At 68.3% G+C, this 55,130-nt stretch carries 59 protein-coding genes and 1 tRNA gene (1 of these 60 running past the window's edge); 33 read left to right on the forward strand and 27 right to left on the reverse strand.

Features of this window, described 5'->3' with window-relative positions:
• Positions 1-153 precede the first annotated feature (153 nt).
• Both ASF30_RS21630 and ASF30_RS21635 read right to left on the reverse strand, forming a co-directional pair.
• Positions 154-870 carry a hypothetical protein gene (locus tag ASF30_RS21630; RefSeq protein WP_055911623.1) on the reverse strand — a complete coding sequence of 239 codons (717 nt, stop codon included), beginning with the start codon at positions 868-870 and terminating at the stop codon, positions 154-156.
• A 9-nt stretch (positions 871-879) separates the two neighbouring features.
• Positions 880-1,824 carry a COX15/CtaA family protein gene (locus tag ASF30_RS21635; protein ID WP_082468274.1) on the reverse strand — a complete coding sequence of 315 codons (945 nt, stop codon included), beginning with the start codon at positions 1,822-1,824 and terminating at the stop codon, positions 880-882.
• 269 nt (positions 1,825-2,093) lie between these two features.
• Between ASF30_RS21635 and sufB the strand changes: the two genes are divergently transcribed.
• From sufB to ASF30_RS21665, 6 genes are all read left to right on the forward strand, one after another.
• A complete protein-coding gene (sufB, locus tag ASF30_RS21640) occupies positions 2,094-3,512 on the forward strand; it encodes a Fe-S cluster assembly protein SufB (RefSeq protein ID WP_055911626.1) in 1,419 nt (472 codons plus the stop codon).
• Positions 3,513-3,547: 35 nt separating this feature from the next.
• Entirely contained in the window at positions 3,548-4,753 is a 1,206-nt protein-coding gene (gene sufD, locus ASF30_RS21645) for a Fe-S cluster assembly protein SufD (protein WP_055911628.1), read from the forward strand.
• Positions 4,750-5,076: a non-heme iron oxygenase ferredoxin subunit gene (locus tag ASF30_RS21650; protein ID WP_055911631.1), complete on the forward strand. Its 327-nt coding sequence runs from the start codon at positions 4,750-4,752 to the stop codon at positions 5,074-5,076. Before sufD ends, ASF30_RS21650 begins: the two co-directional genes overlap by 4 nt.
• 60 nt (positions 5,077-5,136) lie before the next feature.
• Entirely contained in the window at positions 5,137-5,898 is a 762-nt protein-coding gene (sufC, locus tag ASF30_RS21655) for a Fe-S cluster assembly ATPase SufC (RefSeq protein WP_055911634.1), read from the forward strand.
• Positions 5,899-5,907: 9 nt separating this feature from the next.
• The gene (locus tag ASF30_RS21660; RefSeq protein WP_055911637.1) at positions 5,908-6,237 is read left to right on the forward strand and encodes a metal-sulfur cluster assembly factor; all 330 of its coding nucleotides are present in this window, start codon (positions 5,908-5,910) and stop codon (positions 6,235-6,237) included.
• 113 nt (positions 6,238-6,350) lie between these two features.
• Complete coding sequence (locus tag ASF30_RS21665; protein WP_055911640.1) at positions 6,351-7,190, forward strand: methyltransferase domain-containing protein; 840 nt, start codon at positions 6,351-6,353, stop codon at positions 7,188-7,190.
• A gap of 7 nt (positions 7,191-7,197) precedes the next feature.
• Here the strand turns inward: ASF30_RS21665 and ASF30_RS21670 are convergent, their stop codons facing one another.
• The 7 genes from ASF30_RS21670 to ASF30_RS21700 all read right to left on the reverse strand — a co-directional run bounded on the left by ASF30_RS21670 (position 7,198) and on the right by ASF30_RS21700 (position 15,757).
• Positions 7,198-7,464 carry a hypothetical protein gene (locus ASF30_RS21670; protein ID WP_055911643.1) on the reverse strand — a complete coding sequence of 89 codons (267 nt, stop codon included), beginning with the start codon at positions 7,462-7,464 and terminating at the stop codon, positions 7,198-7,200.
• A 2-nt stretch (positions 7,465-7,466) separates the two neighbouring features.
• Positions 7,467-7,910, reverse strand: a complete 444-nt coding sequence (locus ASF30_RS21675; RefSeq protein ID WP_055911646.1) for a GNAT family N-acetyltransferase — start codon at positions 7,908-7,910, stop codon at positions 7,467-7,469.
• 10 nt (positions 7,911-7,920) lie between these two features.
• Positions 7,921-10,503 (reverse strand): valine--tRNA ligase, encoded by a 2,583-nt coding sequence (gene valS, locus ASF30_RS21680; RefSeq protein ID WP_055911649.1) that lies wholly within the window; start codon positions 10,501-10,503, stop codon positions 7,921-7,923.
• Between the two features lie 126 nt (positions 10,504-10,629).
• Entirely contained in the window at positions 10,630-12,300 is a 1,671-nt protein-coding gene (locus ASF30_RS21685; protein ID WP_082468266.1) for an ATP-binding cassette domain-containing protein, read from the reverse strand.
• Positions 12,297-13,142: an ABC transporter permease gene (locus ASF30_RS21690; RefSeq protein ID WP_200918511.1), complete on the reverse strand. Its 846-nt coding sequence runs from the start codon at positions 13,140-13,142 to the stop codon at positions 12,297-12,299. Before ASF30_RS21690 ends, ASF30_RS21685 begins: the two co-directional genes overlap by 4 nt.
• A 5-nt stretch (positions 13,143-13,147) precedes the next feature.
• Positions 13,148-14,095: an ABC transporter permease gene (locus ASF30_RS21695; RefSeq protein WP_055911654.1), complete on the reverse strand. Its 948-nt coding sequence runs from the start codon at positions 14,093-14,095 to the stop codon at positions 13,148-13,150.
• The gene (locus ASF30_RS21700) at positions 14,096-15,757 is read right to left on the reverse strand and encodes an ABC transporter substrate-binding protein (RefSeq protein ID WP_055911657.1); all 1,662 of its coding nucleotides are present in this window, start codon (positions 15,755-15,757) and stop codon (positions 14,096-14,098) included. It abuts the gene before it with no gap.
• 130 nt (positions 15,758-15,887) lie between these two features.
• Between ASF30_RS21700 and ASF30_RS21705 the strand changes: the two genes are divergently transcribed.
• The 5 genes from ASF30_RS21705 (at position 15,888) to ndk (ending at position 22,018) form a co-directional block, all read left to right on the forward strand.
• A complete protein-coding gene (locus ASF30_RS21705; protein ID WP_055911660.1) occupies positions 15,888-16,238 on the forward strand; it encodes a GntR family transcriptional regulator in 351 nt (116 codons plus the stop codon).
• A gap of 263 nt (positions 16,239-16,501) precedes the next feature.
• A complete protein-coding gene (ileS, locus tag ASF30_RS21710; RefSeq protein WP_055911860.1) occupies positions 16,502-19,822 on the forward strand; it encodes an isoleucine--tRNA ligase in 3,321 nt (1,106 codons plus the stop codon).
• Positions 19,819-21,180: a bifunctional folylpolyglutamate synthase/dihydrofolate synthase gene (locus tag ASF30_RS21715; RefSeq protein WP_055911663.1), complete on the forward strand. Its 1,362-nt coding sequence runs from the start codon at positions 19,819-19,821 to the stop codon at positions 21,178-21,180. Before ileS ends, ASF30_RS21715 begins: the two co-directional genes overlap by 4 nt.
• Entirely contained in the window at positions 21,177-21,602 is a 426-nt protein-coding gene (locus ASF30_RS21720) for a DUF4233 domain-containing protein (RefSeq protein WP_055911667.1), read from the forward strand. The genes ASF30_RS21715 and ASF30_RS21720 overlap by 4 nt, the downstream gene beginning before the upstream one ends.
• Positions 21,599-22,018 carry a nucleoside-diphosphate kinase gene (ndk, locus tag ASF30_RS21725; RefSeq protein WP_055911669.1) on the forward strand — a complete coding sequence of 140 codons (420 nt, stop codon included), beginning with the start codon at positions 21,599-21,601 and terminating at the stop codon, positions 22,016-22,018. The genes ASF30_RS21720 and ndk overlap by 4 nt, the downstream gene beginning before the upstream one ends.
• 132 nt (positions 22,019-22,150) lie before the next feature.
• Here ndk and ASF30_RS21730 read toward each other — a convergent pair whose 3' ends face one another.
• Positions 22,151-22,765, reverse strand: coding sequence for a vitamin K epoxide reductase family protein (locus ASF30_RS21730; RefSeq protein WP_055911672.1), 615 nt, complete (start codon positions 22,763-22,765; stop codon positions 22,151-22,153).
• Positions 22,766-23,047: 282 nt separating this feature from the next.
• Here ASF30_RS21730 and ASF30_RS21735 point away from each other — a divergent pair, with 282 nt between their 5' ends.
• Positions 23,048-25,804 carry an Rne/Rng family ribonuclease gene (locus ASF30_RS21735; protein ID WP_082468267.1) on the forward strand — a complete coding sequence of 919 codons (2,757 nt, stop codon included), beginning with the start codon at positions 23,048-23,050 and terminating at the stop codon, positions 25,802-25,804.
• 6 nt (positions 25,805-25,810) lie between these two features.
• On the opposite strand, the gene ASF30_RS21740 is transcribed toward ASF30_RS21735, so the two are convergent.
• Positions 25,811-26,083, reverse strand: a complete 273-nt coding sequence (locus ASF30_RS21740) for a DUF4031 domain-containing protein (protein WP_055911674.1) — start codon at positions 26,081-26,083, stop codon at positions 25,811-25,813.
• Between the two features lie 226 nt (positions 26,084-26,309).
• Here ASF30_RS21740 and rplU point away from each other — a divergent pair, with 226 nt between their 5' ends.
• The 12 genes from rplU to ASF30_RS21800 all read left to right on the forward strand — a co-directional run bounded on the left by rplU (position 26,310) and on the right by ASF30_RS21800 (position 35,423).
• Positions 26,310-26,618, forward strand: coding sequence for a 50S ribosomal protein L21 (gene rplU, locus ASF30_RS21745; protein WP_056163075.1), 309 nt, complete (start codon positions 26,310-26,312; stop codon positions 26,616-26,618).
• Between the two features lie 19 nt (positions 26,619-26,637).
• Positions 26,638-26,895, forward strand: a complete 258-nt coding sequence (gene rpmA, locus ASF30_RS21750) for a 50S ribosomal protein L27 (protein WP_055911677.1) — start codon at positions 26,638-26,640, stop codon at positions 26,893-26,895.
• 107 nt (positions 26,896-27,002) lie between these two features.
• Positions 27,003-28,541 (forward strand): GTPase ObgE, encoded by a 1,539-nt coding sequence (gene obgE, locus ASF30_RS21755; protein WP_055911679.1) that lies wholly within the window; start codon positions 27,003-27,005, stop codon positions 28,539-28,541.
• Positions 28,538-29,320 (forward strand): glutamate 5-kinase, encoded by a 783-nt coding sequence (proB, locus tag ASF30_RS21760; RefSeq protein WP_055911682.1) that lies wholly within the window; start codon positions 28,538-28,540, stop codon positions 29,318-29,320. Before obgE ends, proB begins: the two co-directional genes overlap by 4 nt.
• 29 nt (positions 29,321-29,349) lie before the next feature.
• Positions 29,350-30,618 (forward strand): glutamate-5-semialdehyde dehydrogenase, encoded by a 1,269-nt coding sequence (locus ASF30_RS21765; protein ID WP_055911684.1) that lies wholly within the window; start codon positions 29,350-29,352, stop codon positions 30,616-30,618.
• Between the two features lie 57 nt (positions 30,619-30,675).
• Positions 30,676-30,888 (forward strand): hypothetical protein, encoded by a 213-nt coding sequence (locus ASF30_RS21770; protein WP_055911687.1) that lies wholly within the window; start codon positions 30,676-30,678, stop codon positions 30,886-30,888.
• Between the two features lie 23 nt (positions 30,889-30,911).
• On the forward strand, positions 30,912-31,511 hold the full coding sequence (gene nadD, locus ASF30_RS21775; protein ID WP_055911690.1) for a nicotinate-nucleotide adenylyltransferase: 600 nt from the start codon (positions 30,912-30,914) through the stop codon (positions 31,509-31,511).
• Entirely contained in the window at positions 31,508-32,908 is a 1,401-nt protein-coding gene (locus ASF30_RS21780) for a hypothetical protein (RefSeq protein WP_055911693.1), read from the forward strand. Before nadD ends, ASF30_RS21780 begins: the two co-directional genes overlap by 4 nt.
• A 40-nt stretch (positions 32,909-32,948) precedes the next feature.
• On the forward strand, positions 32,949-33,326 hold the full coding sequence (gene rsfS, locus ASF30_RS21785) for a ribosome silencing factor (RefSeq protein WP_055911696.1): 378 nt from the start codon (positions 32,949-32,951) through the stop codon (positions 33,324-33,326).
• Positions 33,327-33,401: 75 nt separating this feature from the next.
• Positions 33,402-33,477 (forward strand) — tRNA-Ala (locus ASF30_RS21790).
• A 252-nt stretch (positions 33,478-33,729) separates the two neighbouring features.
• Positions 33,730-34,386 (forward strand): hypothetical protein, encoded by a 657-nt coding sequence (locus tag ASF30_RS21795; protein WP_055911700.1) that lies wholly within the window; start codon positions 33,730-33,732, stop codon positions 34,384-34,386.
• A gap of 218 nt (positions 34,387-34,604) precedes the next feature.
• The gene (locus ASF30_RS21800; protein ID WP_055911703.1) at positions 34,605-35,423 is read left to right on the forward strand and encodes an LLM class flavin-dependent oxidoreductase; all 819 of its coding nucleotides are present in this window, start codon (positions 34,605-34,607) and stop codon (positions 35,421-35,423) included.
• 71 nt (positions 35,424-35,494) lie between these two features.
• On the opposite strand, the gene ASF30_RS22950 is transcribed toward ASF30_RS21800, so the two are convergent.
• From ASF30_RS22950 to ASF30_RS21830, 7 genes are all read right to left on the reverse strand, one after another.
• Entirely contained in the window at positions 35,495-35,671 is a 177-nt protein-coding gene (locus tag ASF30_RS22950) for a hypothetical protein (protein ID WP_157497575.1), read from the reverse strand.
• Positions 35,668-35,850 (reverse strand): hypothetical protein, encoded by a 183-nt coding sequence (locus ASF30_RS21805; protein ID WP_055911706.1) that lies wholly within the window; start codon positions 35,848-35,850, stop codon positions 35,668-35,670. The genes ASF30_RS22950 and ASF30_RS21805 overlap by 4 nt, the downstream gene beginning before the upstream one ends.
• Before the next feature lie 88 nt (positions 35,851-35,938).
• Positions 35,939-37,171, reverse strand: a complete 1,233-nt coding sequence (locus tag ASF30_RS21810) for a sensor histidine kinase (protein ID WP_082468268.1) — start codon at positions 37,169-37,171, stop codon at positions 35,939-35,941.
• Complete coding sequence (locus tag ASF30_RS21815) at positions 37,168-37,836, reverse strand: response regulator transcription factor (RefSeq protein ID WP_200918510.1); 669 nt, start codon at positions 37,834-37,836, stop codon at positions 37,168-37,170. The genes ASF30_RS21810 and ASF30_RS21815 overlap by 4 nt, the downstream gene beginning before the upstream one ends.
• Before the next feature lie 9 nt (positions 37,837-37,845).
• Positions 37,846-38,598: an FAD:protein FMN transferase gene (locus ASF30_RS21820; protein ID WP_235480459.1), complete on the reverse strand. Its 753-nt coding sequence runs from the start codon at positions 38,596-38,598 to the stop codon at positions 37,846-37,848.
• A gap of 1 nt (position 38,599) precedes the next feature.
• Positions 38,600-39,163 carry an FMN-binding protein gene (locus ASF30_RS21825; protein ID WP_055911710.1) on the reverse strand — a complete coding sequence of 188 codons (564 nt, stop codon included), beginning with the start codon at positions 39,161-39,163 and terminating at the stop codon, positions 38,600-38,602.
• Positions 39,160-40,569 (reverse strand): ferredoxin reductase family protein, encoded by a 1,410-nt coding sequence (locus tag ASF30_RS21830; RefSeq protein WP_082468269.1) that lies wholly within the window; start codon positions 40,567-40,569, stop codon positions 39,160-39,162. Before ASF30_RS21830 ends, ASF30_RS21825 begins: the two co-directional genes overlap by 4 nt.
• Before the next feature lie 89 nt (positions 40,570-40,658).
• Between ASF30_RS21830 and ASF30_RS21835 the strand changes: the two genes are divergently transcribed.
• Both ASF30_RS21835 and ASF30_RS21840 read left to right on the forward strand, forming a co-directional pair.
• Positions 40,659-41,393 carry a VIT1/CCC1 transporter family protein gene (locus ASF30_RS21835; RefSeq protein WP_055911712.1) on the forward strand — a complete coding sequence of 245 codons (735 nt, stop codon included), beginning with the start codon at positions 40,659-40,661 and terminating at the stop codon, positions 41,391-41,393.
• A 4-nt stretch (positions 41,394-41,397) separates the two neighbouring features.
• On the forward strand, positions 41,398-41,652 hold the full coding sequence (locus ASF30_RS21840) for a hypothetical protein (RefSeq protein ID WP_157497576.1): 255 nt from the start codon (positions 41,398-41,400) through the stop codon (positions 41,650-41,652).
• Positions 41,653-41,672: 20 nt separating this feature from the next.
• On the opposite strand, the gene ASF30_RS21845 is transcribed toward ASF30_RS21840, so the two are convergent.
• Positions 41,673-42,344, reverse strand: coding sequence for a TetR/AcrR family transcriptional regulator (locus ASF30_RS21845; RefSeq protein WP_055911716.1), 672 nt, complete (start codon positions 42,342-42,344; stop codon positions 41,673-41,675).
• 120 nt (positions 42,345-42,464) lie between these two features.
• Here ASF30_RS21845 and ASF30_RS21850 point away from each other — a divergent pair, with 120 nt between their 5' ends.
• On the forward strand, positions 42,465-43,949 hold the full coding sequence (locus ASF30_RS21850) for an MFS transporter (RefSeq protein WP_055911719.1): 1,485 nt from the start codon (positions 42,465-42,467) through the stop codon (positions 43,947-43,949).
• Between the two features lie 59 nt (positions 43,950-44,008).
• On the opposite strand, the gene dinB is transcribed toward ASF30_RS21850, so the two are convergent.
• Complete coding sequence (gene dinB, locus ASF30_RS21855; protein ID WP_055911722.1) at positions 44,009-45,205, reverse strand: DNA polymerase IV; 1,197 nt, start codon at positions 45,203-45,205, stop codon at positions 44,009-44,011.
• A gap of 121 nt (positions 45,206-45,326) precedes the next feature.
• On the opposite strand from dinB, the gene ASF30_RS21860 reads away from it, so the two are divergent.
• Positions 45,327-45,674 carry a nuclear transport factor 2 family protein gene (locus tag ASF30_RS21860; RefSeq protein ID WP_055911725.1) on the forward strand — a complete coding sequence of 116 codons (348 nt, stop codon included), beginning with the start codon at positions 45,327-45,329 and terminating at the stop codon, positions 45,672-45,674.
• Positions 45,675-45,742: 68 nt separating this feature from the next.
• Here the strand turns inward: ASF30_RS21860 and ASF30_RS21865 are convergent, their stop codons facing one another.
• Both ASF30_RS21865 and ASF30_RS21870 read right to left on the reverse strand, forming a co-directional pair.
• A complete protein-coding gene (locus ASF30_RS21865; protein ID WP_055911728.1) occupies positions 45,743-47,653 on the reverse strand; it encodes a potassium transporter Kup in 1,911 nt (636 codons plus the stop codon).
• Positions 47,654-47,767: 114 nt separating this feature from the next.
• The gene (locus ASF30_RS21870; protein WP_055911731.1) at positions 47,768-48,172 is read right to left on the reverse strand and encodes a DUF7144 family membrane protein; all 405 of its coding nucleotides are present in this window, start codon (positions 48,170-48,172) and stop codon (positions 47,768-47,770) included.
• Between the two features lie 229 nt (positions 48,173-48,401).
• Between ASF30_RS21870 and ASF30_RS21875 the strand changes: the two genes are divergently transcribed.
• Positions 48,402-48,761, forward strand: a complete 360-nt coding sequence (locus ASF30_RS21875) for a VOC family protein (RefSeq protein WP_055911734.1) — start codon at positions 48,402-48,404, stop codon at positions 48,759-48,761.
• Here the strand turns inward: ASF30_RS21875 and ASF30_RS21880 are convergent.
• Genes ASF30_RS21880 through ASF30_RS21890 form a run of 3 tightly spaced genes read right to left on the reverse strand, consistent with a single transcriptional unit; the run spans position 48,758 to position 50,296 of the window.
• Positions 48,758-49,321 carry a GIY-YIG nuclease family protein gene (locus ASF30_RS21880; protein ID WP_235480461.1) on the reverse strand — a complete coding sequence of 188 codons (564 nt, stop codon included), beginning with the start codon at positions 49,319-49,321 and terminating at the stop codon, positions 48,758-48,760. The genes ASF30_RS21875 and ASF30_RS21880 overlap by 4 nt on opposite strands.
• A 60-nt stretch (positions 49,322-49,381) precedes the next feature.
• On the reverse strand, positions 49,382-49,651 hold the full coding sequence (locus ASF30_RS21885; RefSeq protein WP_055911737.1) for a hypothetical protein: 270 nt from the start codon (positions 49,649-49,651) through the stop codon (positions 49,382-49,384).
• A gap of 57 nt (positions 49,652-49,708) precedes the next feature.
• Positions 49,709-50,296: a histidine phosphatase family protein gene (locus ASF30_RS21890; protein WP_055911741.1), complete on the reverse strand. Its 588-nt coding sequence runs from the start codon at positions 50,294-50,296 to the stop codon at positions 49,709-49,711.
• Between the two features lie 31 nt (positions 50,297-50,327).
• On the opposite strand from ASF30_RS21890, the gene ASF30_RS21895 reads away from it, so the two are divergent.
• The gene (locus tag ASF30_RS21895; RefSeq protein WP_055911743.1) at positions 50,328-50,819 is read left to right on the forward strand and encodes a nitroreductase family deazaflavin-dependent oxidoreductase; all 492 of its coding nucleotides are present in this window, start codon (positions 50,328-50,330) and stop codon (positions 50,817-50,819) included.
• Positions 50,820-50,985: 166 nt separating this feature from the next.
• Positions 50,986-52,155, forward strand: coding sequence for a coiled-coil domain-containing protein (locus tag ASF30_RS21900; protein WP_055911746.1), 1,170 nt, complete (start codon positions 50,986-50,988; stop codon positions 52,153-52,155).
• Here the strand turns inward: ASF30_RS21900 and ASF30_RS21905 are convergent.
• Positions 52,152-52,925, reverse strand: a complete 774-nt coding sequence (locus ASF30_RS21905; RefSeq protein WP_055911747.1) for a hypothetical protein — start codon at positions 52,923-52,925, stop codon at positions 52,152-52,154. The genes ASF30_RS21900 and ASF30_RS21905 overlap by 4 nt on opposite strands.
• Positions 52,926-53,036: 111 nt before the next feature.
• Here ASF30_RS21905 and ASF30_RS21910 point away from each other — a divergent pair, with 111 nt between their 5' ends.
• Positions 53,037-53,660 carry a hypothetical protein gene (locus tag ASF30_RS21910; RefSeq protein ID WP_055911751.1) on the forward strand — a complete coding sequence of 208 codons (624 nt, stop codon included), beginning with the start codon at positions 53,037-53,039 and terminating at the stop codon, positions 53,658-53,660.
• Positions 53,661-53,676: 16 nt separating this feature from the next.
• Here the strand turns inward: ASF30_RS21910 and ASF30_RS21915 are convergent, their stop codons facing one another.
• Positions 53,677-54,459: an oxygenase MpaB family protein gene (locus tag ASF30_RS21915; RefSeq protein WP_055911752.1), complete on the reverse strand. Its 783-nt coding sequence runs from the start codon at positions 54,457-54,459 to the stop codon at positions 53,677-53,679.
• Between the two features lie 54 nt (positions 54,460-54,513).
• On the opposite strand from ASF30_RS21915, the gene ASF30_RS21920 reads away from it, so the two are divergent.
• On the forward strand, positions 54,514-55,130 hold the 5' portion of the coding sequence (locus ASF30_RS21920; protein WP_055911755.1) for a glycoside hydrolase family 3 N-terminal domain-containing protein. Its footprint extends 553 nt past the window's final position; the window shows 617 of its 1,170 coding nt (coding positions 1-617); the start codon lies at positions 54,514-54,516; its stop codon lies beyond the right edge, outside the window.

Genomic DNA, 55,130 nt, shown 5'->3' on the forward strand with positions numbered 1-55,130 from the left:
GAACCAGCGTCCCCGACCCACCCTCGACTACCGCACACCAGCCCAAGCACTCAACACACTCCTGAACCCGCAAGTTGCAACGACCACTTGACAGCGCCGCGCAGAAAACCCCGGGAAATGGCGCGGCACCGACGAGGACCGGTGCGGCTCCGCTCAGATGGAGGCGGCTGCGAGCAGCACTGACAAGGGGTTCGTCTCGTCGACGTTGCTGACCCCGAAGCGCGTGCGCGCCCATCCGGGATCGAGCCTGTCGAATGCGCCCCATTCCTCGTGGTCGTAGAGCAGCATCGCCACCTCGACCTCCGTCGGTGCCATGATCCGGTCGCGAACGGATGCCGCAGCATCGTCCTCCACGCCGTTGAGGGCATCGACGAGACCCTCGCCGATGGGGCCGCGGAGTTCGTCGCCGTCCTCGAGCCCGCTGATGATCGGTTCGCTGAGCTCGAGGCCGTCCATGACGCTGCGCGCATAGGGGATGCGCACCGAGAGCAGGCCGTCGTCGAGGGATCCGAGTGTCACGGCGATCGCCTCGGACACACGGGGATCGCCGACCTCGAATCGGGATTCGATGGTCGCCGACGCGCGGGTCGCCGGATCGAGCCCCACCGCGATCCAGGTGTCGCTGGTGATGGCGATGGCATCGGCGTTGAGGTGCTTGGTGATGTGGTGCAGCAGACCGAGGGCGCGCTCATCGGGAACGACGGCGAAGGATGCGTAGGGCCGGGATCCGAGGTAGAGGTCGGCGTAGAGCGGCATGAAGCCGTTCTCGAACGGCGTCTCGGCGAGCCGGCGGCAGGCGGCGCGGGCCTGGTGCCTCGCCATCGCCTCGATGTCGAGTCGGTCGTCCGGGGGCACTGAGCCGGCTGCCATGTCGGGAGTCTACGACCGGGCGGGCTCCGCGGTCGCGAGCTCGTCGGGCCGTGTCGTGATGGCGATGACGGGCCGCTTCAGCCCGAGGACCACGTTCACCATGGCGGCGGCGAGGCAGGCGGCGAGCACCATGTGCAGGCCGACGAGCAGGGGCGGCAGGCCGGTGCGGGCCTGGATGAGCCCGACGACGATCTGCACAGCCTCGACCGCGAGCAGGAGGAGCACGGGTCCGCCTCCCGGGATCTTCGCGATCAGAACTGCGACGAGCATGGTCACGGTGAGTGCCAGGGTCGCGTACGCGGGCCAGGAGTGCACGTGCTGCAGGATGACGGGGTCGAGGCCGTTGCGCGGGGCATCCGCGTCTCCGGCGTGCGGGCCGGATCCCGTGGTCATGATGCCGACCAGGATCGTGACGGCCACCACGGCACTGGTGACGTGCGCTATCACCGCGTACCACCGCGGCACGGCCAGCGCGCGAGGGCCGGGTGTCGCGTAGACCCGCTGCACCAGCACCGTGGCCAGGCAGACCAACGCGATCGACACCACGAAGTGCAGGCCGACCACGTAGGGGTTGAGGCCGGTCAGCACACTGAGGCCGCCGATCACTCCCTGCGCCGGGATGCCGAGTCCGATCAGGAGCGAAAGCGTGAACAGGTCGCGGCGCTCGGCGCGCATCCGGATCACCAGCAGGAACATGGCGATGGCGATGAAGACCAGCACGAAGGTCATGAGGCGGTTGCCGAACTCGATGACGCCGTGGATGCCCATCTCGGGAGTGTTCACCAGCGAGTCGTCGGTGCATGTCGGCCAGGTGGGGCATCCGAGTCCCGACGCCGTCAACCGCACCAGCCCACCCGTGCCGATGAGCACGATCTGGGCGATGAGCGAGAGCCAGGCGAACACGCGCACGCGGCGATCGATCTGCGTGGGGAGCCAGTTCTTGAATCGCGACACGTCGGGGAGGTCCTGTTCTTCGTACGGCAGACTCTCGGGCGGCACCGCTGCAAGGTCATCACGGGTGCCTGTAGAATCAATTGGTTGGAGAACCACGTGTCGCTGGTGTCAATCAGCCGGCGCACGATCGATCGGTTCCTTCGACAATTCTAGGTACGCACAGAAGCTGCCCCGCACAAATCAGACCTCGTGACCGCTCGTATCCACATACGCGGAAGGGGAATGAGCCGGATTGATAGCCGGTCGTCATGGGTAGGAAAGAGGGAGACATGTCGGACGTTCTCATCGACCGCCCCGAACTGGAAGGACTCGGCGTCTACGAGTTCGGCTGGTCGGATTCCGATGCTGCAGGCGCATCAGCCCGCCGCGGAATCTCGTCGGAGGTGGTCAGCGACATCTCGGCCCTGAAGCAGGAGCCCGACTGGATGCTCCAGCGCAGGCTCAAGGCCCTGCAGCTGTTCGAGCGCAAGCCGATGCCCACCTGGGGTGCCGACCTGTCGGAGATCGACTTCGACAACATCAAGTACTTCGTGCGCTCGACCGAGAAGCAGGCCCAGAGCTGGGAAGACCTTCCCGACGACATCAAGAGCACCTACGAGAAGCTCGGCATCCCCGAGGCCGAGCGCCAGCGCCTCGTCGCCGGTGTCGCAGCCCAGTACGAGTCCGAGGTGGTCTACCACCAGATCAACGAGGAGCTCGAAGCCCAGGGCGTGATCTTCATGGACACCGACACGGCGCTCAAGGAGCACCCCGAATTCTTCGACGAGTACTTCGGCACCGTCATCCCCTCGGGTGACAACAAGTTCGCCGCTCTCAACACGGCGGTCTGGTCGGGTGGATCCTTCGTCTACGTGCCGCCCGGCGTGCACGTCTCCATCCCGCTGCAGGCCTATTTCCGCATCAACACCGAGAACATGGGCCAGTTCGAGCGCACGCTGATCATCGCCGACGAGGGCAGCTACGTGCACTACATCGAGGGCTGCACCGCTCCGATCTACAAGAGCGACTCGCTGCACTCCGCCGTCGTCGAGATCATCGTGAAGAAGAACGCCCGCGTGCGCTACACGACGATCCAGAACTGGTCGAACAACGTCTACAACCTCGTCACCAAGCGCGCCACGGCCGCTGAGGGCGCGACGATGGAGTGGATCGACGGCAACATCGGCTCCAAGGTGACGATGAAGTACCCGTCGATCTACCTGATGGGCGAGCACGCCAAGGGCGAGACGCTCTCCGTCGCCTTCGCCGGGCCCGGCCAGCACCAGGACGCCGGCGCCAAGATGATCCACATGGCTCCGCACACGCAGAGCTCGATCGTCTCGAAGTCGATCGCCCGTGGCGGCGGCCGCGCCGGCTACCGCGGCGAGGTGCGGGTGGATGCCAACGCGCACCACTCCGCCAACACCGTGCGCTGCGACGCCCTGCTTGTCGACACCATCTCGCGTTCGGACACCTACCCGGCCATCGACATCCGTGTCGACGACGTGCAGCTCGGGCACGAGGCCACAGTCTCGCGCGTCTCCGAGGAGCAGCTGTTCTACCTCATGAGCCGCGGCATGCCGGAGGACGAGGCCATGGCCATGATCGTGCGCGGCTTCATCGAACCGATCGCCCGCGAGCTGCCCATGGAATACGCGCTCGAACTCAACAAGCTCATCGAAATGGGCATGGAAGGCTCTGTCGGATGACCTTCCTCCCGACGTCGAAAGGAACCGTAGTCTAGATGGCTGCCTCTGCAACCACCGTTCCCAGCGTGCCGACTTTCGAGCAGCACGGACTCAAGAAGCACAGCGACGGTGACTGGGCCAACAAGGCTCCGGTCCAGACCCGCTCGGCCCGACCGAAGTCGACGGATGTCGCCGACTTCGCGCCGGTCACCGGCCGCGAGGTCGAGTGGCGCTACTCGCCTGTCGCGAAGCTCACCGACCTCACGGCCGGCGAGCTCGACGGCTCGGTCTACGAGTACTCGGCGACGCCGGTCGACGGCATCGCCGTCGCCTGGGTCTCCCGCGACGACGCTCGCATCGGCTCGGCCGGCATCCCCGAGGAGCGTGCGTCCGCCAACGCGTGGACCAGCTTCGAGCAGGCCCTCGTCATCTCGGTGACCGGCGAGGAGGCGAAGACGTTCACGCTGAACCGCGGTGCGCTCGGGTCCTCCCCGCGTGCGGCTCACACCGTGATCGAGGCCGCTCCGTTCAGTCGGGCGCTCGTCGTCCTCCAGAACACCGGTGAGGCCCGCCTCGCCGAGAACGTCGAGATCGTGCTCGGCGAGGGCGCACAGCTCTCCGTCGTGTCCGTGCAGGAGTGGGCGGATGACGCCATCCACACCGCAACGCACTTCTCGCGTGTCGGCCGCGACGCCAAGCTCAAGCACATCGTCGTCTCGCTCGGCGGGTCCATCGTGCGGGTCAACCCGACCACGCTCCTCGCCGAGCAGGGCGCCGACGTCGAGGCCTTCGGCCTGTACTTCTCGGATGCCGGCCAGCACCTCGAGCAGCAGGTCTACGTCAACCACGACGCCCCGAACACCCGTTCGCGCGTCACCTACAAGGGCGCACTGCAGGGCCAGGGTGCTCGCTCGGTCTGGATAGGCGACGTGCTCATCGGCAACAAGGCCACCGGCACCGACAGCTACGAGCAGAACCGCAACCTGGTGCTGACCGACGGCACCCGTGCCGACTCGGTGCCGAACCTCGAGATCGAGACCGGCGACATCGCCGGTGCCGGCCACGCGAGTGCCACCGGCCGCTTCGACGACGAGCAGCTGTTCTACCTGATGAGCCGCGGCATCACCGAAGACGAGGCACGTCGTCTCGTCGTGCGTGGCTTCCTCACCGAGATCGTGCAGCAGATCGGCGACGCCGAACTCGAGACCAGGCTCCAGGAGTCGCTCGAGACCGAGCTGGTCGGAACGGTGCTGGCATCGTGAGCGCCCAGCGGATCTGCGCCGTCGACGAGCTCGAGGCGAACCAGGCCGTCAAGGTCGACATCGACGGCACGGCCATGGCCGTCGTGAAGGACGACTCCGGGGCTGTCTTCGCGATCGGCGACACCTGCACCCACGGCGACATCTCGCTGTCGGAGGGTTTCGTCGAGGACGACACCCTCGAGTGCTGGGCGCACGGCTCGAAGTTCTCGCTCCGCACGGGCAAGCCGCTGAGCCTCCCGGCCTACGACCCGGTGCCCGTGTACCAGGTCGAGATCCGCGACGGCGACATCTACATCGACCCCACCATCACAGTCGCGGTCTGAACCGCGCCATGACTTTCGGCGCCTCGTGCGCCGACGAAACGAAAGAGACGAAGAAGAACCATGTCAGTTCTTGAGATCAAGGACCTCCGCGTCAGCGTCGAGACCGACCAGGGCACCAAGCACATCCTCAAGGGTGTCGACCTCACCATCAACGAGGGCGAGATCCACGCCGTCATGGGCCCCAACGGCTCGGGCAAGTCGACCCTCGCGTACACGATCGCCGGCCACCCCAAGTACCACGTCGAGGGCGGATCGGTGCTGTTCGACGGCGCCGAGGTGCTCGACATGACCGTCGACGAGCGTGCGCGCGCCGGACTCTTCCTCGCGATGCAGTACCCGGTCGAGATCCCCGGCGTGACCAACACCAACTTCCTCCGCACTGCGAAGACCGCGATCGACGGCGAGGCTCCGGCCATCCGCACGTGGGTCAAGGACGTGCGCGAGGCCATGGGGAACCTCCGCATGGACAACTCGTTCGCCGAGCGCAACGTCAACGAGGGCTTCTCGGGCGGCGAGAAAAAGCGCAATGAGATCCTCCAGCTCGAGCTGCTCAAGCCGAAGTTCGCCGTGCTCGACGAGACCGACTCCGGCCTCGACGTCGACGCTCTCAAGATCGTGTCGGAGGGCGTCAACCGCGCCAAGGCGAACACCGGTCTCGGCATCCTGCTGATCACGCACTACACCCGCATCCTGCGCTACATCGAGCCCGACTTCGTGCACGTCTTCGTCAACGGACGCGTGGCCGAACAGGGTGGCCGCGAACTGGCGAACCGCCTCGAGGACGAGGGCTACGACAGGTTCCTCACCGGCGTGACGGCGTAGGCTGTTCCCATGGTGACGACACTCGAACCCGCACTCTTCGACCAGGTCGAAGAGGCGCTCAAAGAGGTCATGGACCCCGAGCTCGGAGTCAACGTCGTCGACCTCGGCCTGATCTACGACCTGGGCTGGGACGACGAGAACAACGCGCTCGTCATCCACATGACCCTGACGAGCGCCGGATGCCCCCTCACGGACGTGCTCGAGGAGCAGACCGCGCAGTCCCTCGACGGCATCGTCGAGGCCTTCCGCATCAACTGGGTCTGGATGCCGCCGTGGGGTCCGGAACGGATCACCGACGACGGGCGCGACATGATGCGCGCTCTCGGCTTCGCGATCTAGACCGCCCAGCCTCGAACGGCCCGCACTCCTCCGGGAGCGCGGGCCGTTGGCGCGTCCGCGGTCGGCGCCTCGGGTGCGCTGAGAGAGGGGCATCCGCTCGGTAGGCTCGGTTCATGAGCACGGATCCGCAGGAGAAGGAGATCGCCCCGCGCGATCAGTACACCCACGGCCACCACGAGAGCGTGCTGCGCTCGCACACCTGGCGCACGGTGGAGAACTCGGCCGCCTACCTGGCGCCGCACCTCGTGCCCGGGCTCGCCGTGCTCGACCTCGGATGCGGCCCCGGCACCATCACCGTCGACATCGCGCGTCGCGTCAGCCCGGGTCGCGTGGTCGGCGTCGACGTCGCGGCGGAGATCGTCGCCCAGGCGCGCGGCCTGGGCATCGACAACGGCCAGGAGAACGTCGACTTCCTCGTCGCCGATGCCTACGCCCTGCCCTTCGACGATGCGTCGTTCGACGTGGTACACGCTCACCAGACCCTCCAGCACCTCGTGCGACCCGTCGCAGCGCTGAGTGAGGCCCTGCGCGTTCTGAAACCGGGCGGACTCCTCGCCGTGCGCGATGTCGACTACGGGGGAGTGACCTGGTTCCCGGCCCTTCCCGGCCTGACCGAATGGCTGGACGTCTACCACGACGTGGCGCGCTACAACGGGGGAGAGCCCGATGCCGCGCGCTTCCTCAAGTCGTGGGTGCGGGCGGCCGGGTTCACGGATGTCGAGTGCACGGCGTCGGTCTGGTGCTTCGCCTCGGATGCCGAGCGCGAATGGTGGGGTGAATCCTGGGCCGTGCGCGCCACCGAGTCCGCCTTCGCCGCACATGCCATCGAGGCCGGCATGGCCGACGTCGACGAGCTGCGTGCCATCGCCTCGGCCTGGCGGGAATGGAAGCTCGACGCCGACGGCTGGATGCAGATGCCGCACGGCGAGGTGCTCGCGCGGAAGCCCGAGTGAGGACTGGCTACCAGTCGTCCTCATCGTCGACCGCCTGAGCCGGCAGCACGATCTGGGCGGAATCGTCTTCGGCGACGTAGCGGATGACCGTGCCGTCGTCGAGCTCGATGACGGGCTTGCCCTCGAGCCAGGTGAGGGTCCAGCGCCAGTCTGCCCCGGCATCCGGGGTGATCTCGTCGTCCGTCTCGACGGCGTCGAGCGCGAATCCGACGACCTCGGGCAGGTTGCCCGGACGGTCGGTGCCGCGGAACGGCCAGCGGGTTCCGAGCTGCATGCTCAGGCCTCCGTCTCGTAGGTCACCCAGGAGGTGCGGGTGCCGACGTTGTCGTACAGGTGCTGCGCTGTCTCGTTGTCGGCCGCTGTGATCCAGGTCACGACACCGGCGTTGCGCTCGCGCGCGATGCGCTTGGCCTCCTCGATCAGGGCGCCGCCGACACCGTTCGAGCGGGCGTCCTCAGCGACGAACAGGTCGTCGAGGAACAGTGCGCGATCGGCCTCGAGGGTGCGCGGGTACTCGCGTACGTGGGCGAAGCCGACGAGCCTGCCGTCGTCCTCGGCCACGAAGCCCGAGAGCTCGTGAGCCTTGTCGGTGAGCCAGGACCAGACGATGAGGGCCTTGGTGTCGGTGACCTCGGACTCGTAGAAGGCGCTGTAGCCCTCCCAGAGGCCGAGCCAGTCGAAGAAGTCGCGGTCGACGATGGGGCGAACCTGAACAGTCATTCGTATGCTCCTAACTCTCCGGCACAGTCTCGAGGACGATGTCGGTGACGGCGAGGTCATCGGCCTCCGCGAAATCGAGTGCTGCGATGCGCCCGACTGCTGCGAGGTCCGAAGCGGCCTGTTTCAGCAGCCCGACCTGTTCTCCCGTTCCCGCAATTACAGCAGAAATCACTGGTGTGCGCTGAGAAACCTTCGCATCCGTCTTCGCCCGACGGATGGCCGTGAGCGCGCGGCTGGCGAGGTCGAGCACGGCTGTCACGCCGTCCTCGGCACCGGGGATCTCGACTTCGTTCGGCCAGGCCGCGACGTGCACCGAGCCCTCGTTCGACCACGACCACGCCTCCTCGGTCGCGAAGGGCACGAAGGGGGCGAACAGGCGCAGGAACACGGACAGTGCCGTGTGGAGTGCCGCGACGGCGGACTCCTTCTCGGCGTCGGCTCCGCCGTACGCCCGCTCCTTGACCAGTTCGAGGTAGTCGTCGCAGAACGTCCAGAAGAACGCCTCGGTGACCTCGAGGGCGCGGGCGTGGTCGTAGTTGTCCAGTGCGATCGTGGCCTGGTGCACCACCTCCGAGAGCGATGCGAGCATGCTCAGGTCGACGGAGTTGGTGACCGACGCGTCTCCGGCGTCACCGGCGCCGTGGATGAACTTCGCCGCGTTCAGCAGCTTGATGGCGAGGCGACGCCCGATCTTGATCTGCGTCGGGTTCTGCGGGTCGAAGGCGGCGTCGGTGCCGAGGCGAGAGGACGCGGCCCAGTAGCGGACGGCATCCGATCCGTGGGTCTCGAGGATGTCGGCCGGGGTGACGACGTTTCCCTTCGACTTCGACATCTTCTTGCGGTCGGGGTCGACGATGAAGCCCGAGAGCGTGGTGTGGTCCCACGGGCGCTGACCGTGCTCGAGCTCGGCGCGCAGCATGGTCGAGAACAGCCAAGTGCGGATGATGTCCTGGCCCTGCGGACGCAGGGAGAACGGGAACACCAGCTCGAAGAGCTCGGGGTCGCGCTCCCAACCACCGGCGAGCTGCGGCGTCAGCGAGGAGGTGGCCCAGGTGTCCATGACATCGTGCTCGCCGACGAAGCCGCCGGCCTGCCCGCGCTGCGACTCGTCGTAGCCCGGAGCGGCATCCGACGACGGATCGACCGGGAGGAGGTCCTGGGTGGCGACGATCGGCTCGTCGAAGACGGGGTTGCCGTCGGCATCGAGCGGGTACCAGACGGGGATCGGCACACCGAAGAAGCGCTGGCGTGAGATGAGCCAGTCGCCGGTCAGGCCACCCACCCAGTTCTCGTAGCGCACGCGCATGAAGTCGGGGTGCCAGACGAGCTCCTGCCCGTTCTCGAGCAGTTTCGCGCGCAGGGCCTCGTCGCGGGCGCCGTTGGAGATGTACCACTGGCGGGTCGAGACGACCTCGAGCGGCTTGTCGCCCTTCTCGAAGAACTTGACGGGGTGGGTGATCTTCTTCGGCTCGCCGATCAGCTCGCCCGAGGCACGGAGCAGATCGACCATCGCCTGCTTGGCCGAGAACACCGTCTTGCCGGCGAGCTCGGCGTAGGCCGCGAGTCCGGCCTCGCTCGTGATCGCATCGGGAGCGTCGGCGATGATGCGGCCGTCGAAGCCCATGATCGCCCGGTTCGGGAGGTCGAGCTCACGCCACCACACCACGTCGGTCACGTCGCCGAAGGTGCAGATCATGGCGATGCCCGATCCCTTGTCCTTCTGGGCGAGGTGATGCGCGAGTACAGGGACCTCGACGCCGAAGACCGGGGTCGTGACAGTCGTGCCGAAGTAAGGCTTGTAGCGCTCGTCGTCGGGGTGCGCCACCAGGGCGACGCAGGCGGGCAGCAACTCGGGACGGGTGGTCTCGATCTCGATGGTGCCGCCATCGGGCTTGTGGAAGGCGACGCGGTGGTACGCGGCCGGCTGCTCGCGGTCCTCGAGCTCGGCCTGGGCGACGGCCGTGCGGAAGGTGACGTCCCAGAGCGTCGGTGCCATGGCCTGGTAGGCCTCGCCACGCTCCACGTTGCGGATGAAGGCGAGCTGCGACGTGAACAGCGCCTCCTCGCCGATGGTGCGGTAGGTCTGGGTCCAGTCCACCGAGAGGCCGAGGTCGCGCCAGAGCTTCTCGAACTGCACCTCGTCCTCGCGGGTGAGCTGCTCGCAGAGTTCGATGAAGTTGCGACGGCTCACGGGCTTCTGGTCGGCGGCCTTGGTGCTCTTGCCGTCGCCTCCCTCGAACGGAGGCGTGAAGTCTGCCTCGTAGGGCAGCGACGGGTCGCAGCGCACGCCGTAGTAGTTCTGCACGCGACGTTCGGTGGGCAGGCCGTTGTCGTCCCAGCCCATCGGGTAGAACACGCTGCGGCCGCGCATGCGCTGGAAGCGCGCGATGACATCGGTGTGGGTGTAGGAGAACACGTGCCCGATGTGGAGGGACCCGGACGCCGTCGGCGGCGGGGTGTCGATCGAGTAGATGTTGTCGCGGGTGGCACGGTCACGATCGAAGCGGTGGGTGCCGTCGGACTCCCAGACAGCGCCCCACTTGGACTCGAGTCCCTCGAGGGCCGGCTTGTCGGGAATGGGCGCGGTTGACATGTTGCTCCGATCGATATGTGCGGCACCGTGTCAGTGGTGAAGTGCCTGAGTATGCAGTCCTCCCAGCTTACAGTTCCCGTCGTGGCGGGCCTTGCTGTCGGCGTGCGGCCGGTCAGCGAACCTCGTTCAGCGAGCCGACGGCAGCCGAGGGGCATCCGCGATGAGAGCGCGGGTGTACTCGTGCACCGGCGCGGTGAAGACCTGCTCGGTCGGACCGGTCTCGACGATCCGGCCGGCGAGCATCACGGCGACCGTGTCGCTCATGTGGCGCACGACGCCGAGGTCGTGCGAGATCAGCAACAGCGACAGGCCGCGGTCCCGCTGCAACTCGTCGAGGAGGTCGAGCACCTGCGCTTGGACTGTCGCATCCAGTGACGACACCGGTTCGTCGCAGACGAGGATCTCGGGGGCCGCGGCCAGCGCCCGCGCGATCGAGACGCGTTGCCGTTGCCCTCCCGAGAGGGCGAGCGGATGCCGCCGAGCCGTGTCGGGCGCCAGGTGGACGCGGTCGAGGAGTTCGCCGACGGCGGCATCCGTCCCGTCAGTACCGAGGGCGTCGCGGAGGATGCGACCGACGCTCCAGCGCGGGTCGAAGGATCCGAGAGCGTCCTGGTAGATCGCCGCGAGGCGCGGCCGCAGCGGCTGCCGCTCGCGCTCGCTGAGGCTCGACCAGGCGCCGCCGTCGAGCAGCACCTCGCCGCTGTCCGGGCGTCGGAGGGCCAGGGCGAGCCTCGCGAGGGTCGTCTTGCCGGAGCCGGATTCTCCCACCAGCCCGAGGGTGGTGCCACGCTCGAGCCTGAACGATACGTCGTCGGCGGCCCGAACCGTCCTGCCGCCGGTGCTGAACGTCGCGGTGAGGCCGCGCCCCTCGAGCACGATGCCCTGGTCGGGCACACCCGCGCCGCTCGACGGAATCGGCCGGGGCTGCAGTGTCGCCGTCCCGGTCCCGCGCTCCGCGACGCGTACCGTCGACTCCGCCGAGAGTCGGCGTCCGCGGGGGACGTCGGTGGGGACCGCGGCGACGAGGGCGGCTGTCGTGGGATGCCGCGGCGCCGTGATCACCTGGAGGGTCGGCCCCTCCTCGACAACGGCGCCGGAGTCGAGCACGATGACGCGATCGGCGACGGAGGACACCACGGCGAGGTCGTGACTGATCAGGAGGATCCCGGTGCCACGGTCGCGCGCTTCGGAGAGCAGGGCGAGGACCCGGGTCTGCACGCCGACGTCGAGGGCCGTCGTCGGCTCGTCGGCGATGAGCAGCGGCGGATCGAGGGCGATGGCCGAGGCGATCAGTGCGCGCTGCCGCATCCCGCCTGACAGCTCGCCCGATCGCCGGTCGATCGCCGTCTCAGGATCGGGCATCCCGACCAGGGTCAGGAGCTCGAGTACCCGGATCCGGGCGGCCGCCGCCGACATCCGCCGGTGCAGCCGCAGGGCGTCGCCGATCTCTCGTCCGATGGTGCGGAGCGGGTCGAGGGAGACCAGGGCGTCCTGGAGGACGAGCCCGACACCGTCGCCGCGGCGTCGTCGCCACTCCCGCTCGCCGGCGTGCAGCATCCCGACGCCGCCGATGTCGAGCAGGTCCGCTCGGACGTCGGAGTCAGGGCCGGCCAAGCCGAGCAGGGAGCGCGCCGTGACCGACTTGCCGGATCCGGACTCTCCGACGATGGCGACGCACTGGCCGGGCTCGATGCGCAGGTCGAGGCCGAGCACGACGTCGCGTCGCGTTCGGCCGGTCTCGAACGACACCCGCAGTCCACGCACGTCGAGCACGGGCGTGCCGGCGGCGGCGCTCATCGGGCCGCTCCTGTGCGGCTGGTGATGGCACGGCCGAGCACAGTGGTCGCGATGGTGGTGAGGACGATCATCAGGCCGGGGAACACCGTCATCCACCAGGCCGTCGTGATGTAGGTGCGGCCAGCGGCCAGCATGGCGCCCCACTCGGCTGCCGGCGGTTCGGCGCCGAGTCCGAGATAGCTCAGCGCCGACGCCCACACGATGGCCTGGCCGACGCCCAGCGTCGCGAGGACGGCGATGGGTGCAAGGGCATTGGGCAGGATGTGGCGTCGGATGATCCGGGGCGTGCTGTGCCCGAGCACCCGGGCGGCTTCGACGAATCCCGACGAGCGGATGCCGCGGAGCTCGCCCTGGACGATGCGGGCGTAGCCCGGCGCCGTCGAGAGCCCGACGGCGATGGTCGCCGTCACCGGGCCGGGGCCGTAGAGCACGATGACGAGGAGGGCGAGCAGCAGCCCGGGGAAGGCGAACAGCACCTCGTTCACCCGGCCGACGGCGAAGTCCAGGGCACGCCCACCGAGGCCCCCGATCGCACCCAGCAGAAGCCCGAGGGCGAGACCGATGGCCGTCGCCGTGATGCCGATGAGCAGCGAGGTCGACGTGCCCCAGATCACCCGGCTGTAGATGTCGCGCCCGGACTCGTCGGTGCCGAACCAGTGCGTCGACGACGGCGGCTGGAACGCGTCGCGGGGAGCGATGGCATCGGGATCGAAGGGAGCGAGCAGTCCGGGCCAGACCACGGAGATAGCGAGGAACACGACGAAGAGCCCGGCCAGCACGGTCCCGATGCGGGGGAGCGGCCGGACGGCCGACTCCACGGTCACAGTGCTGCGCACCTCCAGCTCGCTCACGCGTCGACCTCCGTCTGCCGCAGTCTGGGGTCGGCGACGCGGGAGAGCGCATCGGTCACGAAGGTCATCACGACGTAGACGAGGGCGACGAGGAGCACGACTCCGAGGACGACGGGAACGTCGCGGGATTCGACGGCGTGCAGCAGCGTGCGGCCCAGGCCGGGGCGGGCGAAGATCGTCTCGACGACGACAGCGCCGGAGATGAGGTAGCCGACGGCCCACCCAGACAGGTTGATCCCCGGCAACGCCGCGTGGCGCAGGGCATGACGCAGCCGGATGCCAGCCGCCGACTCGCCACGGGCACGGGCCGACAGGGCGAACGGCTGCTCGAGAGCTATCAGCAGGTGCTCGCGCATGAGCTGGGCGAGGAATCCGGCGAGGGGGATCGCCAGGGTGACGACGGGCAGCACCAGCCCCGCCGCACCTCCAGTGGACACCGCAGGGAGCCAGCCCAAGCCGGTACTGAAGACCGCGATGAGCACCGTCGCCAGCCAGAACTGCGGCAGAGACGCCGCGGTGAGCTCGACCCCCTGTGCCACGGCGCGGCTCAGCCGACCGGGACCGGTGGACCAGAGCGCGAGACCGACCGCTATCACCCAGGCGACGACGAGCGAGAGCAGCGCCAGCACGAGCGTTCCGACGAGTTGCCCGCCGATCAACTGCGCCACGGGGGTTCGGAGGGCGTAGGACTCGCCGAGATCCCCTGTCGCCAGTCGTCCGAGCATGGCCAGGTACTGCACGATGAGCGGCTGGTCGAGCCCGTAGTCCGCGCGGACCCTGTCGAGGGCCTCCTGCGAGGCCTGCGAGCCGGGGCCGCCGAGGATCGCCTGGGCAGGATCACCCGGAACCAGGTGGATGGCGAAGAAGGTCAGCGTGGCGACAGCCCACAGCACGAACAGCGCGCCGGCGAGGCGCCCCAGCGTGCGGCGGGCGGCCGGTCCCATCTACTCGGCGAGCCAGGCGTCGGCGAAGGTCGGGGTCGACACCGTCGGCATGGCCCGCGCGCCCTTCACCGCAGTGCTCAGCAGGAAGTGGTTCTGCTGGTCGTAGAGCGGGAGGGCGTAGAAGCCCCCGAGGATGATCTTCTGCGCCTGTTCGTAGAGCGAGGCCCGCTCATCGCTGTCGCTCGTGCTCGCGGCCGTGCGCAGCAGCTCGTCGAGCTTCGGGTCGTTCAGCTGGGCGAGGTTGGCGAAATAGCCGCTCGGCGCCGGGGTGATGCCGGCCGAGTCGTAGAGCGTGCGCAGCACGTCGGGGCCGATCTTCGTGTACGGGGCGCTCACCAGCTCGTAGGAGTCGGAGAACAGCGCGCCGTACCAGCTCGAGATGTCGAGGGGGGAGATGACGACGTCGAAGCCGGCCTCCTTCGCCGTCGCCTGGATCTGCTCGAACAACGACTGCTCCGCCGGGATCGACTGGTTGGTCGACACCGGGAAGCGCAGCGTCAGTCGGGCGCCGTCCTTGGTGCGGTAGCCGTCGGAGTCGCGGGTGGTCCAACCGGCTTCGTCAAGGAGCGCGTTCGCCGCGTCGAGGTCGGTCGTGAACAACGTCTCGTCGGAATAGCCGAGGGGCTCGACGCTGGAGAGGACTGAGTAGGAGCGCTTCGCGGTTCCGAAGAACAGCGAGTCGATGCCGTCGTTCACGTCGGCGGCGCGGATGAAGGCCTCCCGCACCCGCACGTCGTCGAACGGGGCCCGCGAGGAGTTGAGCTCGATGCGGTTGGAGGCGCCGGGGCGGGGCGCGTCGATCTCGGCCAGCGAGCCGTTCTTCGTGGCCTGGGCGATCGTGTCGGGCTGGGCGTTGTCGATGACGTCGACCTCACCGGACTGCAGGGCGGCGTAGCGCGAGGCGGAGTCGGGGATGAAGCGCCACTCGATTCCCTCGAGGTAGGGCGCACCTGTGTGCGCGGCGTCAGCAGGGGCCGAGTCGTAGTCATCATTGCGCGTCAGGGTGAGGTGGTCCTGCTGCACCCAGTCGGTCACCACGAAGGGGCCGGTGCCGATGGGGGCGAGGCAGTTCTCGTCCATTCCGCGGGCGATTCCGGCAGGCGATTCGATCGCCAGCCAGGGCTGGGCGAGCGATTCCAACAGGGCGCTGTCGGGAGTGCTGAGGTGGAAGCGCGCCGTCGTGTCGTCGACGGCCTCGACGGAGTCGACCTTGCCGAGGGCGAGGTAGCCGGTCGAAGACTGCGTGTCGGGATCCTTGAGGTGCTCGACGTTCACCTTCACGGCCTCGGCGTTCAACGGGGTGCCGTCGGTGAAGGTGACGTCGTCGCGCAGGGTGAAGTCCCAGGTGAGTCCGTCGTCGGATGCCGTCCACTTCGTGGCGAGCCACGGGATGATGGCGCCGGACTTGTCGAGCGAGACCAGCGACTCGAGGAACTGCCCGGCCACCAGCGCCTGCGGGTAGTTGCCACCGACATGCGGGTCGAGGCAGTCGGGCTCGGCGTCGCCGCTGGCGTAGACCAGGGTGCCGCCGGCCACGGGAGTCGACGCGGCCTCGGGCTCCGCCGCCGAGCAGCCGGCGAGCAGGAGAGCGGCGCCGCTCGCGGCGGCCAGGAGTGTGAGGAGGCGCCGGCTCTGTCGAACCGGGGTGGAAGCGCTGCGCATCGGTTTCCTTGCAGTGGGAGAGGAAGAGGATGCCCTCCGCTCAGGGCGGCAGGCATCACTCATCCTGACAGCAGTCCTGGCAGCATCCGCCCATATTGAGTCACTTGAACTAGCGCAATAGACTCAACCCGTGGTGATTCGCGTCGATCCGTCCAGCCCCCGGCCCCTGTTCGAGCAACTCGCGGCGGGCATCCGCGGATCCATCGTCGATGGTCGCCTGGTCGACGGGGAACGACTGCCATCGGCGCGCGCGCTGGCCGAATCGCTCGACATCAACGTGAACACCGTTCTGCACGGATATCGCGTGCTGAGAGACGAGGGCCTCGTCGAGCTGCACCGAGGACGGGGCGCCGTCGTGACGGTTCGCGTCGGCGGCCATGCCGTGCTCGCTGGACTCATCCACGACCTCGTGGCCGAGGCCAGGGAGCACCGGGTGGCGCCGGCGGCGCTGCACGCGCTCATCGACGAGGCCTACAGGTAGCGATTCCCCTCAAGTGCTCGTGCCGCGGTATCGCGTAGACTGGGCGCAACGACATCGATCCGGCCATCACCGGGGAGTCTTCGGTAGAACGGCGTGAGCCCAGTAGAGCCGAACGGGTCTGGCCCGTCACAGCCAATGAACAAGCGGTGCAGCGGTCTCGGAGCCAGTCGACGGGAGTGGTGCACAAGCGGGGTGGTACCGCGGTGGAGCTCGACGGGCTCGCCGTCCTCGTGGAGAAGTCTCTCGCATCCAGGAGCCACGCGTTGTACCCCAAGGGTCAGGATCCCCAGCACACCTCCGACGGAGTCGTGCCGTCCCCGAACTTCCCCTCCATCGAGCGGGAGGTGCTCGAGTTCTGGAAGAACGACGACACCTTCCAGGCCTCGATCGACAACCGCGAGGGCGCGCCTGAGTGGGTGTTCTACGACGGTCCGCCGTTCGCCAACGGCCTGCCGCACTACGGTCACCTCCTCACCGGCTACGCCAAGGACGTGTTCCCCCGCTTCCAGACCATGCGGGGCAAGCAGGTGCACCGTCGCTTCGGCTGGGACACCCACGGCCTGCCGGCCGAGCTCGAGGCCGAGCGGCAGTTGGGCATCACCGACAAGAGTCAGATCGAGGAGATGGGCATCGCCGCGTTCAACCGCGCCGCCCAGGACTCGGTGCTGCGGTACACGAAGGAGTGGGAGGGCTACGTCACCCGCCAGGCCCGCTGGGTGGACTTCGAGAACGACTACAAGACCCTCGACGTCACCTTCATGGAGAGCGTGATCTGGGCGTTCAAGCGACTGCACGACAAGGGTCTCGCCTACGAGGGCTACAGGGTGCTGCCGTACTGCTGGCGCGACCAGACGCCGCTCTCGAACCACGAGTTGCGCATGGACGACGACGTCTACAAGGACCGCCAGGACCAGACCGTCACCGTCACCTTCCCGCTGACCGGCCCGAAGGCCGAGTCGCTCGGGCTCACCGCCGTGCGGGCTCTCGCCTGGACGACGACTCCCTGGACTCTTCCAACCAACGCCGCGCTCGCCGTCGGTCCGACGATCAGCTACGCGGTCGTGCCTGCCGGACCGAACGGCACCCCCGATGCCACGGTCCTGCGCGAGCGGGCCGGTGGCGCCGACGGCACCGAGGTGCTCGGAGCCGAGTACCTCATCGCGATCGACCTCGTCGGCAACTACGCGAAAGACCTCGGCTACGAGTCGGCGGCGGACGCACAGGCCGCGGTCTCCCGCACGGTCCTCGGCAGCGAGCTCGAGGGAATCAGCTACGACAGGCTGTTCGACTACTACGCCGACGTCGAGGCCTGGGGGATGCAGAACGGATGGCGCATCCTCGTCGCCGACTACGTCACCACTGAAGACGGCACGGGCATCGTGCACCTCGCCCCCGCCTACGGCGAGGAGGACCAGAAGGTCTCCGAGGCCAACGGCATCCCGGTGATCATCTCCCTCGATGACGGCGGTAAGTTCCTGTCCGACGTGACCGACGTCGCCGGCCAGCTCTGGAGCGACGCGAACAAGCCGCTCACGCAGCTGTTGAAGGCCGAGGGCCGACTGCTGCGACAGGCCAGCTACGTGCACTCCTACCCGCACTGCTGGCGCTGCCGCAATCCGCTGATCTACAAGGCCGTGTCGAGCTGGTTCGTGCGCGTCACGGACTTCCGCGACCGCATGGTCGACCTCAACCAGGACATCTCCTGGGTTCCCGAGAACGTCAAGGACGGCCAGTTCGGCAAGTGGATCGGCAACGCGCGCGACTGGTCGATCAGCCGCAACCGCTACTTCGGGTCGCCCATCCCGGTGTGGAAGAGCGACGACCCCGAGTTCCCGCGCACTGACGTCTACGGCTCCCTGGAGGAGCTGGAGCGCGACTTCGGCACCCAGCCGCGCAACGCGGCCGGCGAGCCCGACCTGCACCGTCCCTACATCGACGAGCTCACCCGTCCGAATCCCGACGACCCGAGCGGGAAGTCGACGATGCGCCGCATCCCCGACGTGCTCGACGTCTGGTTCGACTCCGGATCGATGCCGTTCGCGCAGGTGCACTACCCGTTCGAGAACCAGGAGTGGTTCGACAGCCACAACCCGGCCGACTTCATCGTGGAGTACATCGGGCAGACCCGCGGCTGGTTCTACATGCTGCACGTGCTCTCGACGGCGCTGTTCGATCGTCCGGCGTTCAAGAACGTCGTGAGCCACGGCATCGTGCTCGGCAGCGACGGCCAGAAGATGAGCAAGTCGCTGCGCAACTACCCCGACGTCTCCGAGGTCTTCGACCGCGACGGCTCCGATGCCATGCGCTGGTTCCTGATGTCGAGCTCGGTGCTCCGCGGCGGCAACCTCGTCGTGACCGAGGAGGGCATCCGCGAGGGCGTGCGTCAGGTGATGCTCCCGCTCTGGAGCACCTGGTACTTCTTCTCCCTGTACGCGAACGCCTCGTCGCAGGACGGCTACGAGGCCCGGCGTCGCACTGATTCCACCGACGTGCTCGACAGGTACCTGCTGGCCAAGCTCGGCGACCTCGTCTCCGCCGTCACGACCGACCTCGAGCAGCTCGACTCCACTCTCGCGGCCGCGAAGCTCCGCGACTTCGCCGACGTGCTCACGAACTGGTACGTGCGCCGCTCCCGCGACCGCTTCTGGGCGGGCGTGGGGGAGGACGGTTCAGGAAGTGAGGCGTTCGACACGCTGTTCACCGTGCTCGAGACCTACACCCGCCTCTCGGCTCCGCTGCTTCCCCTCGTCTCCGAGCGGATCTGGCAGGGTCTCACCGGCGGTCGCAGCGTGCACCTGGCCGACTGGCCCGACGCCGCCGAGTTCCCGGCCGACGACGCCCTCGTCGCCGTCATGGACGAGGTGCGTGCCATCAGCTCGACCGCGCTCTCGCTGCGCAAGCAGTCCGGCCTTCGGGTGCGACTGCCGTTGGCGAAGCTCACGGTGGTGTCGGCATCCGCGAACTCCCTCGCGCCGTTCGAGTCCATCCTGCGGGAGGAGTTGAACGTGAAGGCCGTCGACCTCGTGGTGCTGGCCGAGTCCAGCGCCGCCGACTACGGCGTCTCGAGCCGGCTCACCGTCAACGCCCGTGCAGCCGGTCCCCGGCTGGGCAAGGAGGTGCAGAAGGCCATCCAGGGTGCCCGCACCGGCGACTGGTCCGAGCTGGACGGCGTCGTCACGGCGGGCGGCATCGTCCTCGCCGACGGAGAGTACGACCTCGTGCTCGAGGCAGCGGCGGCGGAGGGCTCCGGCGTCGCACTCGCACTGCTCCCCGGCGGCGGCTTCGTGCTGCTCGACACCGTCACCACCGACGAGCTCGAGGCCGAGGGGCTCGCCCGCGACGTCATCCGCGCCGTGCAGGACGCCCGCAAGGCGGCCGGGCTCGAGGTGAGCGACCGCATCCGACTGCGCCTCACCCTGAACGAGACCGCAGCCACTGCAGCCCGCGTGCACACCGAGCTCATCGCCGCCGAGACCCTCGCCGTCGACCTCGACGTCGCCGCATTCGGCGGCACCGAGCTGCCGGCCGAGGCACTCTCGGTCGGGCGCGACTCCACCCTCACCATCGCTCTGGAGAAGGCATGAACGACGAAGACATCTGGCGCCAGCCGGCGGACGCCGTCTACGAGGGCCTGCTGGCCCGCATCGGGGAGTCGAACCCGCAGCCCAGGCTCGCCGCCACGCGGCGCGCCGTCGAGCTGCTCGGCGATCCGCAGCGCGCCTACCCCGTCATCCACATCACGGGTACGAACGGCAAGACCAGCACGAGTCGCATCATCGACAGCATCCTGCGGGCGTACGGGCTCAAGACGGGACTGCTCACCAGCCCGCACCTGTCGCGATTCACCGAACGCATCCTCATCGACGGCGCGCCGATCACCGATGAGGCGCTGGTGCGCAACTGGGAGGACATCGAGCCCTACATCGCGATGACGGATGCCGAGCTCGAGGCGGCGGGGGATGCCCCGCTCAGCTTCTTCGAGGCGTTGACGGTGCTCGCGTTCGCGTGCTTCGCGGATGCGCCCGTCGACGTCGTCGTGCTCGAGGTCGGGATCGGCGGAGAGTGGGACTCCACCAACGTCGCCGACGGGCAGGTGGCGGTGTTCACGCCGATCGCGCTCGACCACGTCGGACGCCTCGGCTCCACGATCGCCGAGATCGCCCGCACCAAGTCGGGCATCATCAAGCCGGCCGCGAGCGTGGTCTCCGCCGCCCAGACTCCTGAGGCTCTCGCCGAGCTCGAGCGCGCCGTGGAATTGACCGAGTCCACCTTCGCCGTGGAGGGCGCGCAGTTCGCGCTCTCCGAGCACAGGGTCGCCGTCGGCGGACAGCTCATCAGCGTGCGCGGTGCAGCGGGTCAGTACGACGAGATGTTCCTGCCCCTCTACGGCGCTCACCAGGCCCAGAACGCCGCCGTGGCCATCGCTGCCGTCGAGGCCTTCATCGGCGGAGGCGCTCAACCTCTCACCACTGCGCTGGTCGAGGAGGGGCTGGCCACAGTCACCTCTCCCGGACGGCTGCAGCTGGTCGGCATCGAGCCGAGCGTGATCGTCGACGGCGCCCACAACCCGCACGGCGCCCAGGCCCTGGTGGCATCGCTCGACACCTTCTTCGACTTCGACGAGATCGTCGCCGTCGTCGGGATCCTCACCGACAAGGACGCGCGCGGCATCGTCGAGGCGCTCGCGCCGGCCGTGCACCACTTCAACGTGACGGCGTCGTCGTCGGAGCGCGCGATCCCGGTCTCAGAACTCGCCGACGACATGGTGGAGTGGGTGGACCAGGACGTCGTCTTCCAGTTCGACAGCGTGATCGACGCCCTCGACGACGCACGCCGGTGGGCGTCGGACGCGCCGCGCCGCGCCGTGATCGTGACCGGGTCGATCACCCTCGTCGCCGAGGCGATCGAGATCGCGGCCGACGCCGACTGGATGAGCTCGTGAGCGATGCTGCAGCCGAGGCGCCCGGAAGCCCCGAGGCGTCGCCGGCGCCGGCGCACGGACGTGCTCCGGCCCCGCGATCGATCAGGCGCAGCCTCGCTTCGATCGTGCTCGGCTTCGAGCTGATCGTGGTGTTCCTCGCCGCCCTCGTGAACTACGGCCTGCCGACAGCCGGCCTGATCAGCATCGGCCCCGTCGCGGCCCTCGTGAGCGGCGGCATCGTGTGCCTGCTCATCATCGTCACGCTCGGCCTGCTGCGATACCAGTTCGCGTACGTGCTCGGATGGACCGTCCAGGTTCTCATCCTGCTCGCCGGACTTCTCAACCCCGGCATGTTCTTCGTAGGAGCCATCTTCGCCGCCATATGGACCTACGCCATGATCAGCGGCGGCCGAATCGACCGATACAACAAGGAGAACGCATGACCACGATCGAAGAGACCCTCGTCCTCGTCAAGCCCGACGGCGTCGCCCGCAGCCTGACCGGGGAGATCCTGCGTCGCATCGAGGCCAAGGGCTACTCGCTCGTCGACATCCGTCTCGTCGAGGCCGACCGCGACCTTCTCGCCCAGCACTACGCCGAGCACGAGGGCAAGCCGTTCTACGAGCCGCTCATCGAGTTCATGGAGTCCGGCCCGAGCGTCGCCATCCGCCTCGCGGGCAACCGCGTCATCGAGGGCTTCCGCTCGCTGGCCGGCACCACCGATCCGACCACCGCTGCCCCCGGCACGATCCGCGGCGACCTCGGACGCGACTGGGGCCTCAAGGTGCAGCAGAACCTCGTGCACGGCTCCGACTCGCCCGAGTCGGCCGCGCGCGAGCTCGCCCTCTGGTTCGCCTGAGTTCGTCAGCGCTGCACGAGCAGCGCCCGCCCATCCGCTGATCGAGTAACGCCCGAGCGAAGCGAACTGCGGCCGAGATGTGGTCTCGATACGGCAACTCGCTTCGCTCGCGGCCTACTCGACCAACGGAGGTCAGAACAGGTAGCCCAGCACGTCGAGGCGAAGCTGCGCGATGACGGCCACGATCAGGTAGCAGATCAGCGTGATCAGCGGGATCCATCCGAAGGCCGCCGCCGCGAACCGTTGGAATCGCTCGGTCGTCGGTATGCGTCCAGTGCGCAGGTTGTCGATCGTGACGATCCAGAACAGCGGGATGACCACGGCCCAGGTGAGCATGCACCACGGGCACAGCGTCGCGAGGATGTGGATGCTCTGGTACATCAGCCAGATCACGAAGGCGAGGGATCCGACGACGCCCACGTTGAGGCCGATCCAGAACCACGAGGCGAAGCGTGCCCGGGCGAGGATCGCGACGCCGATGGTGATGACGACGGGCCAGCTGATGAGTCCGATCACCGGGTTGGGGAACCCGAGCACGGCGCCCTGCGACGAGGCCAGGTTCACCGAGCACTGCACGATGAGACTGAAGTCGCAGGATGCGCCCGTTCCCGGGAACTCCAGGGCGTGGAACTTCTCCAGCGTCAGTTCGAACGCGGCCAGCAGCCCGATTCCACCGAGTACGGCGAGCAGGATTCCGACGAGGTAGGCGGGTCTGGACGCTGGACTGGTCGGGCTGCTGTCGCTCATGATTGGCGATTATGGCATGGCTGATCACCACCGATCTGTGAAGGCGTGCGATAATCGTGAGTGTCGACTGAGCCGCGCTCAGTCCGACGCCAAAGAAGGCTTGATGGGTGCAGTGCACCCGGACATTCGGTCCCAGACCGAGAGAAGTGGCAGCCAGAGCCAGTGTGCCGGCTGCAGACGACAGAGGATTAGCGAGATTCCGCACCGGCGGAGACTCGCGTGAGAGAGTACCCGGAACGCGGATGGCGCGGCCAGTCGCACCGGTCGAGGAGTGCCCCAGCAATGGTGGAGAACAACGAGAACACCGACCCGACGAAGAATGTCGGGGAGACCGGCGGACGCAAGCGCACGCGCATCTTCGGGGCTCGCAAGAGCCAGAAGAAGGCGGAGCAGGCGTCAGCCGAGCCCACGACGGCCGGAACGGATGCCGCCCAGTCGGCGGCTCCGGCCGCCCCAGTCGAGGCGCCCGTCGCCGCGGTGACGGAGTCCGTCCCCGCATCGGTCGTGGCCGACGCGCCGACGCCCGACGCCCCGGCCGCGGAGGCCGATGCCGAGGAGGCCGCCGCCGCCGAGCACCAGCCTGAGGTCGAGGCATCCGTCGCCCTGACGCTCTTCCCGGCGGCTCTGACCACGACGTCGCTCATCTTCCACGCGCCCGAGATCGCGGCGCTTCCGCCTCGCCCATCGCGCGGCGGACGCCCCGAGCGCGACGACCGCGACGACGACTTCGAGGAGTCGGAGTCGACGGTGCGTCGTCGGGCGCGTCGTCGCAGCGGCGACGAGAACCGCGGCGGGTCGGACGACCCCAGCAACACCGTCGTCAAGGTGCGCACCCCGCGTCAGCCCGAGCTCATCACCGAGCCGCAGCGCATCAAGGGTTCCACCCGCCTCGAGGCCAAGAAGCAGCGCCGCCGTGACGGCCGCGATGCCGGTCGTCGTCGGGCCGTCATCACCGAGGCCGAGTTCCTCGCCCGCCGCGAGTCGGTCGATCGCACCATGGTCGTGCGTTCCAAGAGCGCCCGCATCCAGATCGGCGTGCTCGAGGACGGCGTTCTCGTGGAGCACTACGTCGCGCGCAACCAGGACGCATCCCTCATCGGGAATGTGTACTTCGGCCGTGTGCAGAACGTGCTGCCCAGCATGGAGGCGGCGTTCGTCGACATCGGACGCGGCCGCAACGCCGTGCTGTACTCCGGCGAGGTCGACTGGGAGGCCGCCGCGGCGGAGAACCCCGGCGGCAACCAGCCCCGCCGCATCGAGCTCGCGCTCAAGCCCGGCGACAAGGTGCTCGTGCAGGTCACGAAGGACCCCGTCGGCCACAAGGGTGCCCGCCTGACCAGCCAGATCTCGCTGCCCGGCCGATACCTCGTCTACGTGCCCAACGGGTCGATGAACGGCATCAGCCGCAAGCTCCCCGACACCGAGCGCGCGCGCCTCAAGAAGATCCTCAAGGAGGTCCTCCCGGACAACCAGGGCGTCATCGTGCGCACTGCAGCCGAGGGTGCGACCGAGGAGCAGTTGACGCTCGACGTCAACCGCCTCATCGAGCAGTGGGCGTCGATCTCCAAGCAGCTCGAGACCGTGCAGGCGCCGGCTCTGCTGCACTCCGAGCCCGACCTGCTCATCAAGATCGTGCGCGACGTCTTCAACGAGGACTTCCAGAAGATGGTCATCGCCGGTGACGAGGCGCAGGAGACCATCGAGGCCTACCTGCGTGCTGTCGCCCCCGACCTGGTCGAGCGTGTCGAGACCTACACGGGCGAGAAGGACGCCTTCGACGAGTTCCGCGTGTCGGAGCAGATCGAGAAGGCCCTCGACCGCAAGGTCTGGCTGCCCTCCGGAGGCTCGCTGGTCATCGACCGCACCGAGGCGATGACCGTCGTCGACGTCAACACCGGCAAGTTCGTCGGCTCGGGCGGAAACCTCGAGGAGACCGTCACCAAGAACAACCTCGAGGCCGCGGAGGAGATCGTGCGTCAGCTCCGGCTGCGCGACATCGGCGGCATCATCGTCGTCGACTTCATCGACATGGTGCTCGAGTCGAACCGCGACCTCGTGCTGCGTCGTCTCGTCGAGTGCCTCAGCCGCGACCGCACCAAGCACCAGGTCGCCGAGGTCACCTCGCTCGGCCTCGTGCAGATGACGCGCAAGAAGCTGGGCCTCGGCCTGCTCGAGTCGTTCAGCGAGAACTGCGAGGTCTGCGCCGGCCGCGGCATCATCGTGCACCACGACCCCGTCGTGCGTCACCGCCAGCAGCAGCAGACCCCCCAGCCGGCCATCGCCGGTTCCGGCAACCGCCGCCGCGGTGGCGCACAGTCGGCTCCTGCAGCACAGTCCTCGGCTCCGACCGATGCAGCCAAGTCGGGCAACGGCACCCACGGCATCACCGAGGACGCGAAGCACGCCCTCGCCATGATCGCGGCGTCGACCCTGCACCCGCACGAGAAGGACGCCGCTGTCGCTGCCGTCGTCGCCGAGCCCGCCGAAGCGCAGGCACAGGCCGACGCCGTCGAGGCGTCGTCCACGTCCGACAACGCGGCGGGCGAGCGCAAGTCCTCCCGTCGTGGCCGCCGTGGTCGCCATGGCAAGGGCGAGCAGTCCCCAGCAGGCGACCAGGCGACCGGCTCCGAGGGGCAGAACGACGTCACCCCGTCGACGGATGCCGCAGCCGAGCCGGCACGCACCGAGCAGCCGGCCGCAGCGGCGGCTCCGGTAGAGGTCGCTGCGCCTGCCGCGGCGGCATCCGAAACTGGGAATCGCCCGGAAGAAAAGCGTCCGGCTTCACGACGTGCCCGTCAGGAGAAGCCCGTCACGGCCGAGGCTCCGGTCGCGATCCTCGACATCCCGGTGGCGAAGATCGTGCGCGAGCCGAAGCGCACGAACCCCGTCGAGACCGAGCACCTGCTCGACTCCGTGCTGGACTCGCTTCCGCAGCCCAAGCAGCCCGGACAGGGTCGTGCCCGCAGTCGGCGCGTCACGACGGCCGGACTCTCGACCACCCCGGTCGAGCCCATCGTCACAGCAGGCGGCGGCGAGTAGGACCCCCTACAAGCCCCGCCGTTCGCGGGCAGTCACCCGGAGTCCGCTCGCGCGGAGCCGGGTGACCAGCTCGCGATTCGACACGAAGACCGCCCCGGCGGCCACGAGAGCCTCATGGCGCTCGAGCGGCACGTCGTAGTGGTCTCGGTCGAAACCACGCCTGGGGATGCCGTTCGCGGCAGCGAAGGCGTGGAGTTCATCGAGTGAGGCGTCGCTGACGAGATGGGCCCAGATCGTGTCGTGGGCCGGCCACATCGGCTGGTCGATGAGCACGGTCATGTACGTGATCATAAGGCGGACCACCGGGCGACGCGCCGGGTGGCCCTGTTTGACCGAGGTAGTTCCATCGGCTAAACTCGACCGTTGGTGTGTGTTGGATTCTTCGTCCTCACCGTCACCACGGTTTTCTGGTTGGCCAGGTCGGCTCGGATCGGTCAACCCAGCGGAATTTCACCGTGAAACGAATCGGGGCTTCTCGGAGCCCCCCAGAGAATAGGTACGTAAAGTGGTTTACGCAGTTGTGCGCGCCGGTGGCCGCCAGGAAAAGGTCGAGGTCGGGACCATCGTCACGATGGACCGCATCAAGGCTGACAAGAACGGCAACGTCGAGCTCGCTCCGGTGCTGCTTGTCGATGGCGACTCGATCACCTCGGACGCCAAGTCGCTCGAGAAGGTGACCGTCACGGCCGAGGTCCTCAACGACCTCCGCGGTCCGAAGATCGTCATCCAGAAGTTCAAGAACAAGACCGGATACAAGAAGCGTCAGGGCCACCGTCAGGAGCTCACGCGCGTCAAGATCACCGGCATCAAGTAAGCCCTGAGGAGACTGACAGATGGCACACAAAAAGGGCGCAAGCTCCACCCGCAACGGTCGTGACTCGAACGCACAGCGCCTCGGCGTGAAGCGCTTCGGCGGCCAGGTCGTCGGCGCAGGCGAGATCATCGTCCGCCAGCGCGGCACGCACTTCCACCCCGGCGCCAACGTCGGCCGTGGCGGCGACGACACGCTGTTCGCCCTCTCGGCCGGTTCGGTCGAGTTCGGCCAGAAGGGCGGCCGCAAGGTCGTCAACATCGTGGCGGCCGCCGAGTAGGCACCGCACGATTCGATGGACGCGAGGGCGGGCTTCGGCTCGCCCTTCCGTCTTTCCAGCGCACGTCCACCCCGGGCATGTGCACCCGATGTTCAGGAGAACCCCGCATGACCACCTTCGTCGACAACGTCACGCTCCACCTGCGTGCCGGTCATGGGGGCAACGGATGCGTCTCCGTCCGTCGTGAGAAGTTCAAGCCCCTCGCCGGCCCCGACGGCGGCAACGGCGGCCACGGCGGCGACATCATCCTCGTCGCCGACCCGCAGACGACCACGCTGCTGGGGTACCACCGTGCTCCGCACCGCTCGAGCGACAACGGCGGCCCCGGCATGGGCGACCACCGCGCTGGCGGCAACGGCGGCGACCTCGAGCTTCCCGTGCCGCTGGGCACCGTCGTCAAGGACCGAGAGGGCAACGAACTCGCCGACATGAGCGAGCCCGGCATGCGCTTCATCGCCGCGCCAGGCGGCCAGGGCGGGCTCGGCAACGCCGCCCTCTCGACCACGAAGCGCAAGGCGCCCGGCTTCGCCCTCCTCGGCATCCCGGGCTACGAGGGCGACGTCGTCCTCGAACTCAAGACCGTCGCTGATGTCGCCCTCGTCGGCTACCCGTCGGCCGGCAAGTCCAGCCTCGTTGCCGCCCTGTCAGCCGCGCGGCCCAAGATCGCCGACTACCCGTTCACCACGTTGCACCCCAACCTCGGCGTCGTCCAGGCAGGCGAGGTGCGGTACACCATCGCCGACGTTCCCGGCCTCATCGAGGGCGCCAGCGAGGGCAAGGGACTCGGCCTCGAGTTCCTGCGCCACGTGGAGCGCTGCACCGCGCTGCTGCACGTGCTCGACTGCGCCACGCTCGAGCCCGGCCGCGACCCGATCAGCGACCTCGACATCATCCTCGCCGAGCTCGCCGCCTACCCGGTTCCCGAAGGACAGAAGCCGCTCTTGGAGCGCCCGCAGCTCATCGCCCTCAACAAGATCGACGTGCCCGAGGGCCGTGAGCTCGCCGACTTCGTCAAGGCCGACCTCGAGGAGCGCGGCTACCGCGTCTTCGAGATCTCCACGGTCAGCCACGAAGGCCTGCGCCAGCTGAGCTTCGCACTGGCCGAGCTCGTCGAGCAGGGCCGCGCCGAGATCGCAGCCGAGCCCGCACGGGAGCGCATCGTGCTGCGCCCGAGCGCCGTCAACGAGCAGGACTACACCGTCAAGGTCGAAGGCGGCTCGTACGGCGACATCTACCGCATCCTCGGCGTCAAGCCCGAGCGGTGGGTCGCCCAGACCGACTTCGCCAACGACGAGGCCGTCGGCTTCCTCGCCGACCGCCTCGCCAAGCTGGGCGTCGAAGAGCGTCTGTTCAAGGCCGGCGCCGTTGCAGGCTCGACCGTCGTCATCGGCAAGGGCGAGGGCATCATCTTCGACTGGGAGCCCACGCTCACCTCGACGGCCGAACTCATCACCGCTCCCCGGGGAACCGATGCCCGTCTCGACGGAGCCCGCCGCCGCACCAGCGACGAGCGTCGCAGCACCTACTTCGAGCGCATGGACGCCAAGGCCGAGGCTCGTGCCGAGCTCGAGCGCGAGCGCGAGGCCGGTCTCTGGAAGGACAGCGACCACACCGACGGAACTGAGATGGAGACCGAGGAACGGTGAGGATCAGCGAGCGAACGGACATCGAGCGCGCCAAGCGCGTCATCGTGAAGGTCGGTTCGTCGTCGATCAGCGGCGACAACGCCGGACAGATCCCACCGCTCGTCGATGCCCTCGCCGCCGCGCACGGGCGTGGTGTGGAGATCGTGCTGGTCTCGTCCGGCGCCATCGCCACGGGCATGCCCTACCTGCAGCTCGAGGAGCGACCCTCGGATCTCGCCACCCAGCAGGCTGCGGCATCCGTCGGCCAGAACCTGCTGATCTTCCGCTACCAGGACAGCCTCGACCGCTACGACATCGTCGCCGGTCAGGTGCTGCTGACGGCCAACGACCTCGAGAACCCGACGCACCGCTCCAACGCCCAGCGCGCGATGGCGCGCCTGCTCGACCTGCGCATCCTGCCGATCGTGAACGAGAACGACACCGTCGCGACCCACGAGATCCGCTTCGGCGACAACGACAGGCTGGCGGCCCTGGTGGCGCAGCTTCTCGACGCCGACCTGCTCGTCCTGCTGAGCGACGTCGACTCGCTTTACACCAAGCCTCCGCAGGAGCCGGGAGCCGAGCGCATAGTGAACGTGCCGTTCGGGGATCTCCTCGACGGGGTCGTCTTCGGCTCGACGACTGTCAACAGCGTCGGCACCGGGGGAGCCTCGACCAAGGCGTCGGCTGCTCGCCTCGCCGCGGAATCGGGCACTGCCGTGCTCGTCACCTCGACGGCCCTCGTGAACGAAGCCCTCACCGGAGCCGACGTCGGCACCTGGTTCTCGCCCGCGGCGTAACGTCTGCAGGGCTGCCCTAGGCTGGATCCATGCCTGAAACGGATGCCGCCCTCCCCGGATTCGAGGCGCGCCTGGAGGACGCCCGCACGGCGTCGTTCGCCTTGGCCGTCGCGACCACGGCCCAGCGGAACGACGCCCTTCTCGCGGTCGCCGCGCACCTGCGCGGAGCCGTCCACGACGTCATCGCGGCCAATTCGCTCGACCTCGACAACGGCCGAGCGGCCGCCATGTCCTCCGGCCTGCTCGACCGACTCGCGCTCGACGGCAATCGGGTGGAGGCGCTGGCCACCTCCGTGGAGCAGATCGCCGGACTCACCGACCCCGTCGGGGAGGTGGTGCGCGGCAGCACCCTGCCGAACGGCGTGCGCATCTCGCAGGTGCGGGTGCCTTTCGGCGTTGTCGGAGTCATCTACGAGGCCAGGCCCAACGTCACCGTCGACATCGCCGCCCTCGCCCTCAAGAGCGGCAACGCCGTCGTGCTGCGCGGCGGCTCGGCCGCTGAGAACAGCAATCGCGCCCTGGTCGGCCTGATCCAGGACGCCCTGGAGTCCGTCGGGCTGCCGCGCACCGCCGTGCAGACCATCGACGACTTCGGCCGCGACGGGGCTCGCGCGCTCATGCAGGCTCGCGGATTCGTCGACGTACTCATCCCGCGCGGCAGCGCCGACCTGATCAACACCGTCGTCGCCGAGTCGAAGGTCCCTGTCATCGAGACCGGCGCCGGCGTCGTGCACATTTTCCTCGACGAGAGCGCGACGCGCGACTGGGCCGTTGACATCGTGCACAACGCGAAGACCCAGCGTCCGAGTGTCTGCAACGCCGTGGAGACCGTGCTCGTCCACGCGGATGCCGCCGAGCGACTGCTGCCGGCCGTGCTCGACCGGCTCGCGGCATCCGGAGTCACAGTCCATGGCGACGAACGCACCAGGGCCATCTGGCCGACGGCTGCACCAGCTACGGCCGAGGACTGGGGCACCGAGTACATGAGCCTCGACGTGACGGTCGGCGTGGTCGACTCGCTCGACGACGCCATCCGGCACATCCGTCGCTATTCGACGAAGCACACCGAGTCGATCATCACGAACGATCTGCGCAATGCGGAGCGCTTCCTGAACGAGGTCGATTCTGCGGCCGTCATGGTGAACGCGTCGACGCGTTTCACGGACGGCGGCGAGTTCGGCTTCGGCGCCGAGGTGGGCATCTCGACCCAGAAACTGCACGCGCGGGGTCCGATGGGGCTCATCGAGCTCACCAGCACCAAGTGGATCGTGCGTGGCGATGGCCAGGTGCGCGGTTAGCGGTACTAAACTCTCGGAGGGGCGAAAAGGCCGATACCGCCGCGAATGGAGAAACACATGACGTTCCTGACCACAGTTCTGACTGAGACGGAAGCAGCATCGACCAGCTTCCCGACGATCATCTTCGGCGCCATCGCGCTCGTCATCTTCGCCGCCCTCGGTTTCGTGGTCTGGAGCTTCCGCGACGTGGCCAACCGTCACGCTGTGAAGGCAGAGGCGTACGCCGCGGCCCACGGTGGCGGCCACGATGCTCACGGCGGCGGGCACTGACCGGAATCGGCTGAAGCCGACTCATGGGAGAGTCCTCGCGCCGGCGCCGGGTGGGCGTCATGGGTGGCACCTTCGACCCCATCCATCACGGGCACCTCGTCGCCGCGAGCGAGGTGGCGCAGTCGTTCGACCTCGATGAGGTCGTGTTCGTCCCGACGGGTCAGCCATGGCAGAAGGCCGCCGTCTCGACGGGGGAGCACCGCTACCTGATGACGGTGATCGCCACGGCCTCCAATCCGCGGTTCACGGTCAGTCGAGTCGACATCGATCGCACGGGCCCGACGTACACGATCGACACGCTGCGTGACATCCGTGCAGCGCGTCCGGAGGCCGAGCTGTTCTTCATCACCGGAGCTGACGCCATCGCGCAGATCCTCACCTGGAAGAACGTGCACGAGCTCTGGGAACTGGCTCACTTCGTCGCTGTGAGTCGTCCGGGACACGATCTGAGCATTTCTGGATTGCCACAGGCCGACGTAAGCTTGTTGGAGGTTCCCGCACTTGCGATCTCCTCGACCGCCTGCAGGGAACGTGTGAACCGGGGCTACCCGGTCTGGTATCTGGTACCCGACGGCGTGGTCCAGTACATCTCGAAGCACCATCTGTATCGGAGTGCGGCATGACGACGTGGCAGGATCAACCGCCACTGACGCGCAGACAGGCGCGTGAAGCGGAGCGTTCGCAGGAGAGCGCAGCTTCGCCGAGCCCTCTGACTCGCCGCGCGGTCACCACCGAGCCGACCCCGGGCGGGGAGACCCCCCAGCTCGTCACTCCCTACACGGGATCCATCGACACGGTCAGCAACGGCGACGGTGCCCGCGCCGAGAAGAGCGACTACGACGCGGTCCTCGCCGCACGCCCCGCAGCTCCGAACTACGCCGGATCATCCTTCGCAGCCGGAAGCCTCACCAGCGCTCCGCCGCAGGCACCAGCGCAGGTGGCGCCAGACGAAGCGCCCTCGTTCACGACCCCGGCATCTCCCACTCCAGAGTTCCGTCAGCGTTCCTACGCTCCCGGCGGCTCCGCCGGCCTCGAGACCGCTCCTCCTGCAGTGCCGGCCACTGAGGCCGCAACCGAGGATGCTGCCGATGGCGCGGTCGACGGCGACGGAACGCCGCTGCGCACGCTCACCCGTCGCGAGTTGCGCGCCATGCTCGCTGAGCAGGAGGCCGCCGCGGCGGCCGAGTCGGCCACGGAGGTCGTGGTCTCGGCCCCTGCAACCCTGGCCGAGGCCGAGCCGACGGCATCCGACACCGGCCGTCGTGTCACCTGGTCGCCGCCGGCTCCCGAGCCGGAGGCTGAGACGCGACCGGTCTGGGAGACCGCGCAGACGGCGATCTCGGTGCCCCCCACTGTCGCCGTCCCCGTCGTGCCGTCCGCGCCCGCCGCTCAGCCCGCTGCAGCCATCGTCGTGCCCCCGGCCGATGCCCCGGTCGCGCCGGCTCCGGTCGCGCCGCCCGCCACCTCACCCTTCGACTTCGGCCACGTCGAAGACGTGCAGCCGGCGAAGCCGATCGGCCACTGGTCGATCGCAGCCGACCATGAAGACGACCGCGACGTCACCGGAGTGCAGCCGTCGTTCGACCAGCTCCTCTCTCGTGGCATCGCCGCCGGCGGAGTCTCCGCCGGGGGAGTGCCCACCACCACGAGTGCGCTCATCCTGCCGTCGATCCCGCAGAGCGGCGACGGTTCGGTCGCCCTCACGACCGGCGAGGTGCTGGTCACCGGTTCGTTCGACCTGCCCCGCAGCCTCGGCTCGACCGGCGCCCACCCCGATCGCATCGATTCCTCCGACATCGATCGACTCTTCGAGCTCGAGGATGCCGCGCCCGCAACGGGCGCCCAGCCGATCCGTGCTTCACGGGCCGTCAGCGGGCACACCTCGACGCGAGACGTGATCCAGCCCCCGCAGAAGCAGAGCCGCTGGACCGTCCCCTTCATCCTCTCCATCTCTGCGGGCGTTCTCGCCGTGGGCGTCGTGGCCCTCATCATCGCCGGACTCGTGTCCGGCATCTTCTGATGCGCCGACAGCGCATCTCATCTCATCAAGGAACCACTTCATGCCTGCCACCGAACGCGCCATCGAACTCCTGAACATCGCCGCACGCGCGGCCGATTCCAAGTCGGGTGAAGACCTCGTCGGTCTCGACACCTCCGGCCCCCTGCCGTTCGTCGATGCCTTCCTCATCGTCACGGGCAACTCCGAGCGCAACGTCGTCGCCATCGCCGGAGAGGTCGAGGACGAGCTCCTCGCCGCCGGCGTGAAGACCATCCGCCGCGAGGGACGCTCCGATGGACGCTGGATCCTTCTCGACTTCGGCGACATCGTCGTACACGTCTTCCACCAGGAGGACCGTCAGTACTACGCCCTCGAGCGCCTCTGGAAGGACTGCCCCGTCGTGCCCCTCGAGCTGCCCGTGCACGACACGCGCGACTGAGGCCGCTCGATTTCTCACCGCCTCGCGAATGTAGTAATCTAATCAAGTTGCTTCCGGAGGAATTCGGAAGAGAACGGGTCTGTGGCGCAGCTGGTAGCGCACCTGCATGGCATGCAGGGGGTCAGGGGTTCGAGTCCCCTCAGATCCACCAAAACCCCTGATGAACGTTATGTTCTCAGGGGTTCTTTTCTTCAGGCCGGTGCCCGTCGGCCTCCTGGGGATGGTCCTGCCATCGTTCTGATAGCGCCATTCGCTCCGCAGCGGATCATCCGCTGGGTGCTGTCGCACGTTCGATGCAGCGGATGCGTGCAACCTCGCCGCTCCCCTTCGGGTGCCGTGACGGCGTCCACCCTCAGCTCTAGGGTGGACGATGTCGGAGGCCACACCGGGGGACGGGGCAGCAGTGAATTTCGAAGCACGCCAGCAGGCGATCATCGACGCTGCCCGAGAGCGCCAGATCAGCTACGACCACGCTGCCGTCTGGATCGGCTACCCGGAGATGGTCGGAACAGCACCCGCCGGCTTCATCGACCCGAGCCGAGCGACCGCCACCGCTGAGGTGAAGCCCGGGCGGAGGAGGCTTCGCGTCGTGGCGGGGATCCTCGCTGCTCTCGCCGTCGCCTTCTACCTCGTCGGCGCGCTCATCCTCGTGACGAACCAGTGGGTGTTCGACAGGTTCGGCGGCTACACCCCCGAAGGCCTGTTCCAGTTCCCTCGCGCGAACGGCTTCCCGGACGACGCGATCGGACTGGCATCCATCATCGTCGCGATCCCCGGCCCGATCCTCGTCTGGGTGGTCGGCTTGTTCTACCTGTTGACCCGCACTCGGCTCGGTGCGGCTGGCATCTTCTGGTGGATGGTCGCGGCCATCGCCGTCGTCGTCGGAATCGCCGTTTTCGGCCCGATCGTCGTATTGGTCACGCTGTTCAGCTACGGGCTCGGGGCCATCGTGGGAACGATCCTGCTCGCTCTCATCATCGGCGGGATCGTCACGGATGCTCGCGCGCTGCGGAAGGCGACCGAGCCGCCGCTGATCGCGGCCCGGAAGAATCTGCCGTAGGAGAACCGACCCCACCCCGAGTACATTCGACCTCAGCGAACCCCCGACGAAGCTTTCACCGTCGGGGGTTCCGCCGTGCCGGGCCTCACGAAGCGCCTGCTCGGGGTGCGCGTCGGCAGGTGGAACGCCAGCAGTCCCGTTGCCGTACTCCTCCGGGAGTAGGCATCCGCCTCCCTAGGTCGGATGCGGAGGAGCCTGCACGCGCGCAGGATGGGGTCATGAGTGAATCACCGCGCCCTTTCCGCTTCGGCGCCATCCTGTCCGTCCGTGGAGGTGCACGAGCATGGGCGGACTCCGCGGTCGAGATCGAGGCCCTCGGGTACTCCACCCTCCTGGTACCGGACACACTGTGGACGCCGTCGCCGTTCCTCGTACTCACCGCCGCCGCGACGACGACGTCGACGCTGCGGTTGGGCACGTGGGTGTTGTCCGCACCCCTCCGGAGGCCGGCCGAGGTCGTTCGCGAGGCGAAGACCCTGCAGGAACTCTCGGGCGGTCGTCTCGAACTCGGCATCGGAGCGGGCCGCCCCGAGGGGGAGCGGGACGCCGCAGTTCTCGGGGCTGAGTGGGGCTCGCCGCGGGATCGGGTCGATCGCGTACGCGAGGTGATCGCCGCCGTGCGTGCGCAGGTGGATCCGGCGCCGACGATCGTGGTGGCGGGTCAGGGCGATCGGATGCTGCGCATAGCCGGCGATGCGGCCTCGACTCTCGCCCTCCCGGTCCCGCCGGTCACCGACCTCGATGGACTGGTCGTCACCACCGACAGGGTCACTGCGATCGCGGGCAGAGGTCTCGAGCTCAGTCTGGCGGTAGCCGGAGTCGGCGATGACCTGCCCCCGTGGCTCCGACAGCAGATGGGACTCACCCCCGATTCCCTGCGGCGATCGGGATCAGTGGCCCTCCTGTCGGGCGACGTCGGGCGCGATGCAGACACGCTCGACCGACTGCGCTCTCGCACCGGGATCTCCTACCTGACGGTGCCGGGCGAGTTCGCGTCGCGGCTCGCACCACTCGTCGCACGGCTCAGCCGGCACTGACCCGGAGGTGATCGCGCCGCGCACCTGCTCGCGGCAGATGCGTCGTCAGACGCTGGATGTCACGCGTCGGGTCACTCGGCACCGTCGCCGGCATCCGTCGTGCCCGCAGACGCGTCGTCAGCCAGGTTGTCGCCCGAGTCATCCGTAGCGGCGTCGACCTCGTCGGCCGTGTCGTCGGGATTCGTCAACTGGTAGTCGACCTGGTCGTCCGGGCTCTCATCCGGCTGGGCGTTGGTGCCGTCGCTCATCGTTCGTCTACCTCTCCGCGTTGGTCGTGTTCGTCGTCGGGCCCTGTCGGTTGCTCCTCGGTGACCATGCGCCTGCCCATCGCGAGGGCGTCGGCGGGCTCATGGTCGGCGACAAGGGGGCGGTCACTCTGCGCTCCCGTGTCGGCCTGCGGTTCATCGCGGGTGGTCGTGTCGGTCATGGTTCCAGTGAACGCCCATCGCCCGGAAGCTGACAGGGCTTGACAGGTGGCTGGACGGGCGAGATCGAGCAGCCGGGGGAGGAATCGCTCAGCGATCCCGAACGGGGATGCGCACTGTGATGCTGGCGCCGCCGCCCGGTGAGGTGGCGGCAATCGCGACGGATCCACCGTGACGGCTGGCGACATCGGAGACGAGAGCCAGGCCCAGCCCGTAGTGACGCTGTCCGGTCGGGTCGGTGTCGATGGGGCGCGAGGTGGCGAATCGCTCGAAGGCGCGGCCGGCCAACTCCGGGGGAAATCCCGGGCCGTCGTCCGCGACGGTCACGACGGCCTCCTTTCCGGATGTTGTCGCCGTGATCGTCACCCGGCGGCGCGCGTGGTCGAGAGCGTTGGCCAGCAGTGCGACGAGCATGCGCTGAAGTGCTGCCGGGGCGCCTGAGATCGGGAGGGGTGCTGCATCCGTGACATCGAGCTCGATGCCCCGGTCCGATGCCTCCGTGGTGAACGTGGCGGCAACCTCCCGGATGCTCGCAGTCAGGTCGATGTCCTCGAAGTTCGTCACCTCACGCGGATCGGCGGCGATGAGAAGGTCCTCGAGGGTGGCTGTGAGGTCACGTGCGTCCTGCACGATCTCGTCGAGGCCCGTCCCCAGCGCGCCGCTCTCCTCGGCGAGCGGCACGCGGCGCCTCAACAGTTGCGCCCGGGTGCTGAGCAGGGTGAGGGGCGTGCGCAGCTCGTGGCTGGCGTCGGCGACGAATCGGCGCTGAAGGGAGAGTGCGTCGGCGAGCGGACGGATGGCGCGTCGGGCCATCCACGTGGCTGCGACAGCACTCACCACGAGCGCTGCCACTCCGGCGGCGACCAATGCGGTGAGGAGGCGTGACAGCTCTTCGCGGGCTTCCTGTTCGTCGACGGCCACCTGCACCACGTGCCCGTGTTCAAGAGACGTGAGCACGCGGAAGGTATGTCCATCGGCGGACACCTCTGAGCTGAGCGCCTGGCCGCTCGCACCCACCTGGGCGAGCGCGGCCGTGTCGGGTAGCCCCGTTGGCATCCCTCGGGACGATCGAGTGGGGTCACCGTCGTCGTCGATGATCGTCACCCACACTCCTGCTGGAAGGTCACGCGGCGAGTCGACCTGGGCGGCGTCGCGCAGGGTGCGGTCGAGAGTCTCGTTGGCGCTGCGGCTCACGAGGCCGTACACCAGGGCGCCTAGCAGCAGGAAGAGCACACCGATGAGAGCGGTGAACTGCAGCGTGAGTCGGCGCACAGCCCGCCGCATCTCTCGATCGTCGGCCGTGTTCCTCGCTGGCCCCGTCATCGCTGGACCCCGATGCGATAGCCGATGCCGCGCACCGTGAGGATCACGCCGCGACCGAGTTTGCGCCGCAGATAGTGCACGTAGGTGTCGACGACACCGAGGTCGTCAGCATCGGGGAAGACCTCGTCCAGCAGGTCGGCTCGCTCGAACACCTGGTTCGGCCGTCGCGCGAGCTTCTCGAGCAGGTCGCTCTCGCGCTCCGAGAGCATGATGCTCCCCGCTCCGTCGAGGGTCACGAGGCGGCTGTCGGCGTCGAATCGCCCACCGGGAACGGGGAGAACGGGGGAGGTCGGTGCGCGACGCCGCAGCAGGGCCCGGATCCGGGCGAGGAGCTCGCCGATGTCGAAGGGCTTGGACAGGTAGTCCTCGGCACCGCGGTCGAGCCCTTCGACGCGATCCGCCGGATTTCCGAGGGCGGAGAGGACCAGCGCTGGTGTCGCGACGCCCCGAGCGCGGAGCTTGTCGAGCACGTCGAGGCCCTCGATCACCGGGAGCCCCCGGTCGAGCAGGAGGAGGTCGAAGCTGGAGGTGAGTCCTTCGTGCAGCGCTCGCTGTCCGTCTCGGGCGATGACGACGGCGTATCCCTCACCCTCCAGCAACTCACCGAGCATTCCGGCGAGACGACCGTCGTCCTCCACCACCAGGATGCGCGCGTGCTCGGTCATGCTCGAAGTCTAGGCAGCGTGCTGCGTGATCAGACCGCGCAGCCGCGGGGTGACCTCGACGACGCCATCCAGGTCGACGATCAGCACGTCGACATCCCAGCTATCGGTAGCGGCATCGCGGCTTGCACGCCCGCCCGAGAGGATCGCAGTGGCGAGCACATCGGCCGTCACGATGTCGGATGCGACGACTGTGACCTGACGGAAGTCGGCGAGGCCCTGACGCCAGATGTGTTCACCGCGCTCGGCGGTGCCCGAGGTGGCGATGGCCGGCCGCTGCGGGTCGAGCGGGACGGTGCAGAGCAGCGCCCCACGGTCGTCCGGATCGAGGACGCCGACAGTCCACGCCTGCCCGGCCGCATCCGCATGCCCGATGACGACACCGTCGCCACCGATGGAGACGAGCGCATCGGCGATGCCGGCACCCTGCACGAGGTCGAGTGCGCACTGGATGGCCTGCGCCTTGACGATGCCGGAGAGGTCGATGACGCCGTCCGGGCGATGAGGGTCGAAGGTGCCGTTGGTGGCGAGTTTCCAGTCGATGGCTGCGGCATAGGACGACAGGAATTCGGGCGACGCCTTCGTCATGGCCGATTCTCGGCTGGCAATGCGGCTGATCTCGCTGTTCGGTCGATACAGACTGAATCGGGCCTCGACCTCGTCGAAGGCGGCGTGGATGGTGGGGAGCAGCGCAGCATCCGGCGGACCGGCTGCGAACGCCAGGCTCGCAACGGTCCCCATGGTCTCGAAGTGCTCGCGATGCATGTCAGAGCCCGGCCTGATCGATCGCCGACTGCAGGGACGTGAGATACGCCTCGCTGGTGTAGGTGGCACCTGACACCATCTGCACGGAGGCCGACTGCGCCGAGAGCACTTCCTCGCGCAGCACAGGGGCGGCGCTATTGCTGATCTGCACGGAGCGGCCATCGGCATCCGTGAGGTGCAGTGCCTCGACGTCGGTGATGGAGCCATCAGCAACGATGATCTGCACCTGCACATCGCCGAAACGGGTGCTCGCCACCGCTCCTGTGAAGGTTCCGGATGGCCCAGCCGCGGCGGGTGCCTGGGCGCTCGTGCCCGTGTCGGTGCCGATGCCCGTGTCGGACGTGCCCCCGGCGGAGCTTGCCGAGCCCGTGCTCGTCGAGGCATCCGAGGTGCCGGTCGTGGCTGAGCCTTCGGAGCCGCCGGTCGTCCCGGCAGGGGTCGTGCCGCTCGCGGTGGGCGCGGCCAGCCCCGGGGACCCGACATGGGCCTGCGCTCCCATCTGCCAACTGATGACCAGGACGGCCGATGCCGACAGGATGCTCGCCGCTGCTGCTCGTCTTCTCACCAGTCGAACCTCTCCACGTGGATCTGCTCATCGCGCAGGCCGGCGGCCTGGGCATCCGCGACCACCAGGTCCGACCACGCCTGCGGTCCGCAGATGTAGAGGTCGGAGCTGGCGAGGTCGGGGAACGTACTGCCGAGGGTGACACCGCGCCGATAGTCGTCGGCCGACATCCAGGTGTCGAGGTTCGCGGGTCGACGACCTGTCATCGTGTACGCCTGTCCACGCGATGCGGTGGCCAACGCGATCGTCTCGTCCCAGAGGTAGTTCTGGTTCTCATCCGTTCCCCGAAGCAGCAGGGTCGCCTCTCCGGGCGCCAGGCTGGAATGCTCGAGGAGGGCGCGTGCTGGTGTGACGCCGATGCCGGCCGCGATGATCGCCAGGTGCGGTGATGTTCTGGTGACATCGGTGAACACACCGTACGGACCCTCGATCGAGACCGGAGTTCCGGGCCGCAACCGCGAGAGACGCGCTGTTCCGGCGCCGAGTTCCCGCACGGTGATGCGTGCCGAGGTGTCGGTGGGTACAGCGGAGAAGGAGATCGGGTGAGCGTGCCACCACGTGCCAGCGCTCCAGAACCGCCAGATGGCGTACTGGCCGCCGTTGATGCGGAGGTGGTCGAGGTCGCGTCCGGTCAGGTGGATGGAGTAGACGCCGGTGGCGACGTTCTCGATCCCGGCTACCCGGATGCCGTGCCTGAACGAGCGCACGATCGGCACCGCGAAGCGGAAGCACGCGACGGCCGCGAAGGCCAGGACGTAGAGGATGATCCAGTAGGTGCGCTGCCAGGTTCCCTCGGCGAGCACACCGCCCACGCTCAACTGGTGCGGAACAGCCACCAGCACGGCGGCGTAGCTCAGCAGGTGGATGGCATGCCAGGCCTCGTAGGGGAAGCGGCGTCGCACCGCGACGAGCGAGCTCACGACGACGACGATCAGCAGTCCGAGACCGAGGTAGGCGAAAGCCATGTCGGGCGTGGTGAACATCGTCACAGTCTCGACGACCACGCTCTGTCCGTCTGCCATGGCCCACCCCACGGTGAGAAGGGCGAAGTGTGCGAGCAGGAGGTAGAGCGCTGGCTTGCCCAAGCGTCGATGGAAAGCCATCGCCACGTCCTGTCCGACTGCGCGGTCGATGATCGGGATGCGGGCGGCGATGAGCAGCATCACCAGGATCAGGTTCGTGCCGATGAGGCCGGCCGTGATGCCCACGGCGTCGATGAGGCTCGAGGGGCTCGCAACCGAGCTCAGCCCTCCATAGGCGAGGTAGAGGCCGACGGCGAGCGCCACCGAGGTCCAGAATGCGATGAGCAGCAGATCGCCGGAGCGCAGTCTCCTGCGCGTGCGGACACGGCGGTCCCGATCGCGGGTGGGGTTCCACCGAGTGGTCGCCCGGGTGGTGGTGGTCATCGTCCCTCTCCTGTCGTCCACCTCAAGGATGACCTCCCTTTCTTCCAGCATTCTTAGCCGCAGCTCCGGATGAGTGGTTGAGTGGCCGCATGTCGATCGCACCAGTACCTCCTCACGATCAACACGCAGACGAGCCGCACCGGGGAGGGATCGCCCAGCGCCTGAACTGGCTGCGGGCCGGTGTCCTGGGCGCCAACGACGGCATCGTCTCAGTGGCCGCGATCGTCGTCGGCGTCGCCGGTGCGACCATGGCGAGCGCACCGATCCTCACGGCTGGGATCGCCGGGCTCGTCGGCGGTGCCGTGTCCATGGCGTTGGGGGAGTACGTCTCGGTGAGCAGCCAGAGCGACAGTGAGAAGGCCCTGATCGAGAAGGAGCGCCGAGAGCTCGAGGACATGCCCGAGCAGGAGCTGGCCGAACTCGCCGGACTGTACGAGGCGCGCGGCCTGTCAGCGGAGACGGCGAAGCAGGTGGCGGTCGAGCTGACCGCGCATGACGTGCTCGCGGCCCATCTCTCTGCAGAGCTGAACATCGATGCCAACGACGTGGTGAGCCCGTGGCACGCCGCCTTCGCGTCGGCTCTCGCCTTCACGCTGGGCGGCATCCTTCCGCTCCTCGCCATTCTCCTTCCCCCCGAGGGGTGGCGCGTGCCCGTCACATTCGTGGTCGTGCTGGCGGCGTTGGCGCTCACCGGATCGATCGCAGCGAGCATCGGAGGAAGCTCGAGACTGCGCGCGATGTCGCGTGTCGTCATAGGAGGAGCGATCGCCCTCGTCGCCACCTTCGCCATAGGCGCCCTTCTCGGCACCGCAGGCGTCGTCTGAGAACGTGATGCACGCGCACGGCTGTACGTCTTCGTCTCGGCTGCTCGATCTCCACGACGTCCTTGTCGCGGCTCGCCTGGTCGGACGGCAGCCCGGTGTCACGGCCATCTCGGGATCGGTCTCAGTCGACGAGCTGGTGGAACTCGAGACCATCTTCGCGATCTACGAGAAGGCGCGGTCGATCTCCGTCATCCAGGCCCGTCCATTCTCAGCACGTGAACTGGAGGACTGGCGCCTGATGGACGAGTGGATCGCCTGAGCCGCTGGTCACTGTCTCCCTCAGCGTCTGCGGTCGGGGCGCTCAGGGCGGAGCAGAAGTCGCAGGACCGGTTCGAGCGGCTCGGTCAACTCCTCGGGTGACGCCGTCGCGATGGGGTGCACACCGGCGGATGTCCGGAGCATCACCACACCCAGCATGGTCGCGATGGCGAGTTGGGCCCGCAGGAGGATCGGGGCCGTCGCCGGCTCATCGGCGTTCCATCCCGCCGCCGCCGCAAGCCTCTCCGTGAAGTGCTCCAGGGTGCTGCGACGAACGCGATCCGCGTTCTCGTCGCCCGATGAGCGCAGGAGCAACAGCAATTGCAGCGGGTCATCGCTGTCGGGGGAGTTGACCACGTGGGCGATGAGACGTTCGACGACGTCGCCACCGGACGAGGCGGTCGGAGTCTGCGAATCCAGTTCGCTCGAGGTGCGCTGCATGCAGGCCTCGAAGAGACCCTCCTTCGACTCGAAGTACCGATTGATCAGGGCGACGTTGACGCCGACGTCCGCGGCGATCTGCCGCACCGTGGTGGCTCGGTACCCGTCGGTCGCGAAGCGCCTGCGTGCCGCGCGCACGAGGGCCCGTCGGGTGGCGGATGAATCACGGCCCGAGCGGATGATCTCGTCATCCGCGTTCGGCGTCGCTGTCTTGGTCAACATCGTCGGGGACCTCTTCGTCTCGTCAGTCATGGTGCACGTCCTCACTCAATCTAGCGGTTTTCACCGCGAAGTAAACAAATGTTGACAAAGTGGGTCACTGTCGGAATAATCGATAAGTCAGCGTGTGTTTACATCGTTTCGAGGAGATCTATGTCCGGCATCATCCAGAACCCCACAACGGGTTCCCTCCAGGCGCAGAAGGCGACCGGGTCCCGCGGAACCGCCATCATCCTGTTCCTCTCACTCGGAGGTCTGTCGTTCGCTGTTCTGCAGTCGCTCGTCGCACCGGCGCTGGGCACGATCGGCAGCGACCTGGGTGTCGAGACGGCTGACGCGAGTTGGGTTCTCACCGCCTACCTCCTGTCGGCCGCTGTTCTGACGCCGATCCTCGGACGGCTTGGCGACATGGTCGGCAAGCGCAAGGTCATCATCGTGGTCCTCGCACTGCTGCTCGTCGGAACCGTGCTCGCGGCGCTCGCCCCGAGCCTCGGCGTGCTGATCGTGGCCCGCGTCCTCCAGGGAGCCGCCGGCGCCGTGATGCCGTTGTCGATCGGAATCGTTCGCGACGAGCTGCCCAAGGAGCGCGTGAGCGTGACGATCGGTCTGCTGTCGGCGATCTTCGGCATCGGCGCCGGAGTCGGCATCGTCGCTGCGGGTCCCATCGTCGAGGCCCTGAGCTGGCACTGGCTGTTCTGGTTCCCCGCGGTGCTCGTCGCCATCGCCCTTCTCGGCGCGATCTTCGGCATCCCGGAGTCGCCGGTGCGCACCCCGGGTCGCCTCGACATGCTCGGTACGGCGATCCTCTCGATCGGCCTGGTCTCGGCGCTTCTCGCCATCAGTGAAGGCGAGAAGTGGGGCTGGGACGACGGCAAGACCATCGGGCTGCTCATCCTCGGTGGCGTCGCTCTCATCGTGTTCGTGTTCGTCGAGCTGCGCGTCAAAGAACCGCTGATCGATGTGCGTCTGTTCAAGCACCGCGGCGTCTGGACCGCCCACATCGTGGCGCTCGCCTTCGGCTTCGCGATGTTCGGCACCTTCATCCTGGTCCCCACCCTGCTTCAGCTGCCGTCGGTGCTCGGCTACGGCTTCGGCAAGAGCGTCAGCGAGGCCGGCCTCTACCTGCTTCCCACAGTCGTTGCGATGGTGCTCTCGGGTGTCGCCGCCGGCATCCTGATCCGCCGCATCGGACCGAAGATCCCGATGATCGTCGGTGGCGTCGCCGTCACCATCGCGTTCCTGATCCCCGCTCTCGGTCACGCGGAGGAGTGGCAGATCATCGTGTCGGGCATCCTGACCGGAATCGGTATCGGCATGGCGCTCGCTGCGACCTCGAACGCCATCGTCGAGAGCGTCCCCGCGGCCCAGACCGGCGAGGCGATCAGCGCGAACACGGTCATCCGCACCGTGGGAAGCAGCGTCGGCACGGCCGTCATCGCCGCATTGATCTCCTCCAACGTCACCGCCCAGGGTGCCCCCACCGATGACGCCTTCACGATCGGCTTCTGGGTGTCGGCCGGCGTCGGCGTGCTTGCGATCATCGCAGCCCTGGCAGCGCCGTCTCTGCGCGCACGCCGCCGTGAGGCCGAGGCCGCCGGCGTGGACGACTTCCTCGAGGTGGAGAAGGCCCACAACTAGTTCGACCACGCGTGGCCCCGTCGCCGACGAGCATCTCCGGGTGCTCGCCGGCGACGGGGTCACTCGTGTTCCGGCAGCAGCGGCGTCGACCAGCCCGGATCGCGATCGAGCTGCGTCGCCCGGGCGACGGATGCCGCGCCGAAGCGATCACGGACGGCGTCGAGCACGCTGTCCAGACGTGCCTGGTCGTTCCAGTCGATCGGCAGCTCGGGTTGGAGGCTGTCGGCGCGGGCCAACTGCGACAGCGAGACGCCGATGAGGGTGATGCCGCGTTCCGCTATCTCGGGGTGGGCGGATTCGAGCAGCTCGCGAGCGATGGCCAGGAGTAGCGAGGTGCGGTCGGATGCCGAGCCCATCGTGCGCGATCGGGTGGCCTTCGCGAAATCGCCGTAGCGAAGCCGCAGCACGACAGTGCGGCACACCCGGTCGCCGTCACGCAGGCGGCGGGCGAGCCGATCGACGATCTGGGTGAGGATGATGTCGAGCTCCTCGATCGAACGCGGGTGTCTGCCGAGTGCGCGCTGCGATCCGATGGATGATCGGCGACGCGTGGTGTCGACGGGGCGCGGGTCGCGCAGACGGGCCAGCGCGTGCAGGTGCGCACCGGTCGCCTTGCCGAGGAGCCTCTCGGCTGTCGCTTCCTCGAGCTCGGCGAGTTGTCCGACTGTGGTGATCCCCAGTCTGTGCAGCTTCTCGGCGGTGACGGCGCCGACTCCCCACAGTCGTTCGACCGGCAGCGGGAGCAGGAACGCCTCCTCGCGGTCGGGCTCGACCACGAGCAGCCCGTCGGGCTTGCTGACCGCGCTGGCGACTTTGGCCAGGTACTTGGTGCGGGCTACTCCCACCGAGATCGCCAGGCCCGCCTCCACGCGGACTCGCTCGCGCAACCGCACTGCTACCTGCTCAGGGGTGCCGGCGATGCGTCGAAGGCCGCCGACCTCCAGGAACGCCTCATCGATCGACAGGCCCTCCACGAGCGGGGTCGTGTCGCGGAAGATCGCGAAGACGTCGCGGCTGGCGGCGGAGTAGGCGTCCATCCGAGGCGGAACGACGATGGCATCGGGGCACAGCTCGCGTGCCTGCCGACCGCCCATGGCGGTGCGGACTCCGCGGGCCTTCGCCTCGTAGCTGGCTGCCAGCACCACGCCGCCGCCGACGATGACGGGGCGGCCGCGCAGGGCAGGCGTGTCGCGCTGCTCGACCGAGGCGTAGAAGGCGTCGAGGTCGGCGTGCAGCACTGTCGCCTCGCCCCGCATGCCGCCTCCAGCCCCATCGTCCGTCTCGGGGGATCATGGCAGGTACCACCGACAGCGGGCTGCTCGTGAGCCGACTCCGCGGAGCGGCCCTGCCGACGCGAGCGAGGGTGTAGACAGAACTGTGACCGACTTCGACGACCTCCTCCACCGCAATCTTCTCGGCGTCTTCAACGAGCGGGATGAGTCGCGGCGTCTCCCGCTGCTCGCCGAGCTCTACGCCCCGGACGCCCGGTTCGCCGACCACGACGGAGTGGCCATCGGTCCCGAGGCGATCAACGAGAAGATCCGGGAACTGCACGCCAGGACGCCCGGGTTCGAGTTCGTGCCGGGAGCGTCGCACGACGTCCAGGACCTCGCGACCCTCGAGTGGTCGTACGGCCCCGCCGGCGCCGATCCGGTCGTGAACGGGACCGACGTCATGATCGTCCGCGATGGGCGGATCGCAGCCCTCTACGTGTACCTGAGGTAGCCCGTCGGCACCGAGGCGATGCCCCATTGCGCCTGCCGGGTCACCGGAGCGGGACCCGGGTGGGATCGTCAGATCTCGACGCGTGATCCCATCAGGATGGTGCGATCCCGCGGGAGGTCGAAGTACTGGGCGGCATCGGCGGCCCCGCGCGCTGTCGCGAGGAACAGGGGCTTGCGCCACCGGGCCAGTCCCGGGACGTTCCCTCGGTGAAGGTCGATGGTGGAGAGGAAGTAGGTGGCATCGTCCAGCTCGAGAGGGATCTCGAGGGAGTCGGGGTCGAGTGTCCTCAGCGTCGCCGGCAGGTCGGGGCGTTCCATGTATCCGAAACGTGCCCGCACGAGTTCGATGCCGTCGTCGCTGAACTTGAGGGGATCAGTGGTGAACCGTTCCTCCGGTGCGACGGTCGGGGTCTGCGCGGTCTCGATCGACAGGATGATCACGTGCTCGTGCAATGACCCGAGATGCTCGACGGTGGAACGCATGGCGAGGGGCGTCGTCGTCGTGCCTCGATTGAGGTAGATCGCGGTTCCCGGCACCCGCACGACGGCGATGGTGCCGTCGTGGAGCCCTTCGAGGAAGGAGTCGAGCGGCCCCTCTTCGCCCTCTCGCTGCGCCGTGACGAGCTGGCGGCCGCGATACCAGGTCATCAGGATGAGATAGGCGACGACGGCGATGACCAACGGCAGCCAGGCTCCGCTGACCAGCTTGGTGAGGTTCGCGCTGAAGAAGAGCAGCTCGAGGGTGAGGAGCAGACCGCCGCCGACGATGACGAGCCACAGGGGAGTGCGCCAGGTCTTCCGGGCGTAATAGAGGAAGAGGGTGGTGGTGATCGTGATGGTGCCGGTGACGGCCATCCCGAACGCGTAGGCCAGCGCGGCCGACTCGCGGAACGTGAGCACGAGCACGGTGACAGCGGCCAGCAGGATCCAGTTGATCAGCGGTACGTACACCTGGCCGATGGTGCGTGCCGACGTGTGGTCGATGCGCAGCCGGGGAAGGTAACCGAGTTGGACCAGTTGACGCGTCACAGAGAATGCGCCCGTGATCACGGCTTGCGAGGCGATGACAGTCGCTGCTGTGGCCAGGATGACCATCGGCAACTGGAGCGGCGCGGGGATCAGCAGGAAGAACGGGCTCGAGAGGGCCGACCTGTCGTTGAGGATGAGGGCGCCCTGGCCGAAGTAGCTCAGGATGCAGGTCGGGAACACGAGGATCAGCCAGGCGCGTGCGATCGGAAGCCGACCGAAGTGGCCGAGGTCGGCGTACAACGCCTCGGCACCGGTGATCGCGAGCACGACGGCGGCGAGAGCGAAGAAGGCGATCGATGGATGGGTGAACGCGAATCCCAACGCATACGTCGGAGACAGGGCGAGCAGGATCTCCGGCTCCCGAGCGATCCCCAGGATCCCGAAGACGCCGATGGCGACGAACCAGACGACCATGACCGGTCCGAACAACCGGCTGACCGCTGCCGTACCGAATCGTTGGAAGAAGAACAGGATGAAGATGATGACCAGGGTGATGGGGATGACGAACGCCGTGAGCTGGGGCGCCGCGACCTCGAGGCCTTCGACGGCGGAGAGCACCGAGATCGCCGGCGTGATCATGCTGTCTCCGAAGAACAGCGACGCGCCGAAGATCCCGAGGCTCACCAGGATCATCTTCGTTCGCCGTCGGCCGCCGATCATCTTCTGTCCGATGAGGGTGAGAAGGGCCATGATGCCGCCCTCGCCTTCGTTGTCGGCGCGCAGGATGAGCGCGACGTAGGCGATGCTGACGATCACCGTCACCGACCAGAAGATCATCGAGACGATGCCGTACACGCTGTCGGTCGAGACCGGAACCGGATGCGGGTCTGCCGGGTTGAAGGCGGTCTGGATCGTATAGATCGGGCTGGTGCCGATGTCACCGAACACGACTCCCAGAGCGCCGACCACAATCGCCGTCCGTGCGAATCGGCGAGTCTCGGGCGCGGCCATCGCATCAGTATGTACCCGCTCTCCTCGCACTCCAACCTCCGGTGCTCGGGTGGCCGTTCTGAATGTCGCGGGCTTGCTCCAACCGTCGTCGACGGCACTGGCCTGCTCCCGTTGTCAGTCCCTCGCGGCGAACTCCCGTCCGTGCACCGTGACCGCGTAGATGATGACGACGTCGAGCGCGATGACGATGAGCGACCACCATGGTTCAGCCGGAACCAGGAGCAGTTGTCCGACGGCGCTGATGCCCGCCACGATGGCGACGACGATGCGCGCCCAGAGCGCGCCGTTCAGGATCGAGACTCCGGCGGCGATGAGGAGGATGCCGACGACGAGGTTCCACCAGCCCCATCCCGTGAGGTCCAACACGAGCAGGCTTCCGTCGACGACAGCCGAGTAGCTGTTCGATCCGATCAACGCGAAGAAGCCCTGAAGCACGCTGAAGGTGCCGTTGAGGAGCGTGATGACGGCCGCGAAGCCGATCCATCCGGCCCAGCCGCTGGTTCTCGTGACGTCGGCCATGGCTGTTGTCCCATCTCACTCCGCCGGCGACCATCGCGCCGGGCGCTTGATACGGCCGAGATCTCGGCCGTGCTATGAGTATCCTGCTCCGCGCCGCCCAGCGCTGTCATGTGTCACGGCATGGCTCCGGATGGGTCCGGATGCCGCACCGATCGCTCGACGATCTGGAGCACCTCGTCCGAACATGCCATGGTTGAGGACGGACCTTCGACAGGACGGAGTTGTCACCATGGGCGTGACGGGCATCGGCGGGATCTTCTTCCGCAGCGGCGATCCGACGGCGCGGGCGGCCTGGTATCGCGAACACCTCGGCGTCGAGGCCGGCCACGACCACATCTGGAAGCAGCAGGAGGGAATGACGGTCTTCGCACCATTCCCGGCTGATTCCGACTACTTCCCTGCCGAGCAGCCGTTCATGCTCAATCTGCGCGTGACGGGCCTGGAGGACCTCGCCGCGCGGCTCGAGACCGCAGGCATCCCCGTCGAGCGTCGGGACGAGTGGAACACGGCCGAGTACGGAACCTTCGCGCGCATTCACGATCCCGAGGGGCTTCCGATCGAACTGTGGGAACCGCCGGCTGGAGCCTAGAGCGCGATCAGGGCGCTGAGCCAGCGGGCGTGCATGTCCCACGGGTCGACGCCGCCGCGCACGGTGTCGATGTGCTGCAGCAGCGCATCGTGAGCGTGGAACCACTCCCCGCCGTTCAGCTGTCGTGCAGCGAACTGAGCATGTCGACGCTGCTCGAGACGCCTGTCGCCGCGCTCGAACGCAAGCACCTCGTCGTGGGGGAGACTCGCGATGCGCCGGCGCGGCGTGGCTGAGGTTCCGATCTTGATCAGCTCTCCGTAACGGATGTAGTACACGACGTCGAGGCGCGGCGGTACGAGCTCGCCGTCAGGCGCTGTGCCGTAACGCCACTCGCAGACGGCGCAGAGCCAGCCCGACGGATAGCGCACGCCGAGTGGCGAGCCGCAGGCCGGGCACGGACCGGGCAGCAGGTCGGTGACGCCGACGGTGGCTGCGGCCTCGTCGGCCGCCGAGAGCAGGTGCGGCTCGCAGAGGTTGAGACCGGCATCCGTCGGCACGATGCCCGCACAGGTCGTGCCGTCGGGCATCACGATGCCGCACGACCGATCGAGGTGTTCCATGGTGACGACGTTAGGCGTCGGCACCGACACCGGTCGGCTGCGTGCGACCGGATGCCGGGATCAGCGGATGCGGCGGACCAGCGGATCGGCTGGCTGATGTCGGGGCCGCCGCAGCATGCCGATCAGTCCGTAGAGCAGCCCCGGAACGCCCACGGCCAGCAGGGCGACGCCGATGACGATCGGGAGCCACGGCGGAATCGCGGGGATCAGGTGCGATGCGACCGATGCGGCAGCGAGCAACAGGCCGCCGGTGACGGTGAAGATCAATCCGAGCGCCGCGGCTGCAGCGAGTGCAGCGCGATCCGGCACCGATTCGGGTTCGGTGGTCATGCGGCCACGTTATTGCTGAGGCGTGCTCAGTTCCCGCCCCCAGAACGGGGCGTTGACTCAGGCCTCGACGTTGACGGCCGCGTCGATCCGGGTGCGTCCGACGAAGCGGATGTCGGATCCCGACACGGCGAACTCGGTGATCGAGCCGTTGTCGGCCGAGCCGGGGAACTCGTCGGGGGAGGTGGTGTGACGGGTGAGGCCGTTGATCACGCCGCCGTGGCTGGCGACGATGACGGTTCCGGTCGACTCCGCCGCGAGACGGCGCAGAGCCGCCGTCGACCGCTCGAGCACGGCGGGCCGGGCCTCGGCACCAGGGACCACGCCGTCGGAGTAGAGATGGCGGATGTCCTGCCAGACCGCGCCTTCGGCTTCGCCGTACTGCATCTCGATGAAGTCGGCCTCGGTCTCGACCGCCGGCCCTCCGATGGCCTCGGTGATGATGGCGGCGGTCTCGGCGGCGCGCCCGAGCGGGCTCGCGATGATGCGGGTGGGCTCGGCGCTGCTCAGCACGTCGGCAGCGGCGAGGGCCTGCGCGCGACCCAGGTCGTTGAGCGGGATGTCGGTGTGCCCCTGCACCCGGCCCTGTCGGTTCCAATCGGTCTCACCGTGACGCACGAGCAGGAATCGAGTGGGTGAAGAGGTCATGCATCGACCCTATCCGGAGCAGAATGTGAGAATGGCGAGCCTTCTCGAGATGACGCGGTCTGCCGTGGCACCGCTCACGCGCACCGGTGCGTTCCGTCGCGCTGCACCGACGATGCTGCCGCCGCTCGAGCGGGCCACAGCATGGCTGAGCCGTGGCCACGTTCAGCTCAGCGGCCTGCTCGTCCCGTCGCTCGTGCTGCATTCCACCGGAGCGAAGTCGGGGCTGCCCCGCGACGTGCCGCTGATGTACTGCCCCGACGGAGACGTCTGCATCGTCGCGGGGAGCAACTTCGCGCGTGAGCACCACCCGGCGTGGACGGCGAACCTCACCGCCCACCCCGACGCTGCTGTGAGCATCAAGGGACGACGGATGCCCGTTAGAGCCGAACTCATCGGCGACGACGAACGCGACGCCGTGTGGGCGCGCATCGAGAGGCAGTGGCCGGGCTATCGGGCGTATGAGCGCGGCTCCGGCCGCACGGTGCGGCTGTTCCGGCTGCATCCGGTGGCAGAAGCCGGCTGACGCTCAGCTGCCGCTCCTTCCTCCGTCGCCGCCTGCTGGACCGGGGAAGAGCGCCGCGCCGCGCGATCTGCGGGGGCCTGCGATCGAGCGACGTAGCCTCGAACGGAGCGTCCTGCGCCCCGGCGGGGTAGTTGCACGCGCTGACACGACCAGCGGAGGAGGAATCATGCGCCGTATCGCACGGGTGATCGCCTCCGTCGCCGTGGCGGGCATGCTGTGCCTCGCGGTGGTGCCTGCGGCATCCGCCGAGGACTATCCATCGTGGGACGAGGTCGAGGCCGCCCGTTCGAGTGCAGCGGCGACGAGTGCGGAGGTCGACCGCATCTCCGACTTCATCACCTCTCTCACAGCGGAGTCGGCGCGACTCGGACGCATCACCATCGAGAAGGCCGCGGCCTATTCGGCGGCGAAGGCGGCCCTGGATGCGGCCACTCAGCGCGCCGACGTGCTGATCGCGCAGCGCGATACCGCCGTGGCTCAGGCTGCCGACGCCCACGAGCGCTACGGCGCGATCGTGTCGCAACTGGTGGTCTCCGGTGGCACCGAGAGCCTCACCGTGCAGCTCCTGCTCGACCACTCCGCCGACTCCGACCTGCTGTACAGGCTCGGAGCGATGTCGAAGCTGACCCAGCAGGCCGCCGGACTCGAGGAGCAGGCGCGGAGCCGCAGCAACGAGGCCGATGCTCTCAGCGCGCAGGCCACCGTGGCCGAGAAGGAGCGCGACAAGCTCGCAGCGGCCGCCGAGACGGCACTCGGTGCGGCCCAGGCCGCCGAGAAGGAGGCCGGAGATCGGCTCGCCTCCCAGAAGGCCGCGAGCGTCACCCTCCAGGCCCAGCTCGCCTCTCTCACCAGCACCGCGGCCGACGTCGAGAAGCGCTACAACGAAGGCGAGGCCGCACGGAGGGCAGCCGAGGCTGCAGCCGCCGCAGCTGCGGCCGAAGCAGCGGCAGCGGCCGCCGCCGCGGAGGCAGCTGCCGGTGGAGACGGTGGCGGAGGCGCGACCCCGATCTACACGGGCGACGTCGATTCGGATCCGGGCGCCGCGCAGTCCTATGCGGCCGGAGCCATCGGCGCGTACGGCTGGGGCGGCGATCAATTCGGATGCCTGCAGTCGCTATGGAACAAGGAGTCCGGTTGGCGCGCGAACGCCTACAACGCCTCCAGCGGTGCCTACGGAATCCCGCAGTCCCTTCCGGGCGAGAAGATGGCGTCAGCCGGTGTCGACTGGCGCACCAATGCCGCGACCCAGATCAACTGGGGCCTGTCGTACATCAGCCAGCGCTACGGCTCGCCCTGCTCCGCCTGGGCTCACTCCGTCGCGACCGACTGGTACTAGGCCTCGGCCTGCCGTGCGGGAGCCACTCCGACACGGAGGGCATCGACCGCGTCGGCGCTGCGCAACTCGACCATGCGGGCGACGATGCGATCGGCCACGTCGGCGGTGAGCGACGCGCACACGATGCTGTTTGGTCCGATCGACTCCAGGCCGCCGGCGCGCACGCGGATGACCTCCCAGCCGACCTCACCCAAGGCGTCGTCCTTCTCGCGATCCGAAGCCTCCTTGAGGCCCAGGTGTGCGCGCCGGGAGCGCCCCGGATCGTCGTACTCGATCGCTATGCGCAGCGCCGGAACGAGGATGTCGGGCCACACCTCCTGCTTGCCGTAGAACATGCGGTTGATGCGCACGGTGTTCACCCCGCGAGGTACACGGATGCGCTCCTCGAGCAGCGCCCGCAGTCGCTGCTCGGTCAGCGAGGTTCGCGTGCGCAACCCGGCGTTCATGGAGGCGACGCCGCCCTCGCGGGAGACCGTCGGGCTCTGGGCGTTCCGGATGCACTTCGGGCAACTCGGACCGGTGAGAACATCGATCACCGTCGCCTGGTACCTGTCGTGGCCTCGTTCGCAGACCCAGGGGTAGACGGCTCCGAGCCGAGTCTCGGAGGCCAGTGCCGACCGCGATGACGAGGCCACCCGTCCGAGCAGTTCGCCGCGCGTGCGGTGGGTCTCGTGCAGGAGCATGCACAGCGGGCAGGCCCGCCGCAGGGTGATCGCGCCGACGTCGGAGGGGGCTGCACCGTGCCCGCAGGCGAAGCTCACGAGGGTCATGCGGGCAGCGTAACCCGCGCCGCCGACATGCCCGGGGCCGTCCTTGACCTCCCCCTGTATGCGGCACACAATGGCATGGCGACCCGAGCGCATCCGATGAGAAGGGGCACCATGTCAGACACCCAGCAGGTCTCGCCAGAGACCGGCGCGCCGATCGCGGCGCCGAGTCACGCGAGCAGCCGGTCGATCCAGGAGACGACGGTGCTCCCGGCGTTCGCGCCCGAATCCGGTGCCGCGCCGCTGCCGACTACGTCGTCGCCCGCATCCGCCCCAGCCTCCGACGCGGTATCGGTCTCGGCGCCGGAGGCCGAGCAGGAGTCCGGGCGGAAGGCGCCGAAGAAGACATTCTCGTGGTTCCAGGACCAGCCGATGCGGCTCACCCTGGTCGTGATCATCGGTGTCGTCGCCCTGTTCTTCGCCTTCGGCCTGCTCATCATCTTCAGCCCGACCTCGGCGGCGGTCTCGGCCCTCGCCGTGATCGCGACGCCCGTGGTCTCCATCGTGGCCGCGTACTACGGCATCACGCTGAGCATGCAGCAGGTGCGCGACGAGCGGCTGGAGCGAGCTGCGGCGGTTCGGCGTGCCGAGGAGGCCGAGACCGCGGCCCAGGAGGCCGATGTCTGGGCTGCGCAGATGGAGTCGGGGCTTCGCGTGGCGAAGGTGAAACTGGACGCTGCCGGCGTGGGCTCCGACGACGTCGCGAAGGCGGCCGGAGTGACCCCGGACTTCTTCTGAGGATCCCGCCGGCGGGTCAGCCCCGCCTGATGATCGCCAGGCTTCGACGCTGAGGCCACTGGCGCAGCGACACGGGCAGCCACGGCCACAGCAGGCCGGTGATGGCCAGGGTGCGACGGAATCGGCGCTCGGCGCGAGCCGTCCAGCGGATGCCGTACGCGGATCGGACGGCATCGGGCAGCAGTCCGGCCGTCACGAGACGGGCGAGAGGCATGGCCAGCCCGAGCGGCGCCGGCAGGGAGCGCGCGAACATCAGCTGCCGGGAGACCGCATGCACATCGGCATCCACGGACAACCGCGGGAGCATCTGCGCCCAGTACTCCGCGAAAGCGGCCCTGTCGGCCGGCCACTGTCCGCGCGGTAGTTGCAGGCGGATGCCGAGCTCGGCATAGGCGTCGTACAGGGCGTCGGCCTCGGCCGGGTCCAGCGGGCCGAAGAGCTCCTCGTGCACGACCACGGCGGTGTCGTAGAGGGTCGCGGCCACCCAGAGCTGCAACTGCGGATCGTAGGCGCTGTACGCAGGGGCTGTGCCGCGCGCCTCACCGCGCACCGGCGAGTGCGCGCGGTTCACGAGTCGCACGGCTCGCACCCTGTCGGCCTCGGTTCCGTAGACGATCGCGTACGCGTAGGCGAGGGTGGCCCAGAGCCGGTCCAGGGGTCGCCCGGCGAAGTCGGAGTGATCGACGACGCCGCGCCCGACAGGCGGATACGCCAGTTGCAGCAGGATCGCGCGTGCCCCGCCCGCGATGAGCACGCCATCGCCGGCGAACCGGGGGAGGCCGCGCTGATGCTCTGACATGCGACAACGCTACGCGCTCAGACTGCTCGGATGCCGCACGCCTAGACTCCCTGCATGGTCGGGCGGCGAGTGAGGACGACGGCGCTCGCACTGGCGGTCGCCGTGCTGCTCGTGGGTTGCGCGGCGTCCGGGTCGGCCATCCCGACATCGACGCAGCCAGCCCCCGTGCAGCACCCGCATCGGGCCGCTCCGGATCCCGTGACCGTCGAGGCGCGTGAACGCCTGCACGCCATGAGCCTGGAGCAGCGGATCGCGAGCCTGCTCATGCTGCATCTCCCCGGCACGGATGCCGCTGCCATCGCGGCGCAGGCCACACGATACGCACCGGGCGGCATCATCCTGATGGGCGACAACACGGCGGGGGGAGTGGCCGGGGTGCGCGCCATCACCGATGCCGTGGACTCGGCGTCGGAGCTGCCGCTCCTGGTCGCCGTCGATCAGGAAGGCGGCGAGGTCAGCCGACTGGACGAGGACCCGTCACCCGGCGCCGATGTGTTGCGGGGGCTGGCGGCATCCGTCACCGACGACGCCTTCTCCGCCAGGGCCGACGTGCTCGCCGGCGCAGGGATCTCGGTCAACTTCGGCATCGTCGCCGACGTGACGGCGGATCCGGAGTCCTTCCTGGCCGGCCGTGTGCTCGGCACCGACCCGTCGGCAGCCGCCGATCACGT

Source organism: Leifsonia sp. Leaf264, assembly GCF_001422325.1.
Taxonomy (GTDB): Bacteria; Actinomycetota; Actinomycetes; order Actinomycetales; family Microbacteriaceae; genus Orlajensenia.

Excerpts from the sequence above, each read along its gene's own strand:
- ASF30_RS21630 (WP_055911623.1), bottom strand. The coding sequence starts at position 870 with ATGGCAGCCGGCTCAGTGCCCCCGGACGACCGACTCGACATCGAGGCG.
- sufB (WP_055911626.1), top strand. The coding sequence starts at position 2,094 with ATGTCGGACGTTCTCATCGACCGCCCCGAACTGGAAGGACTCGGCGTC.
- sufD (WP_055911628.1), top strand. The coding sequence starts at position 3,548 with ATGGCTGCCTCTGCAACCACCGTTCCCAGCGTGCCGACTTTCGAGCAG.
- sufC (WP_055911634.1), top strand. The coding sequence starts at position 5,137 with ATGTCAGTTCTTGAGATCAAGGACCTCCGCGTCAGCGTCGAGACCGAC.
- ASF30_RS21660 (WP_055911637.1), top strand. The coding sequence starts at position 5,908 with ATGGTGACGACACTCGAACCCGCACTCTTCGACCAGGTCGAAGAGGCG.
- ASF30_RS21665 (WP_055911640.1), top strand. The coding sequence starts at position 6,351 with ATGAGCACGGATCCGCAGGAGAAGGAGATCGCCCCGCGCGATCAGTAC.
- ASF30_RS21670 (WP_055911643.1), bottom strand. The coding sequence starts at position 7,464 with ATGCAGCTCGGAACCCGCTGGCCGTTCCGCGGCACCGACCGTCCGGGC.
- ASF30_RS21675 (WP_055911646.1), bottom strand. The coding sequence starts at position 7,910 with ATGACTGTTCAGGTTCGCCCCATCGTCGACCGCGACTTCTTCGACTGG.
- valS (WP_055911649.1), bottom strand. The coding sequence starts at position 10,503 with ATGTCAACCGCGCCCATTCCCGACAAGCCGGCCCTCGAGGGACTCGAG.
- ASF30_RS21685 (WP_082468266.1), bottom strand. The coding sequence starts at position 12,300 with ATGAGCGCCGCCGCCGGCACGCCCGTGCTCGACGTGCGTGGACTGCGG.
- ASF30_RS21695 (WP_055911654.1), bottom strand. The coding sequence starts at position 14,095 with ATGGGACCGGCCGCCCGCCGCACGCTGGGGCGCCTCGCCGGCGCGCTG.
- ASF30_RS21700 (WP_055911657.1), bottom strand. The coding sequence starts at position 15,757 with ATGCGCAGCGCTTCCACCCCGGTTCGACAGAGCCGGCGCCTCCTCACA.
- ASF30_RS21715 (WP_055911663.1), top strand. The coding sequence starts at position 19,819 with ATGAACGACGAAGACATCTGGCGCCAGCCGGCGGACGCCGTCTACGAG.
- ndk (WP_055911669.1), top strand. The coding sequence starts at position 21,599 with ATGACCACGATCGAAGAGACCCTCGTCCTCGTCAAGCCCGACGGCGTC.
- ASF30_RS21730 (WP_055911672.1), bottom strand. The coding sequence starts at position 22,765 with ATGAGCGACAGCAGCCCGACCAGTCCAGCGTCCAGACCCGCCTACCTC.
- ASF30_RS21735 (WP_082468267.1), top strand. The coding sequence starts at position 23,048 with ATGGTGGAGAACAACGAGAACACCGACCCGACGAAGAATGTCGGGGAG.
- ASF30_RS21740 (WP_055911674.1), bottom strand. The coding sequence starts at position 26,083 with ATGACCGTGCTCATCGACCAGCCGATGTGGCCGGCCCACGACACGATC.
- rpmA (WP_055911677.1), top strand. The coding sequence starts at position 26,638 with ATGGCACACAAAAAGGGCGCAAGCTCCACCCGCAACGGTCGTGACTCG.
- obgE (WP_055911679.1), top strand. The coding sequence starts at position 27,003 with ATGACCACCTTCGTCGACAACGTCACGCTCCACCTGCGTGCCGGTCAT.
- ASF30_RS21765 (WP_055911684.1), top strand. The coding sequence starts at position 29,350 with ATGCCTGAAACGGATGCCGCCCTCCCCGGATTCGAGGCGCGCCTGGAG.
- ASF30_RS21770 (WP_055911687.1), top strand. The coding sequence starts at position 30,676 with ATGACGTTCCTGACCACAGTTCTGACTGAGACGGAAGCAGCATCGACC.
- nadD (WP_055911690.1), top strand. The coding sequence starts at position 30,912 with ATGGGAGAGTCCTCGCGCCGGCGCCGGGTGGGCGTCATGGGTGGCACC.
- ASF30_RS21780 (WP_055911693.1), top strand. The coding sequence starts at position 31,508 with ATGACGACGTGGCAGGATCAACCGCCACTGACGCGCAGACAGGCGCGT.
- rsfS (WP_055911696.1), top strand. The coding sequence starts at position 32,949 with ATGCCTGCCACCGAACGCGCCATCGAACTCCTGAACATCGCCGCACGC.
- ASF30_RS21800 (WP_055911703.1), top strand. The coding sequence starts at position 34,605 with ATGAGTGAATCACCGCGCCCTTTCCGCTTCGGCGCCATCCTGTCCGTC.
- ASF30_RS22950 (WP_157497575.1), bottom strand. The coding sequence starts at position 35,671 with ATGAGCGACGGCACCAACGCCCAGCCGGATGAGAGCCCGGACGACCAG.
- ASF30_RS21805 (WP_055911706.1), bottom strand. The coding sequence starts at position 35,850 with ATGACCGACACGACCACCCGCGATGAACCGCAGGCCGACACGGGAGCG.
- ASF30_RS21810 (WP_082468268.1), bottom strand. The coding sequence starts at position 37,171 with ATGACGGGGCCAGCGAGGAACACGGCCGACGATCGAGAGATGCGGCGG.
- ASF30_RS21815 (WP_200918510.1), bottom strand. The coding sequence starts at position 37,836 with ATGACCGAGCACGCGCGCATCCTGGTGGTGGAGGACGACGGTCGTCTC.
- ASF30_RS21820 (WP_235480459.1), bottom strand. The coding sequence starts at position 38,598 with ATGCATCGCGAGCACTTCGAGACCATGGGGACCGTTGCGAGCCTGGCG.
- ASF30_RS21830 (WP_082468269.1), bottom strand. The coding sequence starts at position 40,569 with ATGACCACCACCACCCGGGCGACCACTCGGTGGAACCCCACCCGCGAT.
- ASF30_RS21835 (WP_055911712.1), top strand. The coding sequence starts at position 40,659 with ATGTCGATCGCACCAGTACCTCCTCACGATCAACACGCAGACGAGCCG.
- ASF30_RS21845 (WP_055911716.1), bottom strand. The coding sequence starts at position 42,344 with ATGACTGACGAGACGAAGAGGTCCCCGACGATGTTGACCAAGACAGCG.
- ASF30_RS21850 (WP_055911719.1), top strand. The coding sequence starts at position 42,465 with ATGTCCGGCATCATCCAGAACCCCACAACGGGTTCCCTCCAGGCGCAG.
- dinB (WP_055911722.1), bottom strand. The coding sequence starts at position 45,205 with ATGCGGGGCGAGGCGACAGTGCTGCACGCCGACCTCGACGCCTTCTAC.
- ASF30_RS21865 (WP_055911728.1), bottom strand. The coding sequence starts at position 47,653 with ATGGCCGCGCCCGAGACTCGCCGATTCGCACGGACGGCGATTGTGGTC.
- ASF30_RS21870 (WP_055911731.1), bottom strand. The coding sequence starts at position 48,172 with ATGGCCGACGTCACGAGAACCAGCGGCTGGGCCGGATGGATCGGCTTC.
- ASF30_RS21875 (WP_055911734.1), top strand. The coding sequence starts at position 48,402 with ATGGGCGTGACGGGCATCGGCGGGATCTTCTTCCGCAGCGGCGATCCG.
- ASF30_RS21880 (WP_235480461.1), bottom strand. The coding sequence starts at position 49,321 with ATGGAACACCTCGATCGGTCGTGCGGCATCGTGATGCCCGACGGCACG.
- ASF30_RS21885 (WP_055911737.1), bottom strand. The coding sequence starts at position 49,651 with ATGACCACCGAACCCGAATCGGTGCCGGATCGCGCTGCACTCGCTGCA.
- ASF30_RS21890 (WP_055911741.1), bottom strand. The coding sequence starts at position 50,296 with ATGACCTCTTCACCCACTCGATTCCTGCTCGTGCGTCACGGTGAGACC.
- ASF30_RS21895 (WP_055911743.1), top strand. The coding sequence starts at position 50,328 with ATGGCGAGCCTTCTCGAGATGACGCGGTCTGCCGTGGCACCGCTCACG.
- ASF30_RS21900 (WP_055911746.1), top strand. The coding sequence starts at position 50,986 with ATGCGCCGTATCGCACGGGTGATCGCCTCCGTCGCCGTGGCGGGCATG.
- ASF30_RS21905 (WP_055911747.1), bottom strand. The coding sequence starts at position 52,925 with ATGACCCTCGTGAGCTTCGCCTGCGGGCACGGTGCAGCCCCCTCCGAC.
- ASF30_RS21910 (WP_055911751.1), top strand. The coding sequence starts at position 53,037 with ATGTCAGACACCCAGCAGGTCTCGCCAGAGACCGGCGCGCCGATCGCG.
- ASF30_RS21915 (WP_055911752.1), bottom strand. The coding sequence starts at position 54,459 with ATGTCAGAGCATCAGCGCGGCCTCCCCCGGTTCGCCGGCGATGGCGTG.